The organism is Luoshenia tenuis (genome assembly GCF_014384745.1).
In the GTDB taxonomy this organism is placed as follows: domain Bacteria; phylum Bacillota; class Clostridia; order Christensenellales.
Window position 1 is genome coordinate 343,454 of record NZ_JACRSO010000002.1, and the last position, 57,671, is coordinate 401,124.

Annotated in this window: 51 protein-coding genes (2 of these 51 running past the window's edge); 11 read left to right on the forward strand and 40 right to left on the reverse strand. The window is 59.5% G+C overall.

Annotated features, from left to right (window positions below):
• The 8 genes from htpG to lepA all read right to left on the reverse strand — a co-directional run.
• Window positions 1-488: the 5' portion of a molecular chaperone HtpG gene (gene htpG / locus H8699_RS06565; RefSeq protein ID WP_249284976.1), read on the reverse strand. The gene continues 1,402 nt to the left of window position 1, outside the view; only the first 488 of its 1,890 coding nucleotides appear in the window; its start codon is at window positions 486-488; its stop codon lies beyond the left edge, outside the window.
• A 149-nt stretch (window positions 489-637) separates the two neighbouring features.
• The gene (locus H8699_RS06570) at window positions 638-1,303 is read right to left on the reverse strand and encodes a hypothetical protein (RefSeq protein ID WP_249284977.1); all 666 of its coding nucleotides are present in this window, start codon (window positions 1,301-1,303) and stop codon (window positions 638-640) included.
• A 103-nt stretch (window positions 1,304-1,406) separates the two neighbouring features.
• Window positions 1,407-2,558 carry a molecular chaperone DnaJ gene (gene dnaJ / locus H8699_RS06575; RefSeq protein ID WP_407943996.1) on the reverse strand — a complete coding sequence of 384 codons (1,152 nt, stop codon included), beginning with the start codon at window positions 2,556-2,558 and terminating at the stop codon, window positions 1,407-1,409.
• An 83-nt stretch (window positions 2,559-2,641) separates the two neighbouring features.
• The gene (gene dnaK / locus H8699_RS06580; protein ID WP_249284979.1) at window positions 2,642-4,501 is read right to left on the reverse strand and encodes a molecular chaperone DnaK; all 1,860 of its coding nucleotides are present in this window, start codon (window positions 4,499-4,501) and stop codon (window positions 2,642-2,644) included.
• Between the two features lie 58 nt (window positions 4,502-4,559).
• A complete protein-coding gene (gene grpE, locus H8699_RS06585; protein WP_249284980.1) occupies window positions 4,560-5,153 on the reverse strand; it encodes a nucleotide exchange factor GrpE in 594 nt (197 codons plus the stop codon).
• Window positions 5,154-5,172: 19 nt separating this feature from the next.
• Window positions 5,173-6,219 carry a heat-inducible transcriptional repressor HrcA gene (gene hrcA / locus H8699_RS06590; RefSeq protein WP_138296151.1) on the reverse strand — a complete coding sequence of 349 codons (1,047 nt, stop codon included), beginning with the start codon at window positions 6,217-6,219 and terminating at the stop codon, window positions 5,173-5,175.
• Window positions 6,220-6,367: 148 nt separating this feature from the next.
• On the reverse strand, window positions 6,368-7,519 hold the full coding sequence (hemW, locus tag H8699_RS06595) for a radical SAM family heme chaperone HemW (RefSeq protein ID WP_249284981.1): 1,152 nt from the start codon (window positions 7,517-7,519) through the stop codon (window positions 6,368-6,370).
• Between the two features lie 8 nt (window positions 7,520-7,527).
• Window positions 7,528-9,333, reverse strand: coding sequence for a translation elongation factor 4 (gene lepA / locus H8699_RS06600; RefSeq protein ID WP_249284982.1), 1,806 nt, complete (start codon window positions 9,331-9,333; stop codon window positions 7,528-7,530).
• Window positions 9,334-9,572: 239 nt separating this feature from the next.
• On the opposite strand from lepA, the gene H8699_RS06605 reads away from it, so the two are divergent.
• Entirely contained in the window at window positions 9,573-10,208 is a 636-nt protein-coding gene (locus H8699_RS06605; protein WP_249284983.1) for a lactate utilization protein, read from the forward strand.
• A gap of 63 nt (window positions 10,209-10,271) precedes the next feature.
• On the opposite strand, the gene H8699_RS06610 is transcribed toward H8699_RS06605, so the two are convergent.
• The 3 genes from H8699_RS06610 to H8699_RS06620 all read right to left on the reverse strand — a co-directional run bounded on the left by H8699_RS06610 (window position 10,272) and on the right by H8699_RS06620 (window position 13,905).
• A complete protein-coding gene (locus H8699_RS06610; protein WP_249284984.1) occupies window positions 10,272-10,460 on the reverse strand; it encodes a ferredoxin in 189 nt (62 codons plus the stop codon).
• Window positions 10,461-10,514: 54 nt separating this feature from the next.
• On the reverse strand, window positions 10,515-11,750 hold the full coding sequence (locus tag H8699_RS06615; RefSeq protein ID WP_249284985.1) for a [Fe-Fe] hydrogenase large subunit C-terminal domain-containing protein: 1,236 nt from the start codon (window positions 11,748-11,750) through the stop codon (window positions 10,515-10,517).
• Between the two features lie 82 nt (window positions 11,751-11,832).
• Complete coding sequence (locus H8699_RS06620) at window positions 11,833-13,905, reverse strand: beta-galactosidase (protein WP_249284986.1); 2,073 nt, start codon at window positions 13,903-13,905, stop codon at window positions 11,833-11,835.
• 146 nt (window positions 13,906-14,051) lie between these two features.
• Here H8699_RS06620 and H8699_RS06625 point away from each other — a divergent pair, with 146 nt between their 5' ends.
• The 5 genes from H8699_RS06625 to H8699_RS06645 all read left to right on the forward strand — a co-directional run bounded on the left by H8699_RS06625 (window position 14,052) and on the right by H8699_RS06645 (window position 18,644).
• Window positions 14,052-15,053 carry a LacI family DNA-binding transcriptional regulator gene (locus H8699_RS06625; RefSeq protein ID WP_249284987.1) on the forward strand — a complete coding sequence of 334 codons (1,002 nt, stop codon included), beginning with the start codon at window positions 14,052-14,054 and terminating at the stop codon, window positions 15,051-15,053.
• 112 nt (window positions 15,054-15,165) lie between these two features.
• Window positions 15,166-16,002 carry an aldo-keto reductase family protein gene (locus H8699_RS06630; protein WP_249284988.1) on the forward strand — a complete coding sequence of 279 codons (837 nt, stop codon included), beginning with the start codon at window positions 15,166-15,168 and terminating at the stop codon, window positions 16,000-16,002.
• A gap of 169 nt (window positions 16,003-16,171) precedes the next feature.
• Window positions 16,172-16,513, forward strand: coding sequence for a TIGR04076 family protein (locus H8699_RS06635; RefSeq protein ID WP_249284989.1), 342 nt, complete (start codon window positions 16,172-16,174; stop codon window positions 16,511-16,513).
• 131 nt (window positions 16,514-16,644) lie between these two features.
• Window positions 16,645-17,778, forward strand: coding sequence for a Gfo/Idh/MocA family protein (locus tag H8699_RS06640; RefSeq protein ID WP_249284990.1), 1,134 nt, complete (start codon window positions 16,645-16,647; stop codon window positions 17,776-17,778).
• Between the two features lie 344 nt (window positions 17,779-18,122).
• A complete protein-coding gene (locus H8699_RS06645; RefSeq protein WP_249284991.1) occupies window positions 18,123-18,644 on the forward strand; it encodes a GNAT family N-acetyltransferase in 522 nt (173 codons plus the stop codon).
• Between the two features lie 53 nt (window positions 18,645-18,697).
• On the opposite strand, the gene H8699_RS06650 is transcribed toward H8699_RS06645, so the two are convergent.
• Both H8699_RS06650 and H8699_RS06655 read right to left on the reverse strand, forming a co-directional pair.
• Window positions 18,698-20,065, reverse strand: a complete 1,368-nt coding sequence (locus H8699_RS06650) for an MATE family efflux transporter (protein WP_249285118.1) — start codon at window positions 20,063-20,065, stop codon at window positions 18,698-18,700.
• A gap of 26 nt (window positions 20,066-20,091) precedes the next feature.
• Window positions 20,092-20,682, reverse strand: coding sequence for a cytidylate kinase-like family protein (locus tag H8699_RS06655; RefSeq protein ID WP_249284992.1), 591 nt, complete (start codon window positions 20,680-20,682; stop codon window positions 20,092-20,094).
• Window positions 20,683-20,841: 159 nt separating this feature from the next.
• Between H8699_RS06655 and H8699_RS06660 the strand changes: the two genes are divergently transcribed.
• Window positions 20,842-21,279: a MarR family winged helix-turn-helix transcriptional regulator gene (locus H8699_RS06660; protein WP_138296164.1), complete on the forward strand. Its 438-nt coding sequence runs from the start codon at window positions 20,842-20,844 to the stop codon at window positions 21,277-21,279.
• 86 nt (window positions 21,280-21,365) lie between these two features.
• Here the strand turns inward: H8699_RS06660 and H8699_RS06665 are convergent, their stop codons facing one another.
• Both H8699_RS06665 and H8699_RS06670 read right to left on the reverse strand, forming a co-directional pair.
• Complete coding sequence (locus H8699_RS06665; protein ID WP_249284993.1) at window positions 21,366-24,398, reverse strand: AAA family ATPase; 3,033 nt, start codon at window positions 24,396-24,398, stop codon at window positions 21,366-21,368.
• The gene (locus tag H8699_RS06670) at window positions 24,395-25,522 is read right to left on the reverse strand and encodes an exonuclease SbcCD subunit D (RefSeq protein WP_249284994.1); all 1,128 of its coding nucleotides are present in this window, start codon (window positions 25,520-25,522) and stop codon (window positions 24,395-24,397) included. Before H8699_RS06670 ends, H8699_RS06665 begins: the two co-directional genes overlap by 4 nt.
• A 135-nt stretch (window positions 25,523-25,657) precedes the next feature.
• Between H8699_RS06670 and H8699_RS06675 the strand changes: the two genes are divergently transcribed.
• Entirely contained in the window at window positions 25,658-26,515 is an 858-nt protein-coding gene (locus tag H8699_RS06675; RefSeq protein ID WP_249284995.1) for a DUF6612 family protein, read from the forward strand.
• Between the two features lie 63 nt (window positions 26,516-26,578).
• Here H8699_RS06675 and cysK read toward each other — a convergent pair whose 3' ends face one another.
• The 12 genes from cysK to H8699_RS06735 all read right to left on the reverse strand — a co-directional run bounded on the left by cysK (window position 26,579) and on the right by H8699_RS06735 (window position 38,061).
• On the reverse strand, window positions 26,579-27,511 hold the full coding sequence (gene cysK, locus H8699_RS06680; RefSeq protein WP_249284996.1) for a cysteine synthase A: 933 nt from the start codon (window positions 27,509-27,511) through the stop codon (window positions 26,579-26,581).
• Window positions 27,512-27,525: 14 nt separating this feature from the next.
• On the reverse strand, window positions 27,526-28,713 hold the full coding sequence (locus tag H8699_RS06685; RefSeq protein ID WP_249285119.1) for a peptidase U32 family protein: 1,188 nt from the start codon (window positions 28,711-28,713) through the stop codon (window positions 27,526-27,528).
• A 29-nt stretch (window positions 28,714-28,742) separates the two neighbouring features.
• Window positions 28,743-29,189 carry a dUTP diphosphatase gene (gene dut, locus H8699_RS06690; protein WP_249284997.1) on the reverse strand — a complete coding sequence of 149 codons (447 nt, stop codon included), beginning with the start codon at window positions 29,187-29,189 and terminating at the stop codon, window positions 28,743-28,745.
• 37 nt (window positions 29,190-29,226) lie between these two features.
• Window positions 29,227-29,847, reverse strand: a complete 621-nt coding sequence (locus H8699_RS06695; protein ID WP_249284998.1) for a recombinase family protein — start codon at window positions 29,845-29,847, stop codon at window positions 29,227-29,229.
• A 165-nt stretch (window positions 29,848-30,012) separates the two neighbouring features.
• A complete protein-coding gene (locus H8699_RS06700; RefSeq protein ID WP_249284999.1) occupies window positions 30,013-31,005 on the reverse strand; it encodes a ubiquitin-like protein in 993 nt (330 codons plus the stop codon).
• Window positions 31,006-31,013: 8 nt separating this feature from the next.
• A complete protein-coding gene (locus H8699_RS06705) occupies window positions 31,014-31,937 on the reverse strand; it encodes a ribokinase (RefSeq protein WP_249285000.1) in 924 nt (307 codons plus the stop codon).
• Window positions 31,938-31,946: 9 nt separating this feature from the next.
• Window positions 31,947-32,471 carry a hypothetical protein gene (locus tag H8699_RS06710; RefSeq protein ID WP_249285001.1) on the reverse strand — a complete coding sequence of 175 codons (525 nt, stop codon included), beginning with the start codon at window positions 32,469-32,471 and terminating at the stop codon, window positions 31,947-31,949.
• Entirely contained in the window at window positions 32,444-33,301 is an 858-nt protein-coding gene (locus H8699_RS06715; RefSeq protein ID WP_249285002.1) for a class II fructose-bisphosphate aldolase, read from the reverse strand. The genes H8699_RS06710 and H8699_RS06715 overlap by 28 nt, the downstream gene beginning before the upstream one ends.
• Window positions 33,292-34,353, reverse strand: a complete 1,062-nt coding sequence (locus H8699_RS06720; protein WP_249285003.1) for a galactitol-1-phosphate 5-dehydrogenase — start codon at window positions 34,351-34,353, stop codon at window positions 33,292-33,294. Before H8699_RS06720 ends, H8699_RS06715 begins: the two co-directional genes overlap by 10 nt.
• Window positions 34,354-34,372: 19 nt before the next feature.
• Window positions 34,373-35,899, reverse strand: a complete 1,527-nt coding sequence (locus H8699_RS06725; RefSeq protein ID WP_249285004.1) for a xylulokinase — start codon at window positions 35,897-35,899, stop codon at window positions 34,373-34,375.
• Window positions 35,900-36,075: 176 nt separating this feature from the next.
• Complete coding sequence (locus H8699_RS06730) at window positions 36,076-36,780, reverse strand: FadR/GntR family transcriptional regulator (protein ID WP_249285005.1); 705 nt, start codon at window positions 36,778-36,780, stop codon at window positions 36,076-36,078.
• 24 nt (window positions 36,781-36,804) lie between these two features.
• Complete coding sequence (locus H8699_RS06735; RefSeq protein ID WP_249285006.1) at window positions 36,805-38,061, reverse strand: glycoside hydrolase family 5 protein; 1,257 nt, start codon at window positions 38,059-38,061, stop codon at window positions 36,805-36,807.
• Window positions 38,062-38,251: 190 nt separating this feature from the next.
• Between H8699_RS06735 and H8699_RS06740 the strand changes: the two genes are divergently transcribed.
• Window positions 38,252-38,977, forward strand: a complete 726-nt coding sequence (locus H8699_RS06740; RefSeq protein ID WP_249285007.1) for an acyl-[acyl-carrier-protein] thioesterase — start codon at window positions 38,252-38,254, stop codon at window positions 38,975-38,977.
• Window positions 38,978-38,998: 21 nt separating this feature from the next.
• Entirely contained in the window at window positions 38,999-39,250 is a 252-nt protein-coding gene (locus H8699_RS06745; protein ID WP_138296180.1) for a kinase to dihydroxyacetone kinase, read from the forward strand.
• Between the two features lie 86 nt (window positions 39,251-39,336).
• Here H8699_RS06745 and H8699_RS06750 read toward each other — a convergent pair whose 3' ends face one another.
• The 7 genes from H8699_RS06750 to H8699_RS06780 form a co-directional block, all read right to left on the reverse strand.
• Complete coding sequence (locus tag H8699_RS06750) at window positions 39,337-39,768, reverse strand: PH domain-containing protein (RefSeq protein WP_249285008.1); 432 nt, start codon at window positions 39,766-39,768, stop codon at window positions 39,337-39,339.
• Window positions 39,769-39,878: 110 nt separating this feature from the next.
• Window positions 39,879-42,365, reverse strand: a complete 2,487-nt coding sequence (locus H8699_RS06755; RefSeq protein ID WP_249285009.1) for an ATP-dependent Clp protease ATP-binding subunit — start codon at window positions 42,363-42,365, stop codon at window positions 39,879-39,881.
• Window positions 42,366-42,419: 54 nt separating this feature from the next.
• Window positions 42,420-43,430, reverse strand: a complete 1,011-nt coding sequence (locus H8699_RS06760; RefSeq protein ID WP_249285010.1) for an ATP--guanido phosphotransferase — start codon at window positions 43,428-43,430, stop codon at window positions 42,420-42,422.
• 2 nt (window positions 43,431-43,432) lie between these two features.
• Window positions 43,433-43,945 (reverse strand): UvrB/UvrC motif-containing protein, encoded by a 513-nt coding sequence (locus H8699_RS06765; protein WP_249285011.1) that lies wholly within the window; start codon window positions 43,943-43,945, stop codon window positions 43,433-43,435.
• A gap of 25 nt (window positions 43,946-43,970) precedes the next feature.
• On the reverse strand, window positions 43,971-44,426 hold the full coding sequence (locus tag H8699_RS06770; protein ID WP_249285012.1) for a CtsR family transcriptional regulator: 456 nt from the start codon (window positions 44,424-44,426) through the stop codon (window positions 43,971-43,973).
• Window positions 44,427-45,420: 994 nt separating this feature from the next.
• On the reverse strand, window positions 45,421-46,749 hold the full coding sequence (gene mtaB / locus H8699_RS06775) for a tRNA (N(6)-L-threonylcarbamoyladenosine(37)-C(2))-methylthiotransferase MtaB (protein WP_249285013.1): 1,329 nt from the start codon (window positions 46,747-46,749) through the stop codon (window positions 45,421-45,423).
• Window positions 46,750-46,774: 25 nt separating this feature from the next.
• The gene (locus H8699_RS06780) at window positions 46,775-47,527 is read right to left on the reverse strand and encodes a 16S rRNA (uracil(1498)-N(3))-methyltransferase (RefSeq protein ID WP_249285014.1); all 753 of its coding nucleotides are present in this window, start codon (window positions 47,525-47,527) and stop codon (window positions 46,775-46,777) included.
• A 185-nt stretch (window positions 47,528-47,712) separates the two neighbouring features.
• Here H8699_RS06780 and yicI point away from each other — a divergent pair, with 185 nt between their 5' ends.
• Entirely contained in the window at window positions 47,713-50,082 is a 2,370-nt protein-coding gene (gene yicI / locus H8699_RS06785) for an alpha-xylosidase (RefSeq protein ID WP_249285015.1), read from the forward strand.
• Between the two features lie 120 nt (window positions 50,083-50,202).
• Here the strand turns inward: yicI and H8699_RS06790 are convergent, their stop codons facing one another.
• From H8699_RS06790 to H8699_RS06815, 6 genes are all read right to left on the reverse strand, one after another.
• Window positions 50,203-51,234 (reverse strand): alkaline phosphatase family protein, encoded by a 1,032-nt coding sequence (locus H8699_RS06790; RefSeq protein ID WP_249285016.1) that lies wholly within the window; start codon window positions 51,232-51,234, stop codon window positions 50,203-50,205.
• Between the two features lie 221 nt (window positions 51,235-51,455).
• Window positions 51,456-52,148, reverse strand: coding sequence for an ECF transporter S component (locus H8699_RS06795; RefSeq protein ID WP_249285017.1), 693 nt, complete (start codon window positions 52,146-52,148; stop codon window positions 51,456-51,458).
• Entirely contained in the window at window positions 52,133-53,725 is a 1,593-nt protein-coding gene (locus H8699_RS06800) for an ABC transporter ATP-binding protein (RefSeq protein WP_249285018.1), read from the reverse strand. Before H8699_RS06800 ends, H8699_RS06795 begins: the two co-directional genes overlap by 16 nt.
• A complete protein-coding gene (locus H8699_RS06805) occupies window positions 53,698-54,588 on the reverse strand; it encodes an energy-coupling factor transporter transmembrane component T (protein WP_249285019.1) in 891 nt (296 codons plus the stop codon). The genes H8699_RS06800 and H8699_RS06805 overlap by 28 nt, the downstream gene beginning before the upstream one ends.
• Window positions 54,589-55,365 (reverse strand): DUF4430 domain-containing protein, encoded by a 777-nt coding sequence (locus H8699_RS06810; protein WP_249285020.1) that lies wholly within the window; start codon window positions 55,363-55,365, stop codon window positions 54,589-54,591. It lies immediately after the preceding gene.
• Between the two features lie 9 nt (window positions 55,366-55,374).
• On the reverse strand, window positions 55,375-57,671 hold the 3' portion of the coding sequence (locus tag H8699_RS06815) for an immunoglobulin-like domain-containing protein (RefSeq protein WP_249285021.1). Its footprint extends 2,038 nt past the window's final position; only the last 2,297 of its 4,335 coding nucleotides appear in the window; its start codon lies beyond the right edge, outside the window — the gene reads right to left on this strand; it ends in the stop codon at window positions 55,375-55,377.

Genomic DNA, 57,671 nt, shown 5'->3' on the forward strand with positions numbered 1-57,671 from the left:
GCCTTTTCGCAGGGCTCAATGGTGTAGCCATCCGCGCCGGTAGACTGCCACTGCCACGCCTCATCCGAGCCGTAGGCGCGGCTTTGCACCGTCACCTTTTTGCTGACCATAAAAGCCGCGTAAAAACCTACGCCAAACTGGCCGATCACGTCGATATCCTCGCCCAGGTCGTTATCCTTTTTAAAGTTCAAGGTACCGCTGCGGGCGATCACACCCAGGTTATTTTCCAGTTCCTCCCGCTTCATGCCGCAGCCGTGGTCCGAGATCGTCAGCACGCGGTTTTCCTTATCCACGCCGATATGGATGGGCAAATCCTCCCGGTTCAGGCCGGTATTGCCCTCCTTCATCGCGGTAAAATAAAGCTTATCGCTGGCGTCGCTGGCGTTTGAGATCAGCTCCCGGAGAAAGATCTCCCGGTGGGTATAGATCGAGTTGATCATCAGATCCAAAATACGCTTGGACTCCGTCTTAAACTGCTTTTTTGCCATAATCCATCACCCCTATAATGAAATCAAAATTTATCTTCTGCACATTTTAGCACTCATCACTTTTAAGTGCTAACAAAATAATAGCGCAACGCCGCGCAAAAATCAAGCCCTGACCTAAAAGAGAAAGGGCCTTGCGGCCCTTTACGGAGCTAGAAATCGGAGCCTTCTAAAAAGTTTTGCCGGTAAAAATCATCAAATGCGCCCATGAGGAAGCCCTTGCGCCCCTTTTTATAGTAAAGCGCCAGCACCACTACAAAAGCCAGCGTTCCGGCCGTGCAAACGATCATATCCATCATGGTATCGCCCACGCCGGTGTGCAGCACGTTTTGCGGGTCGGTTCCAAAGATCAGGCTGATCGCGTATTCGCTGATCTCCCAAAGCCCCGCTACCGCCACCGAGCTCATAAAGACAAAGGTGCCCGCCAGAGCGCACTCTTCCCGCCTGATTTCCCGACCGGGCTTGATCAGATAGTATAAAAACAGGGCAAAAAATGCTACCAGCACGCCGGACAGGCCGTGGGCCAGCTTATCAAAATAAAGGATGCGCGCATAGCCCTGAAAGACCAGGCCAACCGTGTAGGCCAGAATGAAAAAGGCATAGATCACGCTGTTCAGGCTGTAACAGGTTTTCAGCCTGAGCGCCTTATAAAGCCCGTAGGGCAGCGGTAAAAACAGCAGCCCGCAAAAGGCCAGGGCATAGTAATAAACCCTTGCGCCACTGGCCAGATAGTATATCCCCGCGGCCAAATGGCCAAGGGCTATCAGCGCCATCAGCGCCCAGTTGATCTTCTTAAATACCGCTTCGCGTTTCTCCAAATTTTCTGCTCCTTTTTCAATAGCATGCGCGCCCAGCCTGCGCTTCATGCAGGCTGGATGCAGCAGGCCCGGCGCAAAGGCGCCGGGCCAAGCCAGGGTCATTTTATCCGCCAAAGGCGTCTTTCATCTTTTCAAAAAAGTTTTTGCGCTTTTCGTGCTGGGCATTGCCCAGCGACGCATCGAATTTGCGCAGCAGCTCCTTCTGCTCGGCCGAGAGGCGCTTGGGCACCTCCAGGGTCACCGTTACGTAAAGGTGACCTTTGGCGTTGGAGTTGAGCACTTTAATGCCCTTGCCGCGCAGGCGGAAGGTCGTGCCCGGCTGCGTCCCCTCCGGGATATTATAGCGCACCTTCTCCTCCAGCGTGGGCACCTCGATCTCCCCGCCCAGCGTCGCCTGGGCGTAAGTGATGGGGATATCGCAATAAAGGTCGTAATTCTCCCGCCGGAAGAGCTTATGCGGGCGCACGCGCAGGTGTACATAAAGGTCGCCCGCCGGGCCGCCCCTCGTACCAGGCTGCCCCTCTCCGCGCATGGTCACCGCCTGCCCATCGTCCACACCCGCGGGAATGTTCACCTTAATCTTGCGCGAGCGGCGCACCTTGCCCCGTCCGTTGCACTTGGGGCAGGGGTCGTTAATGATGTGCCCCGTGCCGTGGCAGGTCTCGCAGGTGCGCACATTCATCACCCGCCCTAAGATCGTCTGCTGGGCCACCTGTACCTGGCCGGTACCGCCGCAGACCGTACAAGTCGTAGGCTGGGTGCCCTTTTTGGCGCCGCTGCCGCCGCACTCCTGGCATACCTCGTCGCGGGTGACGTTGATCTCCCGCTGCACGCCAAAGGCCGCGTCCTCAAAACTCAGGGTGACCTCCACATGGATATCTTCCCCGCGCGCAGGCCCATTGCGCCGTGCGCTCTGCCCGCGGAAACCGCCGCCCATAAAGGCCTCAAAAATATCCTCGACACCGCCAAAGCCGCCGAAACCGCCGAAGCCCTCAAAGCCACCGCCGCCAAAGCCGGCCGCCTGCGGCCCCTCCGGGCCAAACTGGTCGTACTGGGCGCGGCGCTGGGAATCGCTCAACGTTTCATACGCCTCGTTGACCTCTTTAAACTTGGCCTCGGCCTCTTTATCGCCAGGGTTCAGGTCCGGATGATATTTTTTTGCCAGATTGCGATAGGCTTTTTTAATATCCGCATCGCTGGCGTCTTTTGCAACGCCCAGCACCTCATAATAATCACGTTTGGCCAAAAGCCTCACCTACCTCCACACTCTCGGATTCTGCCCTCAACATGGGCAGGGCGCGGCCACAAGCCGCGCCTTTTGCCCCATGAATGTTCCCCTTATTTTTTATCGTCGTCCACCACTTCATAGTCGGCGTCCACAACGTTATCCGGGCCGCTTTGTGCGCCGGCGTTGCCCGCATCCGGGCCCGGATTGGCGCCCTGGGCGCCGGCCTGCTGCCCTGCCGCCTGCTGCTGGTAGACCTTGCCGAAAGCATCGTAGGAAACCTGGGTAAGTTTCTCGGTCTCAGCCTTGATCTGCTCCAGGTTGCCGCCCTCCAACGCCTTTTTAAGGGCGTCAAGACCGGCCTGCACCTTGTCTTTATCCGCCGCATCCAGCTTATCGCCCAATTCCTTCAAGCTCTTCTCGGTGGAATAGACCATCTGATCGGCCTGGTTGCGCACTTCCACTTCCTCTTTGCGCTTCTTATCCTCGGCCGCATACTGCTCGGCCTCTTTCACGGCCTTATCGATCTCATCGTCGGACAGATTGGTCGACGCGGTGATCGTAACGTTCTGCTCGTTGCCCGTGCCCAGATCCTTAGCGGATACGTGCACGATGCCGTTGGCGTCGATATCGAAGGTCACCTCGATCTGCGGCACGCCGCGGGGAGCCGGGGCGATGCCGGTCAGCTGGAAGCGGCCCAGTGTCTTGTTATAGGTGGCCATCTCGCGCTCGCCCTGCAGCACATGCACCTCCACCGAGGTCTGTCCATCTGCCGCCGTGGAGAAGATCTGGCTCTTTTTGGTGGGGATGGTGGTGTTCCGGTCGATCAGGCGGGTAAACACGCCGCCCATGGTCTCAATACCCAAGGAAAGGGGCGTTACATCCAGCAGCAGGATGTCCTTGACATCGCCGCCCAGCACGCCGCCCTGAATGGCCGCGCCCAGCGCCACACACTCATCAGGGTTGATGCCCTTAAAGGGCTCTTTGCCGGTGATCTTCTGCACCGCCTCCGCCACAGCGGGGATGCGGGTGGAACCGCCCACCAGAATAACCTTATCGACCTGAGAGGCCGTCAGCCCCGCATCCTGCAGCGCCTGGTTCATGGGGCCGGTGGTCTGCTCGACCAGGTCGTGGGTCAGCTCGTTGAACTTGGCCCGGGTAATGGTCATATCCAGGTGCTTGGGGCCGGAAGCATCCGCCGTAATAAAGGGCAGGTTGACGTTACTGGTCAACACGCCGGAAAGCTCGATCTTGGCTTTTTCAGCCGCCTCTTTCAGGCGCTGATGGGCCATCCTGTCGCTGCGCAGGTCGATGCCGTTTTCCTTTTTAAACTCGTCGGCCATGTAATCCACCAGGCGCTGGTCAAAATCATCGCCGCCCAGGCGGTTGTTGCCGTGGGTCGCCATAACCTCGAACACGCCGTCGCCGATCTCCAGAATGGACACGTCGAACGTGCCGCCGCCCAGATCGTAAACCAGGATCTTCTGGTTATGTTCTTTATCCATGCCGTAAGCCAGGGCCGCAGCCGTAGGCTCGTTGATGATGCGCAATACCTCCAGGCCTGCGATACGCCCGGCATCCTTGGTGGCCTGGCGCTGGCTGTCCGAGAAGTAGGCCGGCACGGTGATGACCGCCTGGGTCACCGGCTCGCCCAAGTAGCTTTCGGCATCCGCCTTAAGCTTGCTCAGGATCATCGCGCTGATCTCCTGCGGGGTGTAGTCGTTGCCGTCTACCCGCACTTTATAATTGCTGCCCATCTCGCGCTTGATGGAAGAAACCGTCCTGTCCGGATTGGTGATGGCCTGGCGCTTGGCCACCTGGCCTACCAGCCGCTCGCCCTCCTTGGTGAACGCCACGACCGAAGGCGTGGTGCGCGCGCCCTCCGGATTGGGGATGACAACCGCCTCGCCGCCTTCCATAACGGCTACGCAGGAGTTGGTCGTACCTAAGTCAATACCGATAATTTTTCCCATGATCTATACCTCCCATTGGATTGAATTTTCAAAATTTATTTAAATGGATTGCCTGCTATTATTGTGCCACTTTTACCATGCTGTAACGCAAAACCTTTTCGCCCGCGCGGTATCCCTTCTGGAACACCTCGCAAACGGTGCCGGCGGGATAATCCTGCGTGGCCTCGGCCTGCATCACCGCGTGATGCTTTTCCGGGTCAAAGGTCTCGCCCAGGGCCGGAATCTCCTCCACGCCCATCTTGGTCATAGTCTCCAGCAGCTGTTTGTAAATCTTTTCCACACCCTCAAAGAACGCGTCCGCATCGGCTTTTGCCGCCATCGCCCGCTCAAAGTTGTCCAGCACCGGCAGCAGCTCTTTCAGGGTATCCAGCTTGCCGTCCTGATAGGCGTCCGCCCGCAGGGTCTGGTTGCGGCGGCGGAAGTTATCAAACTCTGCCTGAAGGCGCTGGGCCGTATTGAGATAATCAGCCGACTGCTGCTGCTCTTTCTCCAGCAGCGCCTTGATCTTTTCAAGCTCCGCATCCTTATGCTTCTTCTTATCTTTTTTCTTATCCTGCGCCTTGGGCTCTTCGCAGGCCGCTTCAGCCTGCTGCCCGCAGTCCGCTGCGTTAGGCTCGGTTTCCTGATTTAAATTCTCGTTTTTTTCTTCCATCGTTATCCTCCTTATGCCGCTATTCGCCATCGGTCAGGTTCGAAAGCACCTCGGTGAGGCTGCGCCCCATAAAGCCCAGCACGGACATGACGCGGCTGTAATCCATCCGCGTCGGCCCGATCACGCCGATCGAACCCAAGTTTTGGTCGCCTATGCGGTAAGTTGCCGTCACCACCGAACAATTGCGCAAATCCTCAAACTCGTTCTCCCGCCCGATGGTGATGTTAAACTGCAATTTGCTGCCCCGCCGGAGCAGTTGATAAAGCCGGTCCTTCGTTTCCAAAACCGATAAGAACTGGCGCGCCTTATCGATATCGCTATATTCCGGATGGTTGAGGATCTTGCCCGCGCCGCCCAGCACCAACTCTTTAGAGAGGTTGGGCACGGCGTAGGTATCTAGCGCCTCGATCAGGCTGCCCGCCAGGCGCTTGTGCCCCTGCAGGGCCTTGGCCAGGTTTTCGTCCATCTGCTGGTGCAGCGTCTCCTCGATCTCCGCCAGCGTGTGGCCGCAAAGCTGCTTAGCCAGCAGCTTGGATACCTCATATATCTGATCCGAATCCATCTGTTTGGGGATGGAGATGACCTGATCTTTAAGCACGCCGGCCTCGGTAACCAGCACCACCAGCGCCAAATTTTCCGTGATCGGCACCAACTGAAAACCGGTGACGACGCTGTCTTTCATCTGCGGCGTCAGGGCAACGGCGGTATAATTGGTAATTTCGCTCAGCAGATTCGCCGCCTGCGAGATCACCTCTTCGATCTCGCCCAGGCGGAAATGCACGTACTGCTGCATGTAACGGATCTCCTCTGCGGAAAGATCCGGCACCTGCATCAGCTGATCCACATACAGCCGGTAGGCTAAATCAGAAGGGACGCGGCCGGCCGAGGTATGGGGCTGCTCCAGCAAACCCATCTCCTCCAGGTCGCTCATCTCATTGCGGATGGTGGCGCTGCTCCAGTCCAGATACTTTTTGGCGATCGTACGGGAGCCAACCGGGATGCCCGTAGCGATATAGTCGTCGATGATCGCGCGCAGAATGCGCAGTTTGCGTTCGCCAATATCCATCTCGCCCAAGCACCTCCTCGTCCGCTTTGTTGTTAGCACTCTCAAAAGAGGAGTGCTAAAACCTATCTATAAATTAGCACCGCGGGCCGGAATTGTCAAGGGTATTTTAACCAAAATCCAGCCTGCGGCGCAAAAAAATCAAAGAAAGTCAAAAATTATTATCCAGTGCCTGTAAGAACGCCACCAGGAGGGGATTCTGCACGTCCAGCCCCCGCTCCGTCAGGGCCAGGCGGCCGTTTTCAAGGCGCATCAGCCCTCCGCTTTCATAGGTGTGGATGAGTTTTTTCCATTTCTCCGGCAGCGTCGCGCCGTACCGACCTTCCAGGGCGGCCAGCGGAACGCCCCGTACCATGCGCAGCCCCATCATCAGCGTTTCAAACAGCGCGTCATTGCCGGAAGGGTAGCTGCGCGCTGCCACCGGGCTTTCTCCGGCCTGCACACGCCCGATATATTCGCACAGCTCGGCGGTATTCTCATACCGCTCCCCGCCGAAATAGCCGTGCGCCGCGCAGCCCAGGCCGATAAAATCGCCGTTTTGCCAATAGTTCAGGTTATGGCGGCATTCCTGTCCCGGCCGGGCAAAGTTGGAGATTTCATAGCGGCTGTATCCCCGGCTGGCCAGCAGGCTGCGGGCCAGCTTTGCCATGTCGTCCTCCGCATCCTCTCCGGGCAGAGCGGCGGCGCGCCCCGCCTGCACATCCGCATACAGCGCCGTCCCCTCCTCCAAGATGAGGGAATAGGCGGAAATATGCTCCGGCGCCAGCACCGTGACCCGCTCAAGGGTATCCCGCCACTGCGCAAGCCCCTGCCCGGGCAGGCCGTACATCAGGTCCACATTGATATGGCTAAAGCCCGCCGCACGGGCGAGCTTATAGTTCTCCTCAAAAACAGGATAGGTATGGATGCGGCCCAGGGCGCGCAGCAGCCCGCCGTCCGCCGTTTGCAGGCCGATGCTCAACCGGTTGATCCCGCTCTCCCGATATTCGGTTAACTTCTCTGCCGTCAGCGTACCGGGGTTGGCTTCCAGGGTGATCTCCGCATCCTTTAAAAGCGCAAAGCGGCGGCGCAGCGCGCTTAAAAGCTGCGTAACCGCCCCAAGCGGCAAAATAGAGGGCGTGCCCCCGCCGATAAAGACCGTTTCAAAGGCCGTAGCCTGCGCGCGGACCGCCCAGCGGTCTATTTCCTTTTCCAGCGCGCTCAGGTAGGCCGACATATCCGCCGCGCGCCCGGCATACGAAGTAAAATCGCAATACCGGCACCGGGCCTTGCAAAAGGGGATATGGATATAGATACCCGCCATATGCGCGCCTAATTCATCTTGAGCACGGCCATGAACGCCTCGCTGGGCACCTCGACCGAGCCGACCTGGCGCATCCGCTTTTTACCCTCTTTCTGCTTTTCCAGCAGCTTCTTTTTGCGGGTGATGTCGCCGCCGTAGCACTTGGCCAGCACGTCCTTGCGCATGGCCTTGACCGTTTCCCGGGCGATCACCTTGCCGCCGATGGCCGCCTGGATGGGGATCTCAAAGAGCTGGCGCGGGATCACCTCTTTAAGCCGCTCGGCGATGGAGCGGCCCCGGGCATAGGCCTTATCCTTGTGTACGATCAGCGTCAGTGCGTCGCACACATCCCCGTTGAGCAGGATATCCAGCTTGACCAGCTCGCTGCGCCGGTAGTCCTTCAGCTCATAATCAAAGGAAGCGTAACCCCGGGTGCGGCTTTTGAGGGTATCGAAAAAGTCGTAGATGATCTCGCTTAGCGGCAGCTCGTAATGCAGCACCACGCGGCTCTCCTCTAAATACTGCAATTCGATATAGACCCCGCGCTTTTCCTGACACAGCTCCATGATCGCTCCCACATACTCGGGCGGCGTCATGATCTTGGCGTCCACAAAAGGCTCCTCCATGTACTCGATCTCCGCGGGATTGGGCAGGTTGGTGGGGTTGTCGATGGTTTCCTGCGTCCCATCCGTGCGCTTGACTTTATAGATGACGCTGGGCGCGGTGGTGATCAGGTCCAGATCGTACTCGCGCTCCAAACGCTCCTGAATGATCTCCATATGCAGCAGCCCCAAAAAACCGCAGCGGAAGCCAAAGCCCAGGGCGATGGAGGTCTCCGGCTCAAAGTGCAGGGCCGCATCGTTGAGCTGCAGCTTCTCCAGGGCATCCCGCAGGTCGGGATAGCGGGCCCCGTCCGCCGGATAGATGCCGCAGTATACCATGGACTGCACCCGCTTATAGCCGGGCAGGGGCTGGGATGCGGGATGCGCTGCATCCGTCACCGTGTCGCCCACCCGGGCCTCCCCCACGTTTTTGATCGAGGCGGCGATAAAGCCCACGTCGCCTGCGGAGAGCTCCTGCAGCGTGGCGGGCTGGGGGTAAAACGCTCCCACCTCCACCACGTCAAATTCGATACCGCTGGACATCATGCGGATGCGCATACCCGCCCGCACGCTGCCCTCTTTGACGCGCACGATGCAGATCGCGCCCTTATAATTATCGTAATAAGAGTCAAAGATCAGCGCGCGCAGCGGGGCATCCTCCTCCCCGCTGGGGGCTGGGATATAGGAAACGATGCCTTCCAGCACATCCTCAATGCCTACCCCGCTCTTGGCGGAGATCAGCGGCGCATGGCCGGCTTCCAGACCGATCACGTCCTCGATCTCGCTGCGCACCTGCTCGGGCTGGGCGCTGGGCAGGTCGATCTTATTGATGACCGGCAGAATCTCAAGGTCGTTCTCCAGGGCCAGGTAGACGTTGGCCAGCGTCTGCGCCTCGATCCCCTGGGAGGCGTCCACCACCAAAAGGGCCCCCTCGCAGGCCGCCAAAGCCCGGGAGACCTCGTAGTTAAAGTCCACATGCCCCGGGGTATCGATCAGGTTAAACTCATAAACCTTGCCATCCCGCGCGCGGTAATTCATGCGCACGGCCTTGCTTTTAATGGTGATGCCCCGCTCCCGCTCCAGCTCCATAGAATCCAGCACCTGCTCGGACATATCCCGCTTGGCCATGGTCTCGGTGGCCTCCAGCAGCCGGTCCGCCAATGTGGATTTACCGTGGTCGATATGGGCGATGATGCTAAAATTACGGATCAAATCCTGATGTTCCCTTGCCATGCGTTTTACTGGACTCCTTTATATCTCAAAGTTGCCGGACGCGTACAGCCCTGCCGCCGCTCCGCCTGCATTTTAAACGGATGAAACTTCCTTCATCATAACGAATCCTGGGCCAAAAAGCAAGATTTGCATTGCCCCAGGCGGCAGTAGACAGCGGCATAAAAATAGGTGTATGATAAAAATAGAATAAAATTTGCTTATTCATGGGGTAGAACGTTTTAGGGGAGGTTTGGAACAAGATGAACGAAATACTGCAAACCACGGCGGACAACCTGAATGCGCGCGGTTTTGACGCACAGATCTTTAACACGGCGGACGAGGTAAAGCGCGCGGTAATGGACTTTATCGGCGAGGGCAAAACGGTGGGCATCGGCGGCTCTGTAACAGTGCGGGAGCTGGGGCTGTACGAGGCATTGAAGGACAAGGGAAACGATGTGGCCTGGCATTGGGAAGTGATGGGCAAACCGGGCGTGGATCAATCCCTGGTCAAAACCCTGCGCTATAAGGCCAACGCCTCGGAATATTACCTGACCAGCGCCAACGGCGTAAGCAGCCAGGGCGTGCTGATCAATATCGACGGTACGGGCAACCGCCTGTCCGCCACCTTTTACGGGCCGGCGCACGTATTTTTCATCGTGGGCCGCAACAAGATCGCCGCAACGTTTGAAGATGCGATGAACCGCGCCAAGAACGTGGCCTGCGTACTCAACGCCAAGCGCCTTAACACCCAAACGCCCTGCACCAAGGCGGGCAAATGTATGGATTGCAAGGCGGCCGCCCGCATTTGCCGCTTAACGGCCATCCACGAATACGCCCCCTCCTTTGAGGGACCCAAGGTCCACGTCTATCTGGTGGATGAGGACTTGGGGTATTAAGCCATACTATAATCCCAATAAAAAGGGCCGCAGGTTTATGCCTGCGGCCCTTTTCTGATGCACCTATTCTTCTACGGCGATAACGGATACCGGGCAATTATCCGCGGCCTCCTGCGCGGCTTGCGCCACTTCGTCCGTAACCGGGGCGTACACCTCGGCCCGTCCATCTTCCGCCATGCGGAATACCTCCGGACAGGTGGCCGGACACAGCCCGCAGCCAATGCAGCCTTCTCGATCGATACTCGCTTTCATTTATCCTATCTCCCTTTCGCATCAAGTTAGCCCTAGTATCTGCGAAAACAGAGATTATGATGCGCTAAAATCCCGCGTGAACAGATCGCTGTGCTCCAGCAGCTGTTCCACCGTATCAAACCCCAGCCGGTGCAGCAGCTCCAGCACATAGGGGTTTTGCAGCGGCGTGGCATAGGCTGCCGCCGCGCCATAGGCGTCCACGTTTTCCCGCCCGGTCTCACGGTCTAAAATCGCCCTGGGGCCGCCCACGCAGCCGCCTACGCAGCCCATCCCCTCAAAAAAGTTGGCCTTCGCCTCGCCCTTTTTCAGCCGGTCGATCATCGCCTTGCAGGCCGGCACGCCGTCGGCCTGTTCGGTCCGCACGGCGATCGCCCGGTCGGGGTTTAACTGCTCTACCGTCACACGCACCGCCTCGCTGACCCCGCCGGTGCGCGCATAAATGCGCCCCGCGCGGGAGGAATGATCCTTTTCGCTTTCCTCCAACGCCTCTGGCCGTATGTCCGCCGCCTCGAAAATATCCCGCATTTCCTGAAAGGTCAAAACATAATCCACGGCGCCTGCAATATCCTTTTCCCGCGCCTCGCTCTTTTTCGCCAGGCAAGGGCCGATAAAAACCGTCACCGCGTCCGGATGCAGCTTTTTAATGACCCGCCCGCAGGCGATCATCGGCGAGACCGAGCCCGGTACATGGGGCATCAGCTCTTGGTAGATTTTGCGGATCATGCCGATCCACATGGGGCAGCAGCAGCTGGTCAGAAGATAATCGGCCTCCGTTACGATATTGCGGTCAAACTCCAGCGCTTCTTTCAGGGTCAGGATGTCCGCAAACAGCGCCACTTCGATCATCCCGTCAAAGCCCAGCGCTTTAAATGCGCTGCGCAGCTTCCCGGGCGTAATTGCGTCGCTAAATTGCCCCAAAAAGGCCGGCGCGATCAGGGCATAGGCCAGCCGCCCGCCCTGGCGGACGGCCTTCATGGCGGGCAGCACATCCCGGCTTGCGGTCAGCTTACCTGAGCGGCAGGCGTTAATACAGGCCGCGCAGCCCGCGCACTTGTCCGGATCGATGCTTAGCTTACCATCCTCCCCCAGGGTGATGGCGTCAAACACGCAGCTCTTGCGGCAGGCCTGGCCGGAGGGGCAGCCTCCGCAGTCCTCGGTTTGCAGCACCACCGGATATTTCTCCGGGTGCAGCAGGCAATCCAGCTGGCGCGCATCCTGCTCGGGCAGCGGCGCTTTCTCTCCCCGCATCTCCCGGCGCAGCAGGGTTTGATAAAGCGTATCAAATGTCATACACAGTCCACTTCCTTACGATCGGTATCTTTCCGCATAGTATAGCCGGATTTTGCCAAAGCCAATCCGTCTGTTATCCGGCTTACCGGGCGCGTGCCAGCACCTCTACCGCCTGCGGCTCCAGCACGACCTCTCCCTGCCAGGCGCCGCAGCCCAGCAGCCGCGCTCCGCCCGCGCCCACGTCTACCCGCTGGGGATGGTGGCTGAAGTTCATCAAAAAAACATACTCCCGCTCCCCGTCGGTGCGCGCCATGGCGCTTACCCCTCGGGGCAGCGCGCCGGGCAGCACAGGCGAAATGCCGCAGGAAGCCGTAAGTTCCCGGTAAAAGTCCATCAAAAACGCATCGTCTAACCGGCAGGCCATGTAGTAAGCGCGGCCCTGCCCATAATCGTTGACCGTCAGCGCCGGATAGCCCGCGTAAAAGTCCTTCTCATAGGCCGCAAGCGCCCTGGCGCCCTCCAGGTGCACAAGGGTGCAGTAGCCCTGCGCCCGGTAGGTTTTGCCCTGCCAGGTGACCTGATTCGACTGATCGGGATAGAGGGTATCCAGCTCCTCATCCCATATCCCGGCCAGCTCCTTGAGCGGCCCCGGGAAGCCGCCCAGGTTCACCAGATCCCGCTGGTCCACATAGCCGCTCATATAGGTCAGCACCACCCTGCCGCCGGCGCGAGCAAAGTCCGCAAGCCGCTTTGCAAAGCCATCCTTCAACAGATACGCCATGGGCGCGATCACCAGTTTGAACTTATTCAGGCTGCTGTCCTCATCCACCATTTCCACCGGCACGCCCAGATGCCAAAGCGCCCGGTAATGCTCGCGCACCACGTCCTCAAAGCGCTTATCGGTGTTATCGGCAAACTTTGCGTCCCGCAGGGCCCAGCGGTTCTCCCAATCGTACAGCAGGGCCACTTGTGCGGGCACCGTGGTGCCCACAACGGCGTCCAGCTTGGCCAGGGCCGCGCCAGTATCCGCCACCTCCCGGAATACCCGGGTGCGGTTGCTCCCCTCGTGGTCCACCACCGCGCCGTGGAACTTTTCATAGGAGCCCCGGCTTTTGCGGAACTGGAAGTACTGCACCGAGTCCGAGCCATGGGCCACGGCCTGCAGGCTGTGCAGCTTGTGCCCGCCCGGCGCGCTCAGGCGCGCGACCGGCTGCCAGTTGGTGGGCGAGGGCGAGCTTTCCATCAGCAAAAAGGGCTGGCCGCCCCGCATGCCGCGGAACAGGTCGTGCATAAAGGCCGCCTGGCAGGCCACTTCCTCATCCCCCTCGTCCGTGCGCCACTGGGGGTAGTTATCCCAACTGACCACATCCAGCACCCGGGCTAGGCGGAAGTAGTCGATCTCCATATCCACATCGTCATGGCCCTCCATGCGCATAAAGTTGGTGGTGATGGGCACCTCCGGCGTAATTTCGCGCAGCGGCGCGCACTCCGCCTGATAAAAATCGATATACTGATCGGTCGTAAAGCGCATCCAGTCCAGATGCTGGCCGTGCACTGTGCTCTCCCCCAGCTTGGAGGGCGCCTCGATCTGGCTCCAATCCGTATACAGGTGCGCCCAGAATCCGCCCCACCAAGCCTCGTTGAGCGCGTCCAGGGTTTGGTAGCGCGCCTTTAAGTACTGCCTGAACTTCTCCTGGCACATTTCACAATAGCAGGCGCCGCCGTACTCGTTTGAGATATGCCACATGCCAAGCGCGGGATGGTTTGCATAGCGTTTGGCCAAAAGGGTATTGATCTGCGCGACCTTTTCCCGGTAGACCGGTGAGGTCAGGCAGTGGTTGTGCCGGGCGCTATAGCGGATGCGCCGCAGGTCTCTGCCCGTGCGCAACACCTCCGGGTAGGCCTGGGCCATCCAGGGCGGCCGGGCGCCGCTGGGCGTAGCCAGAATCGCGGTGATACCTGCATCCGCCAGCATATCCATCACTTCGTCCAGCCATTCAAAGTGATACTCGCCTTCGGCGGGTTCCAGCATGGCCCAAGAAAAAATCCCGATGCTTAGTTCATTGATCCCGGCCTCTTTGGCCAGGCGCATATCCTCTTTCCAGATGGTATCCTTCCACTTGATCCACTGGTCGGGATTGTAGTCCGCCCCGTGGATCAGGTGCGGGCACGCGCTGATTACGGGCCGGAAGCGAACAGGTGTTTGCTGGTGCATAAAGTCCCCCTCCTATTGCGGTTTTATCTTTGCTATCATCATACACCAGCGCCGCGTCCCGGCGCAATCAAAACGTTTCCGCAGCGCATTTGACACCGCCCCTTCCCGCGCCTATAATGGGATAAAGCCGACAGGGGGATTTGTATATGAAGGTTACCATCAAGGATATTGCACGCGAGGCCGGGGTTTCGATCTCTACGGTCTCCTACGCGCTGAATAAAAAGGGGCGCATCGTTTCGGATAAACACAGGCGGATCATCGAGATCGCGCGCAAATATAATTACGTGCCCAACGCCAACGCCCGCTCGTTAGCCTCGGGGCTGAGCAACAATATCGGCCTTTTGCTCTACAACAGCGCCGGGCTGACCAGTCCCTATATCCTCAAGTGTATCTCCACCCTGTCCGATATTATCGGCGAAAATTACGGCTGGCTGGCGCTTTGCCAGCTCAAAAGTCCCGCGATCGACCTGCAGGATATGCGCCGCTATCTGGGCAATTCCCGCTCGGATGGGATCATCGTATTTAACGCGCAGCTGCCCAAAGAGGTGATCGCCCTGCTGAGCACGGCGAAAACGCCCTATATCGTCTTTGGCAGGGAGCAGGCCTCCTGCAGCTATGTCTGCTGTGACGATGCGGCGGGCATCCGCGAGGGGTTTGACGCGCTCTATGCCCGCGACAAACGCAAAGTGCTCTTTATCTCCGGATGCGCAGAGGCTGAAATGGACAAAGACGTGCGCACGCAGGCCTACCTGGGCTGCATTGCGGACCACGGCCTTGCCTTTTGCCAGGTGGTAGGCGGCGGCTATAGCCGGGAGCAGACCGCTGCCGCGCTGGGAGCGTATTTTGCCGGCGGCGGAGAAACGCCGCAGGCCATTATGGCCGCCAACGATGAAATGGCTTATGCGGCCATCCATGTGCTGGAGGAGCGCGGCCTGATCCCCGGGCAGGATGTGGCGCTGATCGGCTTTGACGACGCCGACCCCGAGCATAACGATGCGATTGGCCTGACCAGCATCCGCCAGCCTATCGGTCAGATGACTCGGGCCTGTATCGAATACATCTATCAAATCGTGGAAAAAGATGAACCCGCTTTATTACAGCAAAAATATGCGCCGCAGCTGGTCGTGCGCGCGGGCACGCTTTTGTAGCGCCCTTGACAGCCCGGCGGGTTCTTGCTATACTGATTTCGAAACGTTTCTAAAACGATATTTAATTGTGAACCAATACAGATCTATTTTATATTTTTAGAAGGGTGTGGCAATGATGAGCGAAATGTTTCCCCGTACCAAGATCGGCAACCTCTCCGTCTCTCGAATGATTATGGGCACCAACAATATCGTGGGCGGTTCCCACCGCACCAAGGCCAGGGATACCCATATCCAGGAGATCAACAACAATAAAGAGGCCGTGGCCGAGATCGTGCAGACCTATCTGAGCTATGGCGTGGACACCATTATCGGCGGCATCTCCGGCAAGGATTACATGCTTGACGGCGTGCGCCTGGCCGAGGAGCGCACCGGGCAAAAGGTGCATATCGTCCAGCTGACCAATATCGATGTGACCGACAGCGACGAGGCCCGCAAAGAGGTGCGCAACACCTTTAAACAGTTTAAGGAGGACGGCGTGGAGATCGTGCTGCCCCTGCATGTGGCGGTGGAAAAGCTGGTCAACAAGGGCCAGGAAAAGATCGAGCGCATTGAGGACTATCTCTATATGATCCGTGAGCTGGATATGATCCCCGGGCTTTCGGCGCATATGCCCGAGATCATCACCTATGCCGACCAGAACGGGTACGATGTGGAGACCTATATCCAGATCTACAACCCCATCGGCTTTATGATGCAGGTGGAGATTGAAACCGTGAACACCGTCATCTGGAACGCCAAAAAGCCGGTGCTGACCATTAAGCCCATGGCGGCCGGGCATTTAAACCCCTTTGTGGGGCTGAACTTCGTCTGGAACACCATCCGCGAGAAGGACATGGTGGCCGTAGGGTGTATGACGCCCGAAGAAGTGCACGAAACGGTAGAGTTCTCCCGCGCGGCGCTGGAGCGGCGCCATCCTGAGGTGGAGGGCCGGTTGCACCAAAAACTTTAAGCACAGCAAAACTAGGCCCGCAGGCATCTCGCCCTGCGGGCCTTGCCTATAGCGTTTTGCCGCCCTCCCCCGGCCAGAGCCAAGCATGACAGCGTCAGGCTTTAGCGGTATAATGGAAAAAAGCGCCTTTAAACCGTCTGTGGTTTTTGGGGCAAAAGGAGGAAGAATCGTGGAGCATAAGTGCAAAATCACGGTATTACGTAAAGAATGTTATGGAGATCTGCAAGAGCAATACCTTGCCGATCCTCATTCCGGCCCCTGCCCCATGTTTGAGGTCGGGCAGGAATTTATACTGGAGCGCAACGATGCGCGGGACGACTTTTGGCATATGCTCGAGGGCAAATTCTGCTCTGAAGCCTGGGACGCCATCAGCCGCTATGTGTACACGGCCCTGCAGGGCGGTTCCATTATGCGCGGTTGGACCAATGACGAAAAAATGATGATCGCCTGCTGCAACGACGGAACCCGGCCCGTGATCTTTAAGATCGAGCGCATCGACGTAGAGGATTAACCGTCCAGGGCGGCGCGGTATGGCCGGTATATTTATAAACAATTTAAAAACATCTCTCCAAAGGGGTGGCAAAACGTCACCCCTTTTGGTAAGCTTAGGTTTGACAGCACTTACTTTTAAGGAGGTACTCTATGCAGACCATTGGCGTAGGCATCATCGGCTTTGGATTTATGGGCAAAGCCCATACTTATGGGCATTTGAACATGCCGCTTTTTTACAACAACCTTCCCTTCCAAACCAAGCTGGTCGGCGTGTGCGACCCCGTCCTCTCCCTGGCGCAGGACGCCAAGGCACGGGTAGGGTTTGAATTTGCCACCGACGACTATAAGGCGCTTTTGGCCCGCGAGGATATCGACGCGGTGCACATCTGCACCCCCAATGCTCTGCACGTGCCGATCCTGATCGATGCGGTCAACGCAGGCAAGCACGTTTACGTCGATAAACCGCTGGCGGTCTCCGCCCAGCAGGCCGACGAGGCCTGCAAGGCGCTGGAAGGCAAAGATGTGATCCACCAGATGGCCTTCCACAACCGCTTTTTCCCTGCCTCGATGCGTGCGCGCCAATTGATCGCCGATGGCGCGCTGGGCGATATTTTGACCTTCCGGGCCGCCTATTTTACCGCCGGCGGCGCCAATCCCACGGGCGCCATGGGCTGGCGCCAGCGCTCCGCGCTCTCGGGCGGCGGCGCCATTCAGGATTTGGGCTCCCACGCGATCGACCTGCTGTTGTGGTTGTGCGGCCTCAAGGCTGAGCGGCTGATCAGCGAGACCTTTACCCCCAACCCTGTACGGCAGGATGAAAACGGCAACCCCGTGCAGGTGACGGAGGATCACAGCAACATGATCCTTCGGTTGGAAAACGGCGCCACCGGCACGGTAGAGGCCAGCCGGCTGCGGACCGGTTTTGATGATATGACCCGCATCGAGATCCACGGCACCAAGGGGGCTATCGTTCTGGATCTGACGGAGAATGATTATCTGCAGTTTTATGATAATACCCTGCCGGATTCGCCCATGGGCGGACTCAAGGGCTTTACCTCCATTTATGCGGCCCAGCGCTTTGACGCCCCCGGCGGCTCCTTCCCCAACGCCAAGCAATCCATCGGCTGGCTGCGGGCGCACGCGCACTGTGTGTACTCTTTCTATAACAGCGTCTACACCCACACCCCCGCCACGCCCAGCGTTTTTGACGGTGCCAAGATCCAGCACATTTTGGATACGGCCTACCGCTCCGCCCAGGCGCATACCTGGCTTGATATCGAATAAAAAAGGAACTATACTTATTGAAAAGGCTCCGTCCGTGTGGACGGGGCCTTTTCTGCAATCTCCCCTGCCTTTGATTGACAGGATGGCCCTGCAATGCTATGCTTGATGTGAAAAGATCATCAAAGGAGGTGCTTGTTTGTCGGTATCCCGGTAAGGAACTGCGTGGTCAGCGTTTTGCTGCTGGCCTGTTTGGTTTTACCTGCCTGCCGGATACCGCTTTAGGCGAGCTCCTCCGTTTAAGCGATATAAAGCGCAGTTGAACTGCGCTGTTTTTTGTATGGGCTTAAGGCCCTGCGGTCTCCAAAGGCAGGTCTGTTTGAATAGCGAGATCGGAGGTAATTTTTATGTTGATACGCCAAGAAACGCCAGCGGATTATCCCGCGGTTTACAGTCTGGTTCAGCGCGCGTTTGCAAGCGCGCCGGTAAAAGACGGAACGGAGCAGGATCTGGTCGTTGCGCTGCGCAAAAGCAGGCATTTTATACCAAAGCTTTCCCTGGTGGCCGAGGATAACGGAAAAATTCTGGGCCATATCATGTTTACCACTTTGCAAATCGGCACGCACGAGGCGCTGACGCTTGCGCCGCTGAGCGTGGCGCCGGGCCATCAGCGCCAGGGCATCGGGCAGGCGCTGATCCGCGAGGGACACCGCATTGCAAAGGCATTGGGTTATGAGGTCGTGATCCTCCTTGGCAGCGAAAAATATTATCCCAAGTGGGGTTATCAACCGGCCAGTACGTTTGGCATCCGCGCCCCATTCCCCGTAGCGGATGAGAACTTTATGGCCATCCATCTGGACGGTAAAAAGGTCAGGTGGGACGCCGTGGTGAAATTCCCGTCGGCGTTTGGCATAGAAAATCGGGAATAACGGCAAAGGGCTGCGCTATTGGCGCAGCCCTTTTGTTTTGCTTTTGCGGTTTATCAAGCCTTTACCGCTGCCCTGCCGTCTACCAGGGGTTCGCCTAAAGGCTTGATCTCCTTTTGGTAGATGTGCCGCAGGAAAATGGAGCACAGAATAGCCGAGGAAACCTCCGCGATGGGGAAAGCCCACCAGATCGCATCCAGCCCGCCCCACAGGGAGAGCAGGTAAGCCACCGGCAGCAACACCACCAGCTGGCGGATCAGCGATACCGTCAAGCTGAGCATGCCGTGCCCCAGCGCCTGACAGACCGAGGAGGTGATGATGCAAAAGCCCGCCACGGCAAAATGGATACTGATGATGCGCAGCGCCGGAACGCCGATCTGCAACATGGTTTCCGATGCGTTAAAGATGCCCAGCAGCTGTGCCGGGAAGATCCAGAACGCCGCCAGTCCCAGCAGCATGATACATACCGCGTACAAAATGCTCAGCTGCATCGTTTTGACCATGCGGTCTTTTTTGCGCGCGCCGAAGTTATAGGCGATGATGGGCACCATACCGTTGTTCAGCCCAAAAATCGGCATAAAGATAAAGCTTTGCAGCTTAAAATACACGCCCAGTACCGCCGTAGCCGTAGAGGAAAAGGCGATCAATATCTTATTTAGGCCAAAGGTCATTACAGAACCGATGGAGGCCATGATGATGGAGGGCACGCCCACGCTGTAGATGTGCTTGATGATGCCCGCGTCGGGACGGAAGGCGCGCACCTTTAAACGGATCTCGTGGTTTTTCTTGTGGTTCAGATAGACCGCAATGCAGGCCGCGACGATCTGCCCGATCACCGTAGCAGCCGCCGCGCCGGCTACCTCCATCCGCGGGAAGCCGAATAGCCCAAAGATCATGATCGGGTCCAGAATGATATTGACGATCGCCCCTACGCCTTGGGTGATCATGGTATAAAAGGTTTTGCCCGTGGACTGAAGCAGCCGCTCGAAGGTGATCTGAAAAAAGATACCGAACGAGCAAACCGTACAGATGATCAGATAGTCCGTTCCATAATCCACGATCTCGCCGATATCGGTCTGCATTTGGAAAAACAGCCTCGAAAATATGCCGCCCAGCAGCGCAAAGACGATAAAGCTGACGGCCGCCAGGAACACGCCGTTTTCCGCTACTTTGTTGGCGGTATCAAACCGTTTTTCTCCTAGGTTCTTGGACAGCCGGGCGTTGATACCTACGCCCGTGCCCGTAGCCACGGCGATCATTAGGTTCTGCGCCGGAAAGGCCAGCGAAACGGCCGTCAACGCGTTCTCGCTCAGCTGCGCGACAAACATGCTGTCCACAATATTGTAAAGCGCTTGCACCAGCATGGAGATGACCATAGGCAGGGACATGGTGACCAGCAGCTTGTTGACCGGCATGACCCCCATCTTGTTTTCCTGAATTTGTGTTTCGCTCAATTTCTATCACCCCTAAATTTTACCAGTTGACAGATCAGCTGCGCAGCCTGCTCGATCCCAACGGAGCTGTCCAGCGCCATATCGTAGTTTTTCAGCTGCCCCCAGCGGGCATTGGTAAAGTAATTGTAATACGCCGCGCGCTGCTTGTCCCGCCGCAGCACGTCGCTTTTCACATCCGCCGCCTCAACATGGTAGACTTCGCGCGCCCGGCGGACGCGCTGCTCCAGCGGTGCATGGATAAACACGCTGACCCGCCCCGGATATTCCCGCAGGATATCATCGGCACAGCGCCCCACGATCACACAGGGGCCTTGCTGGGCAGCGGCGCGGATCACCTCAGCCTGGGCCAAAAAAACCTGATCGCTCAGCGGCAGGTTTTCCGGCGAAAAGGATAGATTATAGATAAAGTGCGATTTTTTCTGTTCCGCCTCGCTGATATAGTCCTCGCTCAGGCCGGTCTTTCGGGCCGCTTCCACGATGACCTCCCGGTCATAAAAGGGGATCTGCAAAAGCTCCGAGAGCCGCTTGCCGATCAACCGCCCGCCAGAGCCGAACTCCCTGGCCAGGGTAATGACCTGATTGTGCATATTCACCCTCCCTATTAGTTTTAATTGCAACCGTTATTCTTAAATGATTTGCCAGCTAAATTATAGAATAATCTAAAAACAAAGTCAATAAAGCTTGACAAAATGCCACATTCATACCATAATATCGTTGCAATAGAAACTATTAGGAGGCCCCCCATTATGGAGCATGCGGACATTATTAAAATGATCTCCGTAGTCTACCGCAAAACCCAGATGTACCTGAACCTGCAAACGCAGGATGTGGGCATCACAAGCGGACAGATCCCCTTTATTATGATCACTTGCGAGCGCGGAGCGATGCAGCAGCACCAATTCTGCGATATTCTGGATATCGATAAAAGCACGGTGGCCAAGATGCTGGGAAAGCTGGAGCTCCAGGGCTACGTGACCCGGACCCCTAACCCCAGGGATAGCCGCTCGATCGACGTGCGCCCCACCGAAAAGGCGCATGCCATTTATCCCATGCTCCGGCAGATTGGCGAGGATTGGGCTACGACCCTGACGCAGGATATGACGAAGATCGAGCGGGCGATCTTTTTTGAGATGCTGCAAAAGACAGGTGGGCGCGCCATGGACTACTTTGACAACATCCGTTAACGTTTAAAAGCAAAAGGACCCCGGGCAATGCCTGCGGGGTCCTTTTTTATATATGCGTTTTACGCAGCCGTATCCGCTTGCCAAAACTAAGCTCGGATATGGATCGCGCTGCCCTGCGGGCCCTTTTCCACGTAGACCCCGGCCTCGATATTCTCGCGCAGCAGCGCCACGTGGGAGATAATGCCCACCAGACGCCGGGAGCCCCGCACGGAGGCCAGCACCGCCAGCGCATCCTCGATGGATTGCGGATCCAGCGAGCCGAAGCCTTCATCGATAAACATGGCCTCCATCCGCATCCCGCCCGACTGGGCCTGTACCACTGCCGCAAGCCCTAAGGATAGCGAAAGCGCCACCAGAAACTTTTCCCCGCCCGACAGACTGACTGCCGGCCGCCGCTCGCCCGAATAATGGTCGTACACCTCCAGATCCAGCCCGATCTTGCGGGCCCTGCCGCTGCCCTCCATGGTACGGTAGAGCTGATACCGGCCGCCATGTACGTTTTTAAGCATCTCATTGGCCTGCTGGGTCACCGCGGAAAGCATGATGCCCAACACATAGCGACGCAGGCTGATCCCCTTATCGCCGCGCAGCAGGGTGGCAAAAGCCGCCATTTTTTCCTGCTCAATGCGCTCTGTTTCCAGTTGTGCCAGCGTTTGCTCCGTTTCCCTATGCACGCGCTGGAGGCGCTGGCGCTGCTGCTGGGTCACCATCCGTTGGGTTTGCAGGCGGTTTTTCTCCGCACGGATGGCCTCAAGTTCTACGCGCAGCGCCTCCACATCCTGCTGCGTGCGCCCTTGCAGCTCTGCCTGCGCGGCCGACAGGTTGCGCTCGGCCGCCTCCTTGCGCGCCTTAAAGGCGGATACCGTCTGATCCAGCGCCTCAATTTGCTCGGGCGAGCGGCGGGCGGCAAAAAACGCCGCTTCATCCTGGAAGCCGGCCTGCGCCCAAGCTTCGCGCAGCTCTGCCTCGCTCCGCTCCAAGCTCTGGGTGGCTGCCAGGCCCTCCTGGCTGGCCTGGGCCGCCTGGGCTTGGGCAGCGGAGAGGGCGAACTGCGCCTTCTCCCAAGCCTGGCTCCAGTCTGCTCTAACTTGTTCGGCTCGTTCCAGTGCATGGCGCTGCTTCAATATTTCATTTTGCAAAGCGTCAAGACTCTTAATCCCCTCTGCACCTTGGGCCAGCAGCGCGTCGCGCCGGGCGGCCGCCTTTTCCAGCGCCTGCCGGGCTTGTCTCTCCCCCTCCTGGCTGGCAGCTCTTTTTTGCTCCAAATCGGCTTTATTCTGCATCAAGCCGCGCAGTTCAGCCAATATTCCTTCCAGCTGCTCCTGCTGGGTGCGCGCCTTTTCAAGGGCCGCCTGCGCCGCCTCCAGCTGCCCACTTTCATAACCGCCCAGCTGTTCCAGCTGCGCGCGCAGCTGGGATACCTGCCGCGTCTTTGCCGTCTGCCCGGCCTCTAATGCCGCCAGCAAGCCTGCCTGTTTTTCCAGATTCTGGCGCACCGTTTGCAGGCTTTGGGCCAGCGCGTCAAGCTCCTTGGCCTCTACGCGCTCGTGCTCGGCCTGGGCGGGGCTAGGATGGTGCAGGCTGCCACATACCGGGCAGGGCTGGCCCTCCTGCAGCAGTTCCCCCAGCCTTGCGGCCGCATTGTTAATAAAACTGCGGCTGCGGGCAAGGTAAAGGGTCTCCATATCCTCCAGCTTCCGTTGCAGGGCATTTCGCCGATCCCAAGTCTGGGCCTTCTTTTCCTGGTCCCGGGCTATCTCCTTTTCCACATCCGTCAAGGCAGCAAAAAGCTGCCAGGCCTGCTGGGCCCGCAGATGGCGCTGCTGCAGTGCGGGCAGGCGGGCGGCCGCCTCTTCCAGATCGCCCCTTACAGCCTGCAGCTTTTCCACCTGGGCCTGCAGCCGCTCCAGCTCGCCAAGCAACACTTGCGCCTGCTCTTGCTGCGCCAAGTGCGTCTTATCGGCGCTGAAAAACGCTTCCTGCGCTGCAGCCAGCTGCTCATAGACCGGCCGCAGCCCTTCCAACTGCAGGCAGGTCCGCTTGGCCGCCTGCAGGGCGGGCGCCTCCCGCTCCAGCGCCGCGCCCTGTTCCTCCAACGCCCGCACGCGCTTTTGCGCCTCGCTTTGCTGAGCCGCCGTGCGGATGCGCGCCTCTTCCCGCTGTGCACACTCCCGCCTGGCGCGCTGCACCGCTTCAAAGGCGGGGGTAGCCTGTTGGGCGCGTCTGGCCGCCTGCAGAGCGCGAAAGTTTTCCCGCATCCCCTCCAGCTGCGTTTGAACCTGCTCGTTTTCCCTTTCCAGCTGCTCTACCTGCCTGCGCAGCCGCTGGGTCTCCTGCGCGGCCTCGTACGCCGGCAGCGCCGCCTTTTCCGCCCGTTCGGAGCGCTCTATCGCCTCATCCAGCTGCGCCAGCTCTAACGCAGCCTGCTGCATTTTCTCTGCCAGTTCCTCCTGGGTGGCACACTCAAGGCTGCCCAGCGCCGCCTCAACCCGCATCCGCCTTTGTGTCAACTGCTCCCGCAGCGCGGCGGCGCGCTCGTACAGGCTTTGCGCCAGGTCCTGATAATGCTGCGCATGGAAGAGCGTGACCAGGATATTCTCCTTCTCTTCTGATTTGGCGACCAGCAGCCGCTCAAACTGGCCTTGCGGCAGCAGAATGACTTGGCAAAATTGCTCATAGCTCATGCCGATCAGCTCCTGCGCCTTGGCCTCAACATCCCTTTGGCGGGGGTTTTCAAACAGCGGCACATCCTCGCCCCGCCCATCCCGGTAAAAGGCGTTGCACTCGGGCAGGTATTCTACCGTACCGTTGCGCTTTTTGCGCGGGCGCAGACGCCGGTAAAAGCGGTAGGTCCCGCTGCGGACCTGAAAGGTAAAAGACACCTGCGTTTGCTGTGCGGCCTCGGCCAGCTGGCAGCGCATGGCCGCAAAATCCCCCCGTCCGCCGCCGCTGCTCCTGCCGTAAAGGGCATAGGTCATCGCATCTAACAGCGCCGTTTTGCCGGCGCCGGTCACCCCGTGGATCAAAAACAGTCCCGCTTTGGCAAAGCGCGAAAAATCGATGGTTTGTTTTGCGACAAAGGGGCCAAAGGCTTCTATACTAAGTTCCCGTGGGATCACGAAACGCCGCCTCCTTCCTGCCGCTCCAGACGCGCCAGCGCCTCTGCAAACCAGCGCAGCTCTTGCTCATCCGGCTGGCTTTGCAGAATATCCCGATAAAAGTGCAGCAGCACGTCGCTGTCCGAGAGCCGTTCCAGCTGCGTTACCTCCAGGCTGTCCTGCCCCTTTTCCATCTCCAGCGCCCTGCCCACCAGGTTGAGCAGGTTGGGGTAATACTCCCGCAGCCACTGCAGCTTTTCCAGGCTCGCAAAGCTGTCCGTCAGCTCTATACGCAGGTAATCCTGCGCCTGCGCGTCCTCCTTGGCCCCGGCCATGATCGCTTCAAACGCCCCGCGGATGACCCGCAGATCGCGCTTGGGCACGATGGGGAGCTCCCGTACGGCCATATCCTGCGTATCGATCAGGGTCACGCTCTTGGTGTGACCGGCCTCCGCAAAAGAATACTTCAGAGGCGAGCCGCTGTAGCGCAGGTTCGGCCCCGCCCATTGCGCCCGGTGCAGATGCCCCAGAGCGACATAATCGAACCGCTGAAATACCGCGGCGCCCACCTGATTGGCCCCGCCCACGCTGGCCGCCCGGTCGCTCTCTGAAAGCGCCGCGCCGCCCACAAAGCAATGCGCCAGCAATATATGCCGGTAACCCGCCTCCAGTGGGATGCCCTCCACCACGCGGCGCATGGCCGCCCCATAATCCTCCAGCTTGTCCTCGGGATAGAGGTAGCGCGCCTCGTCGGTATTAAAGTAGGGCAGCATGTGGATCATCACATCTTGAAGGGGCACGCACTCCACCTCCCGGGTCAGCCGCCCGGCGATGTGCAGCCCGGCCCGGCCCAAAAGCGCGCCGCAAGAGGCCAGGCGCGCCGCGCCATCGTGGTTCCCGGCAATGAGCAGGACCGGCAGGCCCCGCTCCAGGCAAAGGGCCTCCATCGCCCGGCTGTATTGCGCTATGGCCTGGGCGGAGGATACGGCGTGGTCGAACACGTCCCCGGCGATCAGCACCGCCTCTACCCCCTCCCGGTCGACGATCGTCAGGAGCTGGTCGATAAAATCCTGCTGTTCTTCCGCCAGCGGCGCCTGGTGCAGGCTCAGCCCCAGGTGCCAGTCGGATGTATGTAATAACTTCATCTTTCCCTCCAAATTCTATATTTCCAGTATACCTTTTCCCCGGCGCGGCGTAAAGCTGCGGGGCTGCCGCTATACTTTCGCTCTCTTTCTTGCTATACTGGTATCACTAATATCTAGAATGGGAGAGGTTAAAAAGTGAGACACATACGCAAGGCAGCGGCGCTTTTGCTGGTATTGGCGCTGGCAATAGGGTTTGGCGGCTGCGCACAGAACATGACCCCCGCGCAGAAGATCGTGCAGGCCCAGATAAATCTGAGCAAGGTCAAAAGCATGACGGCTACCATGGATATGAAGATGGACTTTTCCATCGTTCAGCAGCAAATCGCCATGGCCATCCAATACGATATGACGGTTTTTAGCGACCCTACCCGTGTGAAGGCCGATATGATGATGGATGGCGGCACGCTTTTGGGCCAGCAGGAAGCTACCCTGTATATGGAGCAGCAAGACGGCAAGGCGATCACCTACACCCTTCTGGCGGACAAATGGACCCGAACCGAAGAGGCCATCGGCGCGGAAGGCTCCAAGGCGGATACGTTTGACCTGCAATCCGCCTTCAAGCTCTACAGCCAATGCGCCGAGAGTTTTAAAGAGACCGGCGAAGAGCAGATCGGCGGCCGCGCGGCCATCCGCCTTGAAGGCGCGCTGACCGGGGAGGCTTTGGAGGAGGCTGTAACCGCCTCCGGCGTTCTAAATTCTATTTCAGAGGGAGGGAATATCGGCAAGGAAGACGTCGCAACGCTGTATCAGGCGATCAGCGATCTGCCCATCACCATCTGGCTGGACAAGGAAAAGCTGCTGCCCGTACGCTATGAGATGGATATGACGGACATCATGACCGGCATTATGGAAAACGCCATGAGCGGCTCTCCCGAGATGGCCGCCTATATGGATTTTAAGGCCAATACCTGCAGCGTTGTGGTAGAACTTGGCGATTTTGACAGCGCGCCCGACTTTGACATCCCTGCAGAGGCGAAGGAAACGCAGGTTTAACGGCTTGCATGCCAAAGCCCTGCCGGCATTTACCGGCAGGGCTTTTTCTTTTTGCAGCCTCGTTCAGCGCTCGAACAGGCCCCCGCTTAAGTACCGCTCGCCGCTGTCGGGCAGCAGCACGACGATCCGCTTCCCCCTGTACGCCGGGCGTCTGGCTAACAGGGTCGCCCCCCACAGCGCCGCGCCAGAGGAGATGCCCGCCAGCACCCCTTCTGTCTGCGCCAGCAGGCGGCAGGCCTCTACGGCCTCCTCATCCCGGATGCCCAGCACCTCGTCGTATACCTGGCGGTCCAGCGTCTGGGGGATAAAGTTCGCGCCAATGCCCTGCAGCCCGTGCGGGCCGGCCTTTCCGCCCTCCAGCAGCGGCGAGGCGGCCGGTTCCACACCCACGACGGCGATCTCTTTGTTTTGCGCCTTCAGATATTCGCCCACGCCTGAGAGCGTGCCGCCCGTGCCCACGCCGGCGACGAAGGCACTCAGCGCCCCCTCGGTATCCCGCCAGATCTCGGGCCCGGTGGTGGCGCGGTGTGCCGCGGGATTGGCCGGGTTTTCAAACTGGCCGGGGATAAAGCTGCCCGGCGTGCGCGCCGCGAGCTCGCCCGCTTTTTCAACGGCGCCCTGCATGCCCAGCGCCCCATCGGTCAGCACCAGCTCTGCGCCGTAGGCCTTTAGCAGGCTGCGCCGCTCCGCGCTCATGGTATCCGGCATCGTCAAGATCAGCTTATAGCCCTTCACGGTAGCGGCCAAAGCAAGGCCGATGCCGGTATTGCCGCTGGTGGGCTCGATCAGCGTCGCGCCGGGCTTGATCTTTCCCTGCTTTTCCGCCGCTTCGATCATGGCGAGCGCCACACGGTCTTTCGCGCTGCCGGCAGGGTTAAAGGCCTCCAGCTTGGCCACCAGTTCCGCCTCCAGCCCGCAGGCCCTGCCATACCGCTCCAGCCGCATCAGCGGCGTATTGCCGACCAACGCCAGCAAATCCTGCGCGATCTTTGCCATCTTTTTCACGCTCCTTATTCACTTGCGCGCCTGCGCAAAATATCGCCCTGTTCCAGTTGGAACGGGCAGTCCAGCCAATAGCGCCCCTGGGGCAGCAGCGCCGCCTCCAGCGGCTCGCCCGTTTCCTTTTGCAGGCTTTTGATGGCAAACGCGCGCCCGGTATACCCGGGGGATAGCGCCTCCAATGTTTCGCCCAGCCTAAAGGCATTGCGCTGTTCTACCAATATGCGCCCCGGCTGCGCCGCCAGAACCTTGCCCACGAATACGCTGCTCTGGTGATAGGCGCCGTTTGCCGCGTCAAAATGCTGCATGGGCCCTAAGTAAAAGCCGGTGGCATAGGGCCGGTGGCTGACGCTTTCCAGTTCCTGATGAAGGGCGTCCATATCCGCGCTGCCTTCTATCGCCATGCGGTACGCGTTGGTCACCGTCGCCACGTAGTAAGGGGATTTCATCCGCCCTTCGATCTTGAAGGAGGTAACGCCCGCCTCCCGCAGACGCGCCAGCAGGGCGATGCAGTTCATATCCTGCGAGCTGAGGATGGCCATCCCCCCGCCATCCTCTTCCACAGGGAAGTACTCGCCGGGGCGCTTTGCCTCTACCAGCGCGTACTGCCAGCGGCAGGGCTGGGTGCAGGCGCCCGCGTTGGCGCTGCGGCCGTTCAAGTAGGCGCTGATCATACACCGGCCCGAATACGCCATGCACATGGCCCCGTGCACAAAGGCCTCCAGCTCCAACGCAGGCGGCGTGCGCCCCCGCAGCGCCGCGATCTGCTCTAAGGATAGCTCTCTTGCCAGTACGATGCGGCTGGCGCCCATATCATAATAAGCGCGCGCTGCCCTGAAGTTGCAACAGTTCGCCTGGGTGCTGATGTGCACCGCCAGCGTGGGCGCGGCCTCCTTTATGGCCAGCAGCGCCCCCAGATCGGATACGATGGCCGCGTCCGCTCCGGCATCGGCCAAAAAGCGCGCATAATCTCCCAAAGCCAAAATATCCTCGTCCCCGGCAAACGCGTTGACGGTGACGTATACCTTTTTGCCCCGGGCGTGGGCATGGGCAACGGCCGCGCACAGCCCCTCCCGGTCAAACCCTGCACTAGCTGCCCGCAGCTGTAGAAAGGGGCCGCCTAAGTATACCGCGTCCGCGCCAAAGCGCAGGGCGGCCTCCAGCCCCTCCGCGCTCCTCGCGGGCGAAAGCAGTTCCACCTGTTTCAAAGCCCTGGCCTCCTTATGCCTTACCGCTTCCCTGTAGAGCCGAACCCGCCGGCGCCCCGGGCGGTATCGCTAAGCTCCCCGGCCTCCACAAATTCCACCGCCAGCACGGGAGTGATCACGATTTGGGCGATGCGCTCCCCCGGGCTTACGGTATAAGCCTCAGAGGACTGATTATACAGGCAGACCATCAGCTCGCCCCGGTAATCGCTATCCACCACGCCCACTTTATTGGCCGGGGCGATGCCCTTTTTAGTCGCCAGGCCGCTGCGGGCGTACACCAGGCCCGCATATCCCACGGGGATCTCCATCGCCAGGCCGGTGTGGATGAACTGCGCCTGCCCCGGGGCGATGGTGACCGCCTCATCCATGCAGGCATAAAGATCCGCCCCAGCGGAAAAGGCCGAGCCATAGGTAGGCGGGGTGGCACGCGCATCCAACTTTTTAAATTTCAACGTTTGTTTTTGCATAATAAACCCTCAATTTAATCCAATTTCCGCCATTATATCACAATCGATTTACACCGTCCATCTCGCCCTGTGCCCGCACCCAGCCTAGAAAGGTGCTTTGGCTTACGCCCAGGCGCAAAGCTGCCTGCCGCGAGGAGAGCAGCCCCCGCCGCCATAGCTGGGCCACCGGCGGGAACTCGGGCGGGAGGGGCTTGCGCGGCCGGCCGAATTTGACCCCCCGTGCCTTGGCTGCGGCGATCCCCTCGGCCTGGCGCTGGCGGATAGACATGCGCTCGTTTTCCGCTACAAAGCTGAGCAGCTGCAAGACGATATCGCTGATAAACGTCCCCAGCAGGTCCTTGGATTTTGTCGTGTCCAGCAGCGGCATGTCGATCACCCGGATATCCGCGCCGATCTCCTTGGTGATGACGCGCCACTGCTCCATAATCTCGGCATAATTGCGCCCCAGCCTGTCGATGCTCTTGACGATGAGCAGATCACCCACCCGCAGGTGGCGGATCATCTTTCGGTACGCAGGGCGCTTAAAATCCTTTCCGCTCTGGATATCGATATAAAGCCTGTGGCGCGGAATATGAAAGGGTTCCAGCGCATCGATCTGCCGCCTCTCGCTTTGGTCCCGGCTGGATATGCGCACATATCCCAATACTCTCTGGTTCAATGAAACCCATCCCCTCCCTGTGCGATTTGCACGGCGCTCCCCAATATTTTACGTGATGCAGGGGTACTGTTTCATATTTTACCGTTTATCGCTGCGCGCGGCCTTACGATATATCCCACAAAAAAAGAGAGGGCCTTACGCCCTCTCCCACTTTTCAGGTATCGCTTATCTATTTTGGCCGCGGGCCCTTCGGCCCAGCACGATGGCAGCGGCTCCGCTGAGCAGGGCCAGCGCCATCAGCCCCAATGCATCGCCGCCCTGGCCGGTTTTAGGCTGGCGGGGCACGCTCTCCTCGGGCGCAGTTTCATCCGTACTTTGCTCCGCCTCCGCCTCAAGCGCCGGAATGGCTTCCTGCGCCATTTGGTAACCGCAAATGCTGCACCGCGCAACGCGCATCCCAGCCTGTCCCTGGGTCGCCGGTACTGTTTCTACCCAATCGCCAGGGATATGCGCCTGCCGGGTTCCATCGATACCACACCGGGCGCAGCTTTGCCAGTGTCCGCTCTCATCCTGCGCCCACGCGCCCTCAAAGGCATGCTCCCGCACGGTAAAGCGAATCTCCACTGTTTGATCTTGCATATCCGCTTCGGACAGCGTCAGCGTGGCCGTATAGTCCCCCGCCGGCAGCCCTTCTACCGGCGCCACGGTAAACGTTGCCTGTCCGTCGGGCGCAAGCGGGTCGATCTGCGTTTTAGACAGCGTAAAGCAGTCCGCATCCTCGCCGGATAGGGCTAGCGTCAGCGGCTGACTGGGCGTGGCGCCCTCGTTTTTTACCGTCAGTCCGTACGCGTCTACCGGCGCATAACCCTCATCCACCGCCGCAAATACAAAATCTCCCTCGGGGGAAAGCGTCACGCTTCCGCGTAGACGCAGCACCAGGTGCAGCGTACTATCCTTTTGGATACCATAATCCTGTAGCGTGTTGCCGTCTTCCAACTGCTTGCCCGCGAAGATCAGCCGCTGCTGGTCGGGCGGGATGCCCTCTTTATCCTGAATCTTGGCCTTAACATCCTCGATCCGGTCCGTGGGTTCCACCTCCAGGGTAATATGCTTTCCGGTCAGCGTCTTGACAAAAATCTGCATGGCAAACGCCGTCGTCGGGAAAAAGGCCATTGCCAAAACCACGCACAGCATGGCGGCGATCAGTTTCTTTCTCATGATATCTTCTATTCCTCAACTTTTTTTAAAAAGGCGCTTACCGCCTCAGCCGTTGGCAGCGAGGGCATGGCCCCCTTGCCGGTAGCCGTAAGCGCCCCCACGGCGTTGGCATACCGCGCCGCGGCCAGTATATCGCCCGTCTCCAAAAAGTTCAGCGTCAGGGCGCCGGTAAAGGCGTCTCCGCAGGCCGTAGTATCCACCGCCTTTACCGGGTAAGGCGGTATATGGGTCGCCGTCGCTCCATCGTAGACCAGGCAGCCCTGCGCCCCCAGCTTGATGACCACGTATTTAGCGCCGCCCCGCTCCATCAGCTTTTGCGCCGCGGCCAGCCCCGCCTGCCCCGCATCCGGCAGGATACCGGTCAGCGCCTGGGTCTCCGTCTCGTTGGGCGAGAGGATCGCCATGCCCCGCATCTGCTCCAAGGGGAAGGCCTGCGCAGGGCCTGCGTCCAGCACCACGGGGATGCCCTTTTCTCCGGCCCAGGCAGCGGTCTCCAAGATCACATCCTGCGGGATCTCCAGCTGCATCATCACCGCGTCATAATCCTCCGGCAGCGCGCGCAGCCACCCTTCAGGCCTTGGCGCTGTATTGGCCTGGGGATAGACGGCGATGCGGTTGCTGCCGTCGTCCTCCAGAAAAATAACGGCAAGGCCGGTGGCGCAGCCCTTTACCGGCGCCATATGCGTAGTGCCCACGCCCTCATCCTTTAAGGTCTGGCGCAGGGTCTGCCCTGTTTCATCCTCCCCCACCTGGCCGCAAAAATCCACCGCCCCGCCCAAACGGGCCGCCGCGACGGCGGCGTTTGCCCCCTTGCCGCCCATGGAGTAGAAGTATTGGCTGCAGATCAAACTCTCGCCCGGTTTGAGCATCCGCGGCATGCACAGTACCAAGTCCTGGTTGATCGAACCGACGACCAATAGCTTTTTAGCCATAATATCCCCCTAATTTTTTCCCGCCCGCTGGCACATCAAAAGATAGATGGCGCTGGACAGGCGGTTATACGCCTCCAACAGCGTTGCGTGCTTTTCATCCAAGGCAGCCACCGCCGCGATCTCCATCTCCCGGCTCTGGGCGCGCAAAAGGTTCAGTTTGAGTAAAAAAGGCTCCATCCCCGCGTCCACCTGCAAAAAGCCTACCCCATAGTAAGCCTGGGTATGGTGGGAACGCTCGCGCAGCTGCGCGGGCGTAAGGCCAAACAGCGTCCACGCTCCCATAGGCTCGTCCAGCACTTCTGCGCGCATCAGCCGCCCGCAAAGGGCGGCGATCTCGCCAAGGGCCCGGGCCAGCTGCGCTTCCCCGGCCTGGGCCGCCTCGCGCTGCAAAAGCATCGTCTGCGCGCCAAAAGTATCCAGCTTGCCGCGCAGTACGATGCGCGGGTGATCCTTGCGCACGGTCTCCTCGCCCCTCAGGCTGGTCCAGTTCTCTTTTCCCTCCATTGCTAAAAGGTTATCTGATCCGCGCCGCACAGCAGAATCTTCTTCTCCGCCACCGCGCTGACCACCTCGCGCGCATGGCCCATATACCGGCGCGGATCGGTCTCATTCTCATCGCCCAGCAGCACCTCGCGCACCGCGCCGGCCATGGGAATCTTCAGCTCCGTTGCGATATTGACCTTAGCGATGCCCCGCGCCACCGCAGCGCGCACCGCATCATCCGGCACGCCGGAGGCGCCATGCAGTACCAGCGGCACCGATACCGCCGCGCGGATCGCGCTTAGCCGCTCCAAATCCAGCTTGGGCGTGCCCTTATATACGCCATGCGCCGTACCGATAGCTACCGCCAGCGAATCGACCCCGGAGCGGCGCACATAATCGGCCGCCTCCTCGGGTACGGTAAAGGTGGCTTCCCGCTCGTCCACGTTCAGGTCGTCCTCCGCGCCGCCCACGCGCCCCAGTTCGGACTCCACCGCCACGCCGGCCGCGTGCGCCACCTCTACCACCTTTTGGGCCAGGGCAAGGTTCTCCTCATAGGGCAGGTGGGAACCATCAATCATCACTGAGGTAAAGCCCTCCTTGATGCACTCCACGATCATGGGGAACTTCGTGCAGTGATCCAGGTGCAGAGCCACCGGCACATCCGCCTTTTTAGCCACCGCCTTGGCAATGGCCGCAAACTCCGCCACGCCCATATATTGCAACGTGCTTTGGGAGGCTGCAACCATTACCGGCGCCCCCAGCCGCTGGGCTGCCCAGACGATGGCCTGGATGCTCTCGCAGGTATGCGCGTTCAGCGCGCAGATGGCCTTTTTCTGCTCCGTTGCCTTTTGTAACATTAAAATCGGGTTGACTAATTGCATTTTTCATTCGCCTCCAATAAAATTTTGCCGCTGACCTCCCGGTTTTCGATGCGTTTAAAAGCCTTATACGCCTGGGAGAGCGGGACGATGGAATCCAGCAGCTTTTCGGTCTGCACCACGCCACTGCCCAGCGCCTGCAGCGCCACATGCCACTCCCGGCCCGGCCAGTGGGCGGAATAGCTCATCCAGGAGCCGGAAACCAGCAGCTCCTTGCGGTTGATATACTCAAACTCCGCAGGCTGCAGCGTGACCGGCCGCGAGGGCGTGCCGATGAACATGACCCGGGAGCGGTTGCCCGCGTACTTTAGGGACATGATCTCCGTAGCCGGGAAGCCAGCCGCCTCAAACACCCAATCGTACCCTCGGGGGCAGGCAGCCTTGACCTGCGCGTCAAAATCCTCCGCCGCGGTATTAAAGGCGCGGGATGCGCCGTACTCTTTGGCGATGGCTAGCTTTGCCTCGTCGATGTCAAACACATCCACCTCCTGGGCGCCCAGGTATTTGGCGCACTGCAGGGTCAGAAGCCCGATGGTGCCCATCCCAAATACCGCTACCCGCTGCTCAGGGCTGTAATCCTTATCAAAGCCCATCAGCATCAGCCCGTGCAGCGCCACGGTGGCGGGTTCCAAAAAGGCGGCCTGCTCCAGGCTGACATCGTCAGGTACGTGCAGGACATTGCGCGCCGGCACGCACAGGTAATCCTGCCAGGCGCCAGGCAGCCGGGAACCGATAAAGTCATAGTTCTTGCAAAGAGAATACCAGCCGTTTTTGCAATCCTCACATTCGCCGCAGGGGACCAGCGGCGCGGCGGAGACCCGGTCGCCCGGCTTAAAGTCTTCTACATCCGCTCCCACGGCCTCCACCACGCCCGAGAACTCGTGCCCCAGGATGATGGGGAAATAGTGGGCCGTGCCCTGCAGGACCCTGGGCATATCCGAACCGCAGATGCCGCAGTAGCGGATCTTCACCAGCACCTCGTCCGGCTGGGGGACCGGCTTTTCCACCTCTTCACAGCGCAGGTCGTTTTTCGCGTGTAAAACCGCTGCCTTCATATTTTGTCGCTCCTTTCAATTACCGCGCGGCCTGGGCCAGCTTGGCAAAATCGTCCTTCAGTTTGGGGTAAAGCCCCTTATAAATCTCAAAATACTGCCCATAGCGCGCATGGGTCTGGCCATCCGGCTCATGCACCCGTTGGATGCGCACGCATCTTTGCACCGCCTCATCAAAGCCCGCATAAGCCCCGCAGCCCACGCCAGCCAAAATGGCCGCGCCCAAGGGCGTAGCATGGTCGGAATAAGGCACCTCAATGCGCTTCCCGGTCACATCGCTTTTGATCTGCGTCCATACCCGGCTGTTGGCCGAGCCGCCCACGCTGACCATGGCCTCCACCTGAGCGCCCACCTGGGCGGCGGTCTGGATGTTATGGTGCAGGGAGTAGGCCACCCCCTCCATCATGGCGCGCACCATGTGCGCCCGCCCCTTATCGTAAGACAGGCCGAAAAATACGCCCCGTGCGTCGCTGTCCCATATTGGCGAGCGCTCCCCAGCCATATAGGGGAGGAAGATCAGCCCCTCGCTGCCGGCGGGAACCGTGTCGGCCTCGTCGCTGAGCACTTCAAAAACGCTCTTGCCCTGCGCTTTGGCCTCCCCCTGCTCTGCCGCGGCCAGCTGCTGGGAGAACCAGCGCATCGTCCCGCCGCCGCCTACAGAGCCGCCCTGCAACAGCCATCCGCCCGGCAATACGTGGCAGCCCAGGATCAGCTGCGGATGGATCAGGGGCCGGTCCGTTAAAATACTCATGCCGCCCGCTTGGCCGCCCTGCTCCTGCGTCTGCCCCGGGCGGATCACCCCCGCGCCCAGGGAGCAGCAGGCCGCATCCAGCCCGCCGGCCACCACCGGCGTTCCGGCGCAAAGCCCGGTCTCCCGGGCGGCCTGCTCCGTCACCCTTCCTACGATCTGGTGGCAGGGGACGATAGGCGCCAGCTTTTCCGCATCCAGCTGCAGCGCGGCAAGCATCGCCTCATCATACTGCAACTTTGCGATATCAAAAAAATGGAACCCATACCCCTGGGATAAGTCCTGCGAAGGCATGCCGGTCAGCTGCATGGCGATAAAGGCATTGCACTGCAAAAAATACCGGGTACGATCATAGATATCCGGTTCATGCGCCTTTAGCCACAGCATTTTAGGCGTGATATAGGCCGCGTCCACCGGGTTGCCGGACAGGGCGATCAACCGCTGCTCCCCAATCGTCTCGCGCATCCACTTGGCCTGCGGCTCGGCCCGGCGATCCATCCAGATCATGGCCGGGCGCAGCGGCGTACCCTGCGCATCCACCGGCAGGCAGGCCCAACTGGTACCGTCAATGCCGATTGCGGCGATCCGCCGCGCTTCCAGCCCCTGCCCCCGCATATCCTCCAAGCACTGGCAGGCGGCGCGCCACCAATCCATCGCATCCTGCTCCACGTATAGTGGGCCCGGATAGCGGGTTTCATAGCTTTGTGAGGACGTAGCCACGACGCCGCCATCCAGATCAAACGCGGCGACTTTGCACCCCGACGTCCCGATGTCGATCCCCAGTAAGATTTCCTTAGACAAGTCGCTCCCCCCTTACCCCCCTCATTTTAAACACCTTTCCCCCTTCCGTCAACGACCAATCGGCTCTCTTGACAGGGCATAGACGTTTACCCACTTTCTGCCCTCATGAAAACAGGCATAAAAAAAGCCCCGCCCGGTTTAAATTCCGGCACGGGGCTGCTCTTTGACAGGCAGGCTTATACCCGGTCTTTCCACGTTCGCAGCGAGTCGGCCACGGCAGCGGCGACCGCTGCGTGATCCTTCCCGCGCACACAGTCCAGCAGGCGCTGATGATGGTCGGGCGCTTGGGAATCCACCTGTTCGATGCGGATATTCTCTCCGATCGACCTTTCAAATACGCTGTAAACGCCCTTCATGATGCGGATAAAAAACGCGTTTTTGCAGCTTTCGATCAGCCCCATGTGAAATGCCAGGTCGCAGGCCTGCATCTGCGCCACATCGCCCTTTTGGGCGGCCAGGCGCATCGCGGCAATACTCTCTTGCAAAAGTGCACATTCTTCTGGGGTGATCTTTTCCATCGCCAGGCGCACCGTAGCCTCATCCAATACCTGGCGCAGCTCCAGCAGTTCGCCGCCGGTGGCGGCATCGTAAACCATGGAGTAGATCACCCGGTCAAAGGCCGAGGCGTTCATCTGGGTGCTGATGTAAGTGCCATCGCCCCGCTTGATCTCTACGATCCCCATGGCGGAGAGCACTTTCATCGCCTCCCGCAGGGAATTTCGGCCCACCTGCATCTGCTCCATCAGCTCAAACTCGCTGGGCAGCTTGGTGCCCGGCCTGTAGGCCCCGCCCACGATGGCGTCCATAATGCTATCGATGATCTGCTCCACAATGGATTTTTGCCCGATCGGGCGCAATTGGCCCTTTTCCTGTTCCGCCATCGTCCACCGCTCCTTTACGCATTGCTACGGTACGATTACCGTTTTTTCCACCACCCGGCCATCGCAAAGGTGGACGACAGCACGCCATTGTTCCCCGGACTTGATGCCCACTACCGGCTCCTGGATCCAGTTACCGATAAAGTTTACGCAGAACGGGTCGTCATAGGCCTGCTGGTAAAGCGCGCCATCGCGAAAGAAATCCACATGGTCGACTTGTTCAGGGTACAGGCTGGCCAGGCGCAAAAAGCGCTTATCCTCATAGGCCATGTCCTTTTCCAAACCCTGGAGGTGGAACTGGTCCTCCAGCGGCAGGTCGGGCTTTTCGCCATAGAGGTATTCCCGCAGCCGCAGCGCGTAAAACCGGTCCTCACCCTGGGTGATGCCCCAATCCACCGGCGGCTCCTGCTTGGTCATATTATTATAGTAGCCCCAGGATACGCCGTTTGCGAAGGTAACCTGCAGCTGGCTTAGCGCCTGCGAATCCTCATTGACCACGATGGGCCGGGCGGGCTCCACAGCCTTGGCCTTCAAGATCAGGTTATAAAGCTGATTGCGGGTCTGCTCGTTGCCGTGGATCAAGATCACGTCCGAGGCCTGGGCGATGCGGGCGGAAAAATAGCCCCCAGTGCCGCTGCACCCCACCGGCATGCCGCCGGATTCGCGCCGGGCCAGTTCCATCAGGCGGATAATGCCGTTCTCTTCGCTCAGCACCTTATGGCATAGATAAGCGCCGGTATCATGCTCGTTGGCGATCTCGATGATGATATTGCGATCCCCACGCGCCCGCAGCCAGCCGCAAATGCCCTTTACCGCGTTTTCTACCGCGTCATCATCTTGCAAAAGCGCCGTCTGTACGCCGTAAAACAGGCTGACGATCACCACCATGCCCAGTTCGTCCGCCGCGTCGATGAGCCTGGCCAGACGATTCAGGTAGGCCGGGTCCAGGGCCTTGCCATCGCTGCCATAGGGGTTATTCTGGATGGTATCAAGGGCAATGGTAAAGCAGGGCCCGCCACCCTGCAAGCCCACCGTAAAGGCCCGCAGCCCCGCCGCATACCAATCCGGCAGCGCGGCGATCAGCTCGTCTGTATTCTCTTCCGGATCAAAATGCTTGCCAAAGCGATTATAGCGCTCCCGGTCAGCCGCGTCGTCAAATATGCCCTGGATGAACCTGGCGTTCATCAGCAGGCCCTGGTGCGGACAGTCCGCGTTCTCGCTGTAGGTCAGCTTGCCGTTGAGCAAAAAACGGTCCCCCTGGATCGACATGACGGTCTTTTTCATCAGTCCTTCCCTCCGCTTCATATTTGTAGAACGTCCTACGTTTAATTCTACTATAAACCCTGCACCGCGCTCCGTCAATCCCCTTTTTGTAGATTCTTGCGTTTTATTGGGCACAGCCCTGCGGCTGTAAATTTAAACGGGTTTTGTGGTATACTGGTTTATGGAATGAATTGGATAAGGATGGTTTGCCATGATACAGGAATCTTTTGAAAAAAGTATTATCGTCAGCCAATATGAATGTGATTTTCAAAACCGGATAAAGCCCAGCGCCATCATGCGCCAGGTCCAGCAGGTATCGACGGATCATTGCGACGCCTTAGGGATCACCGCGCAGGTGTATGAGGAAACACATACCGCGTTTTTGCTGGCCAAGCTCTCCCTTGAGGTGTATAAGGATATCCGCGTGGGCGAGGCCGTTAAGCTGGTCACCCGGCCTGCGCTGCCGGTGCGGGCGGTGTACAACCGTTACACCGGCTTATATGATGAGGACGGCGCGCTGGCCGCAGCCATGGATTCGCGCTGGATCCTGATCGACACCCGCACCCGGCGCATCCTCCGCCGCCCGCCCGAGGGGATCGACTGGCCCTTTATCGCCCCGGTGACGCAGGAGCATTCTCTGACGATGGAAAAGCCCGATGCACTGGAGGCGGCTGGCAGCGTAAAGGTGGCCTATTCCCGCATCGACCAAAACCGGCACCTGAACAATACTGAGTATGCCGATATCATCTGCGATTGCCTGCCGATCGAGCACTTCCAAAACGGCTCGGTCAAAAAGCTGGTGCTCTCTTACCATCATGAGGCCCGCTTTGGCGAGGAGCTGACCCTTTACCGCGCCGCGCTGGCCGATGCGCCGGGTTATTACCTTTGCGGGATGCTGGGCGAACAGAATTGCTTTGAAGCCAATATCCGCTTTTAGCGCAAAAGGAGAATAATCAATATGCTGGAATACCGCTACGATACGCAGCTGCTCATCGACGGGATCAACTTGAACGAAGACGAAATCTACCGGCAGATCGCCGCCGGGTTTGAGGGCGATTGCCTGCTCGTGGTCGGGGATGAAACGCTGATCAAGCTCCATTACCACACCAATCAGCCCTGGAAGGTGCTGGAATACTGTGCGGGCCTTGGCGAGATCTACGATATCGTGATCGAGGATATGGACCGCCAATCGCGGGGTCTGAAGGGCTGAACCGAAAAAAGCAAGGCTGAAAGCAGAAAAAGCCGGCGTCCCATTTGGGCGCCGGCTGATTTTATGTGCTTATCTTGATACTACCGTCAGGCCGCGGGCAGCGCGCTTTGCAGTTGCTGATAAAAGGCCTGCGTATCCTCCCCTGTGGCCTGGTTGAAAACCAGCGGCTGGTCGTTGCGGATGTGGACGAGGATCACCCATTCAGACGAGGTGACCGTGGCGCAGCGGTAGCTGCCCAGTTCATCGTTCTTAAACGCGCCGGACTTCATCCGCATATTGCCAAAGCCATTGGTGCGCCGGCCCAGGTCATAATCCTGCCGCAGTTCGACCCGCTCGATCTCGTCCAGGCCGCAGGTTACATCGCACATCATGGCCTGCACGCGCAATTTATTCTCCTGCAACCGCACCTTTACCCCGCCGCTGCCCGCGATGAAAAAAGCATAGATCACCAAGCCGCCCACCAAAATCAGGGTGACCACCGTAAAGATCAGCGTAACGCGCTTATTGACCTGTTCCACTATTTTGCCCTCCTTTTCAGGCAACGCCTTGTGATGGTATTATAAGCCAAAATAAAAAGATGGGCAACCACAATCGTTACCCATCTTTTTGTGGATTCATCCGGCGGCCTTTAGCCTACAGGCGCCTGTTCCGCCTGCGCCTGCCCGGCGCCGCTGTCTACCGGCACGGGCGTAAAGGTCAGCTGATCCTGCTCAAAGTCCAGTTTGACCTTTTGGCCGATCTTGACCTTGCCAGAGAGGATCTCTTCAGCCAGGCTGTCCTCCACCAGGCGCTGGATGGCCCTGCGCAGCGGGCGGGCGCCATACATCGTATCAAAGCCCTCTTTGGCCAGGTGATCCCGGGCCGCGTCCGTCACTTCCAGATAAATTTCCTTTTCCTCCAGGCGCTGGGCCACGGAATGCAGCATCAAATCTACGATCCGGCGGGCGTGCTCCTGCTCCAGCGGATGGAAAACGATGATCTCATCCACGCGGTTGATGAACTCGGGCCGGAAGGTCTGCTTGAGCTCGTTCATCACGTTTTCCTTCATCCGCTCATAGGAGATGCCGATATCGTCCGAAGAGCCAAAGCCCATGGTCTGCTGGCGGCGGATGGTATGCGCCCCTACGTTAGAGGTCATGATGACCACAGTGTTGCGGAAGTCCACCGTCTTGCCGTGGGAATCGGTCAGCCTTCCGTCCTCCAAAACCTGCAAAAGAATGTTGAACACATCTGGATGCGCCTTTTCGATCTCGTCAAACAACACCACGCTGTAGGGTTTGCGCCGCACCTTCTCTGTCAGCTGGCCGCCGTCGTCAAAGCCCACGTACCCCGGGGGGGAGCCCACCAGGCGCGAAACGGTATGCCGCTCCATATACTCGGACATATCGATGCGGATCATGGCGTTTTCATCCCCAAACAGGGATTCGGCCAGTGCCTTGCTCAGCTCGGTCTTGCCCACGCCCGTGGGGCCCAGGAAGATAAACGAGCCGATGGGGCGCTTGGGGTCCTTCAGCCCTGCGCGCGCCCGGCGGATCGCCCGCGCCACCGCGACCACGGCCTCATCCTGGCCGATCACGCGGCTGTGCAGCTCATCTTCCAGGCGCAGCAGCCGCTCGCTCTCGTCCTCGGTCATCCGCTTGACGGGGATATTGGTCCAGCTGGCTACGATCTGGGCGATGTCCTCCTCGCCAACGGTGGAAATCTCCTCGCCCTTGCGCTCCTGCCAGGCGATTTTAGCGGCCTCCATCTCCTCGCGCAGTTTATGCTCTTCATCCCTAAGCTGGGCGGCCTTTTCAAAGTTCTGGTTGTGCACCGCCTCGGCCTTCTCCTTGGAAAGGGCCTCCAGTTTGGCTTCGATGGCCTTCATATCCGGCGGGGCGATGTAGCTTTTAATGCGCACCCGGCTGGCCGCCTCGTCCATCAGGTCGATGGCTTTATCCGGCAGGTAACGGTCCGAGATATACCGGTCCGAAAGGGCCACTGCGGCCCGGATCGCCTCATCGGTAATGCGCACCTTGTGGTGGGCTTCATACCGGTCCCGCAGGCCGAAGAGGATCTCCACCGCCTCTTCAGGCGTAGGCTCGCCCACCGTCACCGGCTGGAAGCGGCGCTCCAGCGCCGAGTCCTTCTCGATATGCTTGCGGTACTCCTCCAGCGTCGTTGCGCCGATGCACTGCAGCTCGCCCCGGGCCAGCGCAGGCTTTAGAATATTGGCCGCGTCGATGGCGCCCTCCGCCGCGCCCGCGCCGATCAGGGTGTGCAGCTCGTCAATAAACAGGATGATATCGTCGGATTTCTGAATCTCTTCCATGGCGTTTTTCAGCCGCTCCTCAAATTCGCCCCGGTACTTGGCGCCCGCCAGCATCCCGGAAAGATCCAGCGAGAGCACGCGCTTATTTTTCAGCAGTTCGGGGATATTGCCGCTTACGATCTGCTGGGCCAGCCCCTCTACCACGGCGGACTTGCCTACGCCCGGCTCCCCAATGAGTACGGGATTGTTCTTCGTCCTGCGCGAGAGGATCTGTACGATCCGCTCCACCTCCCTGGCCCGGCCGATCACCGGGTCCAGCCGCCCTTCGCGGGCGGCCTGCGTCAGGTCGCGGGTAAACTGATCCAGCGTGGGGGTTTTGCCATCCCCTTTCTTGCCGCCGGCAGCCTTCTCTTTTCGCCCGCCCTCCTGGGTGAGCTGCTCGATGATGGCCTCGCTGACCCCGCGGATATCCACGCCCAGGTTCATCATGATCCGGGCGGCTACGCACTCGCGCTCGTGCATCAGGGCCAGCAGAAGGTGCTCGGTCCCCACGTAATCGTGGCCCATATTATTGGCCTCGGCCACGCTGGCCTCAATGATCTTTTTGCTGCGCGGGGTATAGCCAAAGTTATCGTTGAACTGATACGGGCCGCGGCCGATCAGCTGTTCGATCTGCTGCAGAATCTTATCCGTCGTCACGCCCAGCTGGCTCAAAATCTGTGCCGCCGCGCCCTGTCCTTCCTCGGCAAGGCCATAGAGCTGATGCTCCGTGCCGACGTAATTATGCCCCAACTCACGGGCAACTTTCTGGGATAGCGCCAGCGCCCGCTGGGCCCCTTTCGTAAATCTATTGTAAACTGCCATAATGCTTTTTCGCTTCCTTTCGTTAAAAACTATCCTTGCGCTGCAGGCGGTTCGTCACTGGGCCAGGCACTTGCGCACCAGTTCCGCCCGGGCGATGTTCTGATCCCGCGCCGACAGCCTGCGTCCGGAGCGCAGCTGCAAGCTGGCCGGCTGCGCGTCGCACAGCAGCGCCCGGAAGGCCTGCTGGTCGTGTATCTGCACATATCCGCAGCTTTCGGCCAGGCGCACGTCGGAGTAAAGGCGCATAAATTCCTTTAACTCCATCATTCTGGCGTTTTGCATGGCGCCCCAGGCCCGCATCAGCCGGTCCTGCAATTCCAGCGGCCGGGCAGCCATCATGGCCTTGCGCGCCAGGCGCTCCTGCGCCATCACCTGCATGCAGGCGTTTTGTACGCTGGCGGCGATCTCCTTTTCCGTCAGCCCCATGGTGACCTGGTTGGATATCTGATACAGGTCCGCGCTGACCGCGCTGCCCTCGCCATAGCTGCCGCGCACGGTCAGGCCGATCTTGCCTACCGCCTCGATGATGGTATTGATCTTGCCCATCATCGTCAGCGCCGGCAGGTGCATCATCACCGATGCGCGCAGCCCCGTCCCGATATTGGTGGGACAACTGGTCAAGTATCCCCACCTTGCGCTAAAGGCATACGGTTTTTGCGCCTCCAAATCGCTACAAAGCTGCTGCGCCTGTCCTAGGGCGTGTTCTAGGTCCAGCCCCGCTGCCAGGCTTTGGATGCGCAGATGATCTTCCTCGTTGACCATCACGCCCGTGGTCCGCTCTTCATTTAGCGCCAGGGCGGCCACCTTCGCGTTTTGGATCAGGGCCGGGCTGGCCAGATAATTCTCGCCCAGCTGCCGCAGCTGCAGCTCGTCCAGCTCCCCCAGGCGCAGCCAGGTAAAGCCCGGACGGCCGGACAACAGCTCGCCGGTCTGCGCGGCGATCTGCTCTTTTCGGGCCTGATCCAGCGCCGCGGGAAAGGCGTAATCTGCATAGTTGCGCGCGATGCGCACGCGGCTGGTCACCGCCACATCGCCCTGCGGGCCGTCCATCTCCCATATGCCCATGCCTATCCCTCCTTTACGGCGCCTTCGCCCTCCAGCGCCTTGATCTTATCGCGCAATACGGCCGCCTGCTCAAAATCCTCTTTTTCAACCGCCTGGGCCATCTGCGCACGCAGCGCTTCAAGCTGGTCTGCGCCCTGCCCCTGGGTTTCAGGCGTCCCTGCCGGGCTGGCGCCCACGTGGCGGTCCTTGCCCTGCACGTGCTTGATGACCTGGCCCAGTTCTTTTTCAAAGGTATCATAGCACTGGGCGCAGCCCACAAGGCCGGTATTTTGGATCTGCTCCAGGGTCCAGCCGCACCCCGGGCAACGCTTGATGGTCTGTTCCTGCTGGGAAGGCTCCTGTTCTTTGGGGAGATACCCCAAAAGGCCCGCCAGGATGTTGCCCAGCGCCCATTCGCTGCCCGCGCCCAGCTTGGCCGCGCACTCCTCACACAGGTGGCGTTCCACCTTTTGCCCGTTTACGATACTGGTATAATGATAGGTCGCCTGGTGCAATCCGCATCCCTCGCACAGCATAGGCCCATCCCCTTTCTATTCCTCGCTATTGGTCAAACAGCGTCAATACCATGGATTTCATCACGCTGGCCCGCACCTGATCCTTAAGCGGATAGGGCAGGCGCAGCGCCTTATCGCTTACCGCCGCCTCGATCAGGCGGGCGCCCTTTTCATCTACAATCCGCTGCTCGCGCATATAGGCCACCAGCTGCCTGGCCGTATTTTCGCTGAGTGCCTCGCCGATGCGCTGGGTCAGCAGTTGAAACAGGTAGTCATTATCATCAATATTAAGGCGGATCACGCGAATATACCCGCCGCCGCCCCTGCGGCTCTCGATTTTATAGCCCCTGTCGATGGTAAAGCGCGTGGCCAGCACATAATTGATCTGGCTGGGCGCGCAGCGGAAATACTCCGCCAATTCATTGCGCTGCAGGTCCACCTGCTTTTCTTCCTGAATCAAATCGCGTATAAACTGTTCGATACTGTCGCTCAATACCGACATCGTCCTCACCCCACATTTGGTTTTGACATTCTTTGACCTTAATTCTATTATAACCAAATGTGTCGGAATTGCAAGCCCTTCTCCATGGAAATGTAAGGGATCCCGCCCTGTTCTTTGTTTTGTGAGGATGGCCGCGACACGCGCCATCCAAAAAAGAAGCAGCCGCCCCGGCTGCCCCTTTGCATAATGATCGATAGGTTTTTGTTCAACGGAATCTCTCCCTCTGGCGCACCCACTGGGTGCGCCACCTCCCTCGTCAGAGGGAGGCAAGTGTGGGTTATTGAAGAGCAGAACATTAGCGAAACGACCGGAAAATATATCTTTTTATCTACATCGGAGAGCTTGAACAACCTCCGTCCCCACCACGGAGTGGCCGTTTGGGGGGATTAGGGATTGTTAGGGGGTAAAGGGGGAAATCGGAATCCCCCTTCCCCCTTAACATATATAACTCGTTCCTTATCTTTTCTCCCTGCCTCGCGTTAAGTTCTGTTTTTTCTCTGAACAAAAACCTATGCTTTCCCGCTGATAAACTGTATGCTGAGCAGTCATTCTGAGCTGCAGGCGAGGAATCTCTTGATGCCTTCTTGGCTGTGCACATCCTTCATCCTACAGATCAAGCGCTGCTACTCTGCCAGCGCAGGGGATTCTTCGCTCGGCCTTACGGCCTCCCTCTGAATGACAGGGCTATCGCCCTTTTAGCCGCTCCCGGCTCTTGAGAGTTTCCAAACTTCTGCCGTCCGCCACAGTCTTTATTTCGTTTCTCGGCTCCGCTCCCGGGCTATCGCCCCCTCATCCGCTCCCGGCTCTTGAGAGTTTCCAAACTTTTGCCGTCCGCCACAGTCTTTATTTCGTTTCCCGGCTCCGCTCCCGGACTAACGCCCCCTCATCCACTCCTGGCTTCCTATGTTTCCATACACGCTCGCCCGCCATAAACTAGCCGCCCTCCCTCTGAATGACAATGGAACGAGTTCCAAAGTATGCTTTTTTATTTCGGCTACCCTTTAACCGCCTGGCCGGTCAAAAACTCGCCCTGGCGGGAAATGATTTTGACCTTGGCCAGCTCCCCCGGGGCCGCGCCTGTGCAGCGCACGTGCACATAGCTGGGCGTATAGCCCGCGGATGTGTCCGCCATCCCCTCGACCGGCGTTTCGAAGAGCACCTCTTGCACTGTATCCAGCAGCCCTTCCATGTACGCCGCTTCCAAACGCTCCCCCAGGCGCAGCATCTCATGGGTGCGGCGCTTCTTTTCCGCACGGGGCACCTGTAAGGGCATCTGCGCCGCCGGCGTGCCCGCCCGGGGCGAATAGGTAAATACGTGGATGCGGCTAAACGCCGCGCGTTCCACAAAGGCCAGCGATTCCCGGTGCTCCTGCTCCGTTTCGCCCGGAAAGCCGCACATCACATCCGTGGTGATGGCCACGCCCGGGAAAGCGGCGCGCAGCCGCTCAAGCGCCGCCAGGTACTCTTCCGGGCCGTAGGTGCGCCGCATACGCGACAACACGCCGGCCGAGCCGCTCTGCAGCGATACGTGCCAGTGGGGGCACAGTTTTTTGAGCGGACGCAGCCCTTCAATAAAGCGGCTGTGCAACAGCTGCGGCTCCACCGATCCCATCCGCACCCGCGCAAGGCCGGGGATCGCCTCCAGCCTGCCCAGCAGCTCCAGCAGCTGTTCCCCCTTATAACGCCCCTTTTCCTCTCCATCCAGGCCATAACTGGTCAGATGGATGCCCGTCAGGACGATCTCCCGGTGGCCGGCTGCCACCAGCCTTTCCGCCTCCTGCGCCGCATCCTCCACAGCCCGGCTGCGCAGCGGCCCCCGCACGTAGGGGATGATACAGTAGGTGCAAAACTGCCTGCACCCCTCCTGTATCTTCAGGTTAGCCCGGGTATGCGCTTGGCTCTGGGTCACGCGCAGCCCCTCGTAGGGCAGCCCCTTTTTCTCCAGCGTATCCACCGCCAGGCGCGCCCCCCCTTTTTGGGCGGCGGCCTGCGCCACCAGCTGGGCGATCTTCCCACGGTCCTGCGTGCCCAACACCAGCCCAACGCCCGGGATGGCCGCTGCCTCCGCCGCCGCGCGCTGGGCATAGCAGCCCGCCACCACGATCAGCGCTTCCGGGTTGGTATGGTGCGCCCGGCCGATCATCTGGCGGGATTTCTGGTCTCCCGTAGCGGTCACCGTGCAAGTGTTGACCACATAGACGTCCGCCTTTTCCTCAAAGGGTACCTCCCTATAGCCCGCCTGGGCCAGCAGTTCCCGCATGGCTTGGGTATCGTATTGGTTTACCTTGCAACCCAGGGTCACAAGCGCCATCGTCTTGTCCATTTTACCATCCTTATTCCGGCCCGCTTCAGCGGGCCCGCATCTCGCCGCACAGCGCCATGATCACACTGGCCGCCGCCATCCCCGCCGTTTCCGTGCGCAGGATGCGCGGGCCCAGCCCAACCGCCCTGGCCCCGCCTTGGCAAAGCTTAGCGACCTCGTCGCGCTCCAAGCCCCCTTCGGGGCCGATCAATATCGCTATATCTTTTACGTGCTTGACCGGCGCTAACGCCTGCACGATATCCAGCTGCTCCTCGTTTTCGTACAGCACCAGCGCGGCCTCGTGGGCCTGCCACCGGGGCAGCATTTCTTCAAAATCCAGCGGCAAGCTCACCTGGGGCACTCGCGCCCGGCCGCTTTGTTTTGCCGCCTCCAGGGCGATGCGCTGCCAGCGCGCCTGCTTTTTTTGCGCGTCCGTCCCCTTTTCAATCCGGGCCACACAGTTGCGCGTGCGCACCGGGCAAAAGGCATAGGCGCCAAGCTCCACGCCCTTTTGGATGATCCATTCCATCTTATCCGCTTTGGGCAGCGCCTGATAGAGCGTCAGGCGCAGCTCCGGTTCACAGGGCGAGGGCACAAGCGGGCCGCAGGCGCGAAGCGCCACCTCCTTAGCCGTGATCCCTACGATCTCATAGGGCGCCTCCCGGCCTTCCCCATCCAGCAGCATCACCTGTTCCCCCGGCTGCATGCGCAGCACGCGGCCGATATGCCGTGCCTCTTCCCCGGCCAGCGTAACGCAGGGTTCCCCCGCCTGCCCCGGGCCTGTAATAAAGCGCCGCATGCCCATCCCTCCAGCTTCTTAAGTTCCGGTTTATTATAGCGGAAATGGGGGTGGGTTTCAAGCGCCCCGGTCCGTTCAAGCTCTGTTTGCATTTTGCCGCACTTTATAGGTTTACAACTTGTCAAGCAGCGCTTAGAATAGAGTTGACCCACTGGGATAAAATGAATATTGAAGGAGGATTTGCCATGAAATTTACCGATGGACAATGGATGGCTCGCGCCGGGCTGACCCTGCACCGGCTAGAGGCCATGGGCGACTATCATATTGATGCAAACGGCGTGACCCTGTACGTGCCTACCAACCGGGTGCAGACCCGGGGCGATACCTTAAACGCCACCATGATCACCCTGCGCTTTACCGCGCCGCGGGAGGAGATCATCCGCGTACAGATCTCCCATTTTGACGAGAGCTACGGTAGCAGCCCGCACTTTACAATCTATGAGCAGGAAGGGTTCCTACCCGTCATCGAGGACCTGGAGGATAAAATCGTGCTGCACAGCGGCCAGACCCGGGTGGAGATCGCCAAATCCGGCAGGTTGCACTACGCGTTTTACCACGGTGCCCGGCTGCTGACGGAGTGCAGCGCCGGCAGCATGGCCTATATCATCGGCCCCGGCGAGGCGGAGATCAATCGGGTGAACGGCAATTTCGCCGCCTACGCGCCCGATTGGCGGCGGCCGGACCGCTTTATCCGCGAGCAGTTCTCCCTTTCGGTAGGCGAAAACATCTATGGCCTGGGCGAGCGGTTCACCCCGCTGGTGCGCAACGGCCAAAGCGTGGATATCTGGAATAAGGACGGCGGCACGGGGTCGGAGCAGTCCTACAAAAACATCCCTTTCTTTCTCTCCAACCGGGGTTACGGCGTATTTGCCAACCATCCAGAGCAAGTGAGCTATGAGGTGGGCAGCGAGCTGACCACCAAGACCCAGGTTTCCGTCCCGGGCGAGACGCTGGACTATTTCGTGCTGGGTGGGGCCGATATGAAGGGCGCCCTCTCCAACTATACGGCGCTGACCGGCCGGGCCAGCCTGCCGCCGGCCTGGAGCTTTGGGCTGTGGCTGTCTACCTCCTTTACCACGGATTATGACGAGCAGACCGTGACCCGCTTTATCGACGGGATGGCCCAGCGGGACATTCCCCTTAGCGTATTCCATTACGACTGTTTCTGGATGCGGGAGTACCAGTGGTGCGATTTTGAGTGGGACAAGCGCTTTTTCCCGGATCCCGAGGGCATGCTGGCCCGCCTCAAGGCCAAGGGGCTTAAAATCTGCGTATGGATCAACCCTTATATCGGCCAAAAATCCAAGCTCTTTGCCGAGGGCAAGGCGGCCGGCTATCTGGTCAAGCGCCTGGATGGCAGCGTTTGGCAGTTTGACATGTGGCAGCCCGGCATGGCGTTGGTGGACTTCACCAACCCGCAGGCCTGCGCCTGGTACGCCTCAAAGCTTGAGGCGCTACTGGAGATGGGGGTAGATTGCTTTAAGACCGATTTTGGCGAGCGCATCCCCGTAGACGTGCAGTATTACGATGGCTCGGATCCGGCAAAAATGCATAACTACTATACCCATCTTTACAACAAGGTGGTGTTCGACCTTCTCTGCCGGGTCAAGGGCCGCGATGAGGCGGTGGTCTTCGCCCGCTCGGCCACGGCGGGCGGACAAGCCTTTCCCGTACACTGGGGCGGCGATTGCACGGCCACCTACCCTTCTATGGCGGAATCCCTGCGGGGCGGCTTAAGCTTTTGCATGAGCGGCTTTGGCTTTTGGAGCCATGATATCGGCGGGTTTGAGCAGACCGCGCCGCCGGACGTATACAAGCGCTGGGCGGCCTTTGGGCTGCTCTCCTCCCACAGCCGGCTGCATGGCAGCAACTCCTACCGGGTGCCCTGGAACTTTGACGACGAGGCCGTGGATGTGGTGCGTTACTTTACCCACTTAAAATGCGCCTTGATGCCCTATCTGTACGGCCAAGCCGTTCAGACCGCCCAGACCGGCATCCCCATGATGCGGGCCATGGTGCTGGAATTCCCGCAGGATGCGGCCTGCGCCGCGTTAGAACGCCAGTATATGCTGGGCGATAACCTGCTGGTGGCGCCCATCTTCAGCGCGGATAACCAGGTGACCTACTACCTGCCCGAGGGGCGCTGGACGCACCTGCTAAACGGCAAGGTGTACGAGGGCGGCCGCTTCTATACGGAGGAATACGGCTTTTTGAGCCTGCCGCTGTTCGTGCGGCCGGGCAGCATTCTGCCCATCGGCAACCAGACCGGCCGGCCTGATTACGATTTTGCCGACCATGCGGCACTTCACCTTTATGGCTTTGAGGATGGCATGCAGGCCAGTTGCAGTGTCCCCGATCAAAAGGGCGCATGCGCCCTTGAGGCGCAGGCTACTTGCAGCGGCGGCGTGCTCACCGTCCACGTACGCACGGATAAGCCCTATTCTTTGGTACTGCACGGCGCCGTGCCCCAGGCGGTGAAAGGCGCTGCCTTTGAAGAGACGCAAGAGGGCGTCCTGCTTACCGGGTGCCAGACCAGCGTAAAGATCACTTTATAAAAAAAGCTGAAGTGAAGCGCCTACGGGCGCGGGCAACAATTAATGATTGAAAAAAGCAGCGCATATGCGCTGCTTTTTTGTTGCCCAACTTGAAACATTTTGCCGTGCTGGGTTCTGCCGCTACTGGCAGCAGGCTATTGCCGCCTTATCCAGCGTCAGCGGGCGGTTGCTGGCCAGCCAGGTGATCCGCTCTTCATCGCTCTGCCCGCCGTGGCCGCTGTCCACGCCGCCATGATCGGTGGTGATCAGGATCAGCCAATCCTCTTCATCATAGCTGTCCCGCTGTGCGATCGCCTCCAGCAGTCCGGCCGCCCAGGTATCCACCTCCCGGCAGGCCTGCGCGTACGCTGGGTTCTGGTTGCCATAGCCTGTGGAATGGCCCGCGTGGTCGGTATGCTCATAGATCAAAAAAGTCAGGTCCGCGTCCTGCGGTTCCATCTGCCCTTCTCCCGCATCCTTACTTACGCTGCGAAGGGCGGCAGCCTGCGACTGCGCATCGTCCTGCGTAAAAAGGTAGCGTACCGGCAGCTCTTCCCGCTGGGCCTGTGCGATATCGCCGCCATACGTGCCCTGGTGGCCCTGCCAGGAAAAGATAAAGGAAACTTCATGCCCTTTTTGCGCCAGATCGGTCAAAAAGGTTTTGGCTTCTGCGTTTTTTACCTGCCCGTTGTCCGTTACTCCGGTCTCATCCTGCCATTTCCCGGTCAGGATCGAGGCCCATCCCGGCGCCGTTTCCGTCCTTTGCTCGTCTGCGCCCCTTATGCCGCCGGCATAGGTCAGGTACAGTCCGCCCGCTTGGCTGGTTTGCTCTACCGCGCCGCCGGTGCTTAAAATCGTCTGAAGCCCGTCGGCACGGTATCCGTCGTAGCCGATGACCAGCGCCTTCTTCTTCGTTTTGCCCTCCGGCAGCGGTTCATAAAAAAAGTCCTCTACGGTTTGGTAGACCACCGTCTGCGGCAGCAGGCTTTCCCGTGTATTGGCAAAGGATGCTTGTATCTCTACCCTATCCAAATAGCCGGCTAGGTCTGCCTTTTCCACTCCGCCTGCGTCGGCCCGGGCAAATGCGGTGCAGGCCAGCAAAATAGCTGTGCAAAATACGGATATCGTCAGCTTTTTTCTCGTCCTCCAGATCGTTTTTTTGCCAATATGCAATATTTTTTCTCCTTTCCACGTGTTCTTACTCAGCCAACGTGCCCAACCCTAGTTTGCCCCGCCGCGCGCAAAAGCCAGGCAAGGATTGTTTCCATTTCGGATTAGCGCCATGATAGGACTTTGAGTAAACTCCATGTCAAGGGGGCTTGGTTAAATTTTCACATCCTTCCACATTGTGTTAAAAAAGCGCCGCAATTTGCGGCGCTTGAAGTTCTATACTTTTACGGCTTTTCTAAAATGCCATATTTTATTTTGATCCGTTCTAATTTCCGGCGCCAGGGCTGCCAGGCCAGCAGCAGAAACAGCAGCGTCGAGGCGATATGGCTCAGGTTAAACGCCAGCCCTGCGGCATACGCCGCCAGCGCTCCCTCCAAGCTGAAAGGCTGCACATAAGAGATGACGAACCAGCTATCCAATATCGCCCCATAAAGCGCGCTGGCGCATGCGCCGAAAAGATACACCCGCCAGGCGCCCTTATGCGCAAGCAGCGGCGCCAGCAGCCCGGCCAGATAACCCGCCAGCCCCCAGGCGTACATCTGCCAGGGCGTCCAGGGGCCCTGGCCCAGATAGAAGTTAGATACCAGGGCGGAAAGCGCCCCGGTCAAAAATCCGCTTTGCCTGCCGAATACCAGGCCGGCAACGATGACGATAGCCGTGACCGGCATGAAGTTTGGCAGCGGCGCGCACAGCCATCTCCCTACCACTGCCAGCGCGCTGAGTACCACCACAGGCATCACATCCCGCGCGCGCAGGCGTTTAAGCTCCATCTGCATAAAAAAGGGCAGCAGCGCCGCCAGTGCCGCCAGCGTGGTCAAAAGTGCGGTATTCTCCGCCTGAAAGTACGCGCACAGGGCCAAAGCCGCCGGAACCAACGCCAGCGCGAGGGGTTCTGTCCACCTTAGTGCCCGCTCCATAGGATATCCTCCTCCACCACGCAACCCTCCACCAGCCCGCGAGTCATGCGGCTCACTGCCGTGGTATAAAACATATTCCCCAGGAAAAACGCATGGGCGGCCTGCGTGCAAAGCACCTCGCCGTCAAAAAGCATGGCGCAGCGCCGGGCGTTGGCGGCGGCAAACTCCAAATCGTGGGTGACCAGTAAAATGGCCTTGCCCGCCCCTGCCAAGCGCCGCAGCAGGGCCGCGATCTCCGCTTTTGCAAAGGCGTCCAGCCCCTTGGTCGGCTCATCCAGCAGCAGGATATCCGGCTCGGTCAGCAGCAGCTTGCAAAGCGCCGCCTTTTGCATCTCGCCGCCGCTTAAGTCATAGGGATGGTGGCCGAGCAGGTGTGTAAGGCCAAAATACCCGGCCTGTGCCAGCATCGCTTTTTCATCCGCCGCGCAGGCCATCAAATCTTCGCGCAGGGTATCGCAGGTAAAAAGCGCCCGGGGCCGCTGCACCAGCAGGGCCACCCGGCTCCCCTTCGCCCTTTTGACTCTCCCCCGCGCCGGCCTTTGCAGCCCGCACAGTACGGAAAGCGCCGTGCTTTTTCCGCTGCCGTTGCCCCCCACCAGGGCCAAAATCTCCCCCCGGTGCAGCTTAAGCTCCATGCCGCGCAGCACGTAGGGCTGCTCTTTATCGTATTGATACCAAATCTCTTTGGCCGAAAGCACCGGTTCCCCCAGCGCCGGGTCGGGGACGCTCTTGCGGCAAGCGAGCTTGCGCGCATTTTCGCCTACCCATTCCCGCCCCTGCGCCACCGTGATCAGCGGCCGGCCGCCAGGCAGCCGGCAGGCAGCGGGCAGCGCGGGGATAAAGGGATGGCTGGGGTCTGCCAGCACAAATTCTGCAAAACCGCGGGGCGTGCCGCGAAACGCCGCGCGCCCTGCTTCCAGATACAACACGCTGTCCGCCATGGGCAGTATCTCCTCCATCCTGTGCTCGCACAGGATCACCGTGACCCCAAGCTCCCGGTGGATCCTTCCTAACGCCTGCAAAAATTCGCCCGCGGCAATGGGGTCCAGCTGGGCGGTCGGCTCATCCAGCAGCAAGATCTCCGGCTGCATGGACATAATTGACGCCAGGTTTAAGATCTGCTTTTGCCCGCCGCTCAGTTCGTGCACCCGGCGGCGGTACCAGGGCGCAATGCCGAAAAAATGCGCCGTTTCCGCCACCCGACGGCGGATGACCGCCGTGGGCAGCCCCAGGTTTTCCAGGCCAAAGGCCAGCTCGTGCCACACCGTATCGGTCACGATCCCGTTATCCGGGTCCTGCAGCACAAAGCCGATCCGTCCCGCCGCCTCCAGCGGTTCCAGCTCGGCCTGCTCCCGGCCGCCGAACAGGATCGTCCCTGTTCTTTGGCCATGCGGGGCCAATTCCCGCTTTAGGCAGCGCAGCAGCGTGCTCTTGCCGCTGCCCGTGCTGCCGCACAGCAGTACCATCTCTCCTCGCTCGACCTTGACGTCCAGCTCCCGCAGGGCCTGCTCTTTTGCCCCGGCATATTGAAATGAGAAGCCCCGCAGCGTTATCGCCGGGCTGTGCGTATCTTCCATAGCAGGTTTTCCTCCCCTTGCCATAATAGCGGAAACAGCAGCAGCGCGCCATAAGCCGCCAGCCCCAAGCCCGTCCAGCCGTTTAGGGCCAGCGCCCCCAACCTTGGATAAAAGGCGTACTGCCCACCGGGGCCTAAAAGCGCCCAAAACGCCGCGCAGGCCAAAAGCGCTATGGCTGCCAGCACCGCCGTATCCCGCAGTGTCCACCGAAAAAGCGCATACGTGCTGCGCCGCTTCACGGCCCCAAAGCCCCGGGCATGCATGGCGTCCGCCGTTTCAATACTGTCCTCCATGCTCCAGGCCATCAGCACTGAAAGCGCGCACACCGTTTCACGCACCCTGGCGCGCTTGCCAGTCGCCGCGCCGCCCCCGGTCAGCGCCAGCTGGCCCTGGCGGATGATCCGCGCGCGCACGCGCGATAGCGGCACCCATTTGAGGATCATCGAAAGCATCAGCCCCGTATGCGGCAGGAGGCGGCTAAAAACGTATAGCAGTTTATCGCTGCGCATGATCTCGTTAAAGCACATAAACCACAGCATCACCGCCGCCAGCATCCCGCCCGAGCATACGCCATAGACGGCTGCCTCCAGCGTTACGGGATTATCAAACAGCGTAAAGAGTACTGTAAGCCCCCTATGATTGAACAAGGGGTTGGCCAGGGCGATCACCAGCCACACGCAAGCGATCCCCCCCAGCATTTTGCGTACCTTGCGCCAAGAGCAAAGATAGACCGCATAAACGGCTGCGCAAAGCTGCGAAACGCACAAAAAGGCCGGGCTCAGCGTCAGCATCGCCCCGGCCATTGTGCAGATAAAATAAATCAATGCCACCAGTGGGTGGACCTCGTCAAAACAGTGCCGCACTTACCCTACGCCGCCTCCAATATCCTTGCCGCGGTTGAGTGTGTAGCGCCACTTGACCACGTCCCCATCATTCAGTTTCTGGGCCGAGCAGCCCTTCATCACATACGCGCCGTTTACGCTGTACATCCATCCGCTTTCGCCTCCGCAGTCGCCCTCGCCGATGGAGTTGATGGATACGACATAGACCTTGCTGCCGCTGCCGGTCTTGCTTACAGGTATTCCGCGCTGGCCCGCAGCCTTTTGCAGCAGATCGTATACCGTCGCACCGGCGGGCATTTCTACCGTCATGGTGCCCAAAATCGTTCCAGAATTGGAGACCTGCGCCGCCAAATCGTAGCCCGCGTCGTAAGCCGTCCTGCAATCGATCGCGATCTTACAGGTAATGGTCTGGGGCGCCTGGGGCTGCGGCGTTTGCGCCGGTGTCTGGGCCGGGGCCTCCTTTGCAGTGGGCTGCGCCGTCGCAGCGGCAGCGCCTGCGTCCTTATCCTGCGCTTTAGGTTGTGCGGCGCTGGTTTTTACCTTTGGCGTGGGCGTAACTTTCGCCCCGGCTACAGGGGAAGCCGCCGCCTGCTGATCTGCATCCTGCGCCTCTGGCGTTTGACTGGCCTGGCTTTCCTCCTGTACGGCTACAGGCGTAGCCACCGCGCTTGGCATCGGCTCGGAAGCTGAAGGTGTTGGCGTAGGCTCCGGCCCGCCGCAGCCCGCCGTGGCAAACGCCACGGCCAGCAGCAGCGCTAAGGCGCCCGCACGCCATCTTTTAAGGACGTTGCTTTTCATCTTTTCCCCTTACCCTTTGATCTTTTTGCGCAGTGTTCCCACGATCACGCCCGCGGCCACCAACAGGCACAGCGCGTAAACCATCAGCGGCGCGCTGTCCCCCGTCTGCGGCGTACCAGTCGTAGTTTGCTCATCCGCTGTCTGAGAGCTGCCCGTTCCCTCCTCCGGATCGGGCGCCGGTTGGAGCGCCTGCACCACATGAACCTTGATCGTCGCCGTCACCCCGCTATCCAGGGCCGTGACCGTAACCGATGCGCTGCCCGGCGCCACCGCCACCAGCTCTCCGTTTTCGATCTTAACGATATTTACATCGCTGCTGGCAAAGCTCAACCGCTGGTCCGGTGCATTTTCCGGCTCTACCGTGATGCCGCAGGCGGTACGCGCTCCAACCTCCAGCGTCATTTCCTGCTGTGCCGCCTTTAGGCCCTCCACGCGGATCGGCGTATTGCCTATGGCAAAGAGATAGCCCGCGTCATTGGTAAAATACAGGGTGCCGTTTGCATCCAGAATGGGGCTGGCCACGCAGTAGTTATCCGCCTCTCCCTGTGGCAGGAACAGCGTGCGCGCATAGGGCGTGCCCGCCGGGTCGTCCACGATACAAATCAGGCCCTTTCCAGGCTCGTTGACTGTAACGTAAACATAAGTCATTCCATTATAGCCGGTACTGGCCACGGCCGAGCCTTTGATCTCGCCGCCCAGATCCAGCGTATGCAGGATCTCTAAAGTTTCGGCGTCCAATATCTTAAATCCTTCTTCGTCGGTCCCCACATATACGCGTCCATTGGCGATGACCGGCGTGCAGGTGGAAGCGCCGATCGCTACGGATTTCGCCTGGCCAAAGGTACCGCCGCCATAGGGCAGCGCGTACAAATACCCGTCTTTGGTGGTAAAGTACGCTTTGCCATCCCAGTAGCTCAGTCCAGAGCGGATGCTTCCCTGGGCGCAGTAGGTATCCAAAACCACATCCTGCGTCAAATCATGGGCCACCACTACGCCATCGTCCCCGCCAAAGAGGACCGCGTCTCCCACAACAACGCCGCCGCTCCAATAGTATCCCATCTTCCCTGCGGTACTGGAGCGATGGATCCACTGGAAGTCCTTGACCTCATCGCCGGTCGCCGGGATTTCGTCCTCGGCCTTCAGGCAGAAATACGCGCCGTCCGTACTGGTCACGCTGCCGCCGCGGAAAGTGCCGCAATACACGTATCCCTCGTGATACACGACGGGGCTGATCGCTTGCTGCTCCAGCAGCGGCTGGCTGATCCACAGGGATTGCAGCGTATCGGCATTCAGCGCCTGGATGCGCCCGTCGCTCACCGGCACAAAGAGCATCCCATCCCCATAAGCTGCATAGGAGAAGTACCCTACGCTTGAAGCCAGTTTGCCCGTGGCAAGGGTATTGCCCTGCTGGTCCAGTTTATAAAGCGTATCGCCCGAGGCGATATAGATCTTTCCATCCACGATCAACGGCGCGCCGCCGCCATTATCCCAATCCCCTCCGTCCAACTGGCGCTGCCAGGCCAGCGTAGCCTCATCGCTGCTGCGGGCGGGCTGGGCCTGGCTTACGGCGTTGTTATCCGCCCCGCCCCGGTAGCTGGGCCACTGGGCCGAGTAATCCGGCAGAGCCGCCCGATCCTTTACAAAGGTAAAGGTATAAGTGGTGCTGTGGCCGGCGCTGGTGGCCGTAACCGTCACCACCGTTTCCGTGTCACTCAGCGTTACCTCAAATCGGTCGTTAAACGAGTTGTCTACCCCGGTCGCCTGTAAAAGCGCGGTCGGGTCGCAGCGCAGGGCGGTAAACGCCAGCTCCTGCGTATCCTCTGGCACAGACAGACGGTATTCCGTCTGCCCCTGGGTCAAGGGTACAACGGTGCCGTCATCCAGCGCAACGCCCTTTAAGAGATCGCTGTACGCCGGGATAATGATGTCGATCTCCTTGGTAACGTCATCCACCATGCCCTTGTAGCGGATTGAGGAGAGCGTAGCCGTCAGTTTTACCGGGTTATCCGCCTCCCCATAGCTGGGGCGCGTTACGTAAAAATAGGTATTTACGGCGCTGGAGGAGGACTGCCAGGTGATCTCCGCCCCGTTCTCGCCCCGGTTGGCGGTGAGGAAGGTATAGCCGCCATCGCCATCCGCATAGCCGCGGTAGACCTTTTGCAGGTTCTCTACCACCGCGTCCGCGGCCGTATTGTTCTTTTTAATCACGTCAAAATCCAGCGCAGCGGCGATCGCCTCAAGGTAAGCCTTTTCCGCATCCAGCTCCGCCTGGGTCAGCGCCAGCACCCGCACGGGGAAATATACCT

Coding starts and splice junctions, on each gene's coding strand:
- dnaK (WP_249284979.1), bottom strand. CDS start 4,501: ATGGGAAAAATTATCGGTATTGACTTAGGTACGACCAACTCCTGCGTA.
- grpE (WP_249284980.1), bottom strand. CDS start 5,153: ATGGAAGAAAAAAACGAGAATTTAAATCAGGAAACCGAGCCTAACGCA.
- hrcA (WP_138296151.1), bottom strand. CDS start 6,219: ATGGATATTGGCGAACGCAAACTGCGCATTCTGCGCGCGATCATCGAC.
- hemW (WP_249284981.1), bottom strand. CDS start 7,519: ATGGCGGGTATCTATATCCATATCCCCTTTTGCAAGGCCCGGTGCCGG.
- lepA (WP_249284982.1), bottom strand. CDS start 9,333: ATGGCAAGGGAACATCAGGATTTGATCCGTAATTTTAGCATCATCGCC.
- H8699_RS06605 (WP_249284983.1), top strand. CDS start 9,573: ATGAACGAAATACTGCAAACCACGGCGGACAACCTGAATGCGCGCGGT.
- H8699_RS06610 (WP_249284984.1), bottom strand. CDS start 10,460: ATGAAAGCGAGTATCGATCGAGAAGGCTGCATTGGCTGCGGGCTGTGT.
- H8699_RS06615 (WP_249284985.1), bottom strand. CDS start 11,750: ATGACATTTGATACGCTTTATCAAACCCTGCTGCGCCGGGAGATGCGG.
- H8699_RS06620 (WP_249284986.1), bottom strand. CDS start 13,905: ATGCACCAGCAAACACCTGTTCGCTTCCGGCCCGTAATCAGCGCGTGC.
- H8699_RS06625 (WP_249284987.1), top strand. CDS start 14,052: ATGAAGGTTACCATCAAGGATATTGCACGCGAGGCCGGGGTTTCGATC.
- H8699_RS06630 (WP_249284988.1), top strand. CDS start 15,166: ATGATGAGCGAAATGTTTCCCCGTACCAAGATCGGCAACCTCTCCGTC.
- H8699_RS06640 (WP_249284990.1), top strand. CDS start 16,645: ATGCAGACCATTGGCGTAGGCATCATCGGCTTTGGATTTATGGGCAAA.
- H8699_RS06645 (WP_249284991.1), top strand. CDS start 18,123: ATGTTGATACGCCAAGAAACGCCAGCGGATTATCCCGCGGTTTACAGT.
- H8699_RS06650 (WP_249285118.1), bottom strand. CDS start 20,065: ATGGGGGTCATGCCGGTCAACAAGCTGCTGGTCACCATGTCCCTGCCT.
- H8699_RS06655 (WP_249284992.1), bottom strand. CDS start 20,682: ATGCACAATCAGGTCATTACCCTGGCCAGGGAGTTCGGCTCTGGCGGG.
- H8699_RS06660 (WP_138296164.1), top strand. CDS start 20,842: ATGGAGCATGCGGACATTATTAAAATGATCTCCGTAGTCTACCGCAAA.
- H8699_RS06670 (WP_249284994.1), bottom strand. CDS start 25,522: ATGAAGTTATTACATACATCCGACTGGCACCTGGGGCTGAGCCTGCAC.
- cysK (WP_249284996.1), bottom strand. CDS start 27,511: ATGGCAAAGATCGCGCAGGATTTGCTGGCGTTGGTCGGCAATACGCCG.
- dut (WP_249284997.1), bottom strand. CDS start 29,189: ATGCAAAAACAAACGTTGAAATTTAAAAAGTTGGATGCGCGTGCCACC.
- H8699_RS06700 (WP_249284999.1), bottom strand. CDS start 31,005: ATGAGAAAGAAACTGATCGCCGCCATGCTGTGCGTGGTTTTGGCAATG.
- H8699_RS06705 (WP_249285000.1), bottom strand. CDS start 31,937: ATGGCTAAAAAGCTATTGGTCGTCGGTTCGATCAACCAGGACTTGGTA.
- H8699_RS06715 (WP_249285002.1), bottom strand. CDS start 33,301: ATGCAATTAGTCAACCCGATTTTAATGTTACAAAAGGCAACGGAGCAG.
- H8699_RS06720 (WP_249285003.1), bottom strand. CDS start 34,353: ATGAAGGCAGCGGTTTTACACGCGAAAAACGACCTGCGCTGTGAAGAG.
- H8699_RS06730 (WP_249285005.1), bottom strand. CDS start 36,780: ATGGCGGAACAGGAAAAGGGCCAATTGCGCCCGATCGGGCAAAAATCC.
- H8699_RS06735 (WP_249285006.1), bottom strand. CDS start 38,061: ATGAAAAAGACCGTCATGTCGATCCAGGGGGACCGTTTTTTGCTCAAC.
- H8699_RS06740 (WP_249285007.1), top strand. CDS start 38,252: ATGATACAGGAATCTTTTGAAAAAAGTATTATCGTCAGCCAATATGAA.
- H8699_RS06745 (WP_138296180.1), top strand. CDS start 38,999: ATGCTGGAATACCGCTACGATACGCAGCTGCTCATCGACGGGATCAAC.
- H8699_RS06755 (WP_249285009.1), bottom strand. CDS start 42,365: ATGGCAGTTTACAATAGATTTACGAAAGGGGCCCAGCGGGCGCTGGCG.
- H8699_RS06760 (WP_249285010.1), bottom strand. CDS start 43,430: ATGGGCATATGGGAGATGGACGGCCCGCAGGGCGATGTGGCGGTGACC.
- H8699_RS06765 (WP_249285011.1), bottom strand. CDS start 43,945: ATGCTGTGCGAGGGATGCGGATTGCACCAGGCGACCTATCATTATACC.
- H8699_RS06770 (WP_249285012.1), bottom strand. CDS start 44,426: ATGTCGGTATTGAGCGACAGTATCGAACAGTTTATACGCGATTTGATT.
- mtaB (WP_249285013.1), bottom strand. CDS start 46,749: ATGGACAAGACGATGGCGCTTGTGACCCTGGGTTGCAAGGTAAACCAA.
- H8699_RS06780 (WP_249285014.1), bottom strand. CDS start 47,527: ATGCGGCGCTTTATTACAGGCCCGGGGCAGGCGGGGGAACCCTGCGTT.
- yicI (WP_249285015.1), top strand. CDS start 47,713: ATGAAATTTACCGATGGACAATGGATGGCTCGCGCCGGGCTGACCCTG.
- H8699_RS06795 (WP_249285017.1), bottom strand. CDS start 52,148: ATGGAGCGGGCACTAAGGTGGACAGAACCCCTCGCGCTGGCGTTGGTT.
- H8699_RS06800 (WP_249285018.1), bottom strand. CDS start 53,725: ATGGAAGATACGCACAGCCCGGCGATAACGCTGCGGGGCTTCTCATTT.
- H8699_RS06810 (WP_249285020.1), bottom strand. CDS start 55,365: ATGAAAAGCAACGTCCTTAAAAGATGGCGTGCGGGCGCCTTAGCGCTG.